This window comes from Pseudoponticoccus marisrubri (assembly GCF_001482405.1).
Taxonomy (GTDB): Bacteria; Pseudomonadota; Alphaproteobacteria; order Rhodobacterales; family Rhodobacteraceae; genus Pseudoponticoccus; species Pseudoponticoccus marisrubri.
This window is the reverse complement of the sequence record NZ_LPXO01000005.1, coordinates 225,525-281,417: the sequence shown is the minus strand read 5'-3', so window position 1 is coordinate 281,417 and position 55,893 is coordinate 225,525. Positions and strand designations below refer to the sequence as shown.

Genomic DNA, 55,893 nt, shown 5'->3' with positions numbered 1-55,893 from the left:
GTGCTGCGCAACCTCGGCGTGGCGCAGCTGGTGATCGCGGGGGTGGTGACCGACCAATGTGTCGAGAGCGCGATTCGGGATGCCTGCGACCTGGGATACCTTGTCACGCAGGCCACGGATGCCTGCGCGACCTATACGCAGGAGCGTCACGACGCCTCGCTGCGCGCCATCCGCGGTTACTGCCGGCAGGTCACGGTGGACCAGCTGCTGCCCGAACTCGCCGCGCTGGCCGACAGCGCTTGACAGGCCGGGCAGGCTTCGAACAGATGTCCGGAAGTAAAAATTTTTTAACGACAGGAAAGCCGTCGCAATGAGCAATGAAAACGCCCTCTGGTCCTTTGTCGAGGCAAAGAAGGACGGGTTCTGCACGCTGGCCGACCGGGTCTGGGAAACGCCCGAGCTGCTCTATGAAGAGCACCGCTCGGCCGCGGCACATCGCGAGATGCTGGAGGCGCAGGGCTTCCGCATCACTGACGGGGTGGCCGGGATCGAGACCGCCGTGATGGGCGAGGCGGGCGAGGGCGGCCCGGTGATCGCCATCCTCGGCGAATATGATGCGCTGCCGGGGCTCAGCCAGCAGGCGGGCGTCGACTATCCCGCCCCGGTCGAGCAGGGCGGCAGCGGCCATGGCTGCGGGCACAACCTGCTGGGTGCCGGGGCGCTGCTGGCGGCGACCGCGGTCAAGGACTGGCTGGCGGCCAACAACCTGCCCGGGCGCGTGCGCTATTACGGCTGCCCGGCGGAAGAGGGCGGCGCGGCCAAGACCTTCATGGTGCGCGCCGGCGTGTTCGACGACGTGGATGCGGCGCTGTCCTGGCACCCGATGAGCTTCAACGGCATCATCCCGCCGCTGACCCTGGCCGTGGCCATGGTGGATTTCCACTTCAAGGGCCGCACCTCGCATGCCGCCGTCTCGCCGCATCTGGGGCGCAGCGCGCTGGACGCGGTCGAGCTGATGAATGTGGGCGTGAACTACCTGCGCGAGCACGTGCCGCAGGACAGCCGGATCCACTATGCCGTGACGGATTCGGGCGGCATCGCGCCGAATGTGGTGCAGGAACGCGCGACGGTGCGTTACTCGGTCCGGTCGCTCAAGCGTCGCGACATGCAGGCGCTGGTCGAGCGGGTGACCAAAGTGGCCAAGGGCGCGGCGATGATGACCGAGACCAGCGTCGAGGTGGATTTCATTTCGGCCATGTCCGAGATGCTGGACAACCCGCCGCTCTACAAGCTGCTGCACCGCCACATGGAGGCGGCCGGCACGGCCAGCTTCGACGAGGCCGACCTTAACTATGCGCGCCGGATGCAGGCCACGCTGAGCGAGGCCGATATCGAGGCGGCCTACCTGGCCGCCGGGGTGGAGCCGCGCGACACGCCGATCTGCGATTTCGTGGTGCCCTACGAGACGCGCGGCGTGCCGATGCTGGGATCGACCGACCTGGGCGACATCAGCTGGACCGTGCCCTTCGCCCAGCTGGGCGGGGCGACCTACGCGATCGGCACGCCGGGCCACACCTGGCAGATCACCGCGCAGGGCAAGACGCCGGCCGCGCACAAGGTGATGGTGCAGATCAGCAAGGCGCTGGCCGGCGCCGCGGCCGAGCTGCTGACCACGCCTGCCGTGCTGGACGAGGCGCGCGCCGATTTCACTGCGCGCACCGGCAAGACCCCCTATGAAAGCCCGCTGACGCCGGACGCCCGTCCGCGTGCAGCGTAAGGAGACGAGATGAGCCGAACCGATGACAAGCTGGCCGCGATCCGCGCGGCCATGGCCGAGCAGAGGGTGGAGCTGGTGGCGCTTGGCCCCGGCGCGCACATGCACTGGGTGCTGGACTGGCACCCCCATCCCGACGAGCGCCTGACCCTGCTGGCCATCGGCCGCGACAGCGCGCATTTCGTCGTGCCCTCGGTCAATGCCGAGCAGGCCGGCGCCCATGCCGGGCTGCCGCTCATCACATGGCGCGACGAGGACGGCCCCGCGGGCGCGCTTCAGAGCCTCGCCCAGAAAGTGGGTGGCGTCACGCGGCTGGTGCTGGACGAAACCATGCGCACCGATTTCTCGCTGCCGCTGATGGGCGCCTTCGAGGGGGCGGAGCCGGTCTTTGCCGACCAGCTGGTCGGCGCGCTGCGGATGATCAAGGATAAGGCCGAACTGGCCGCGCTGCAGGCCAGCGCGGCGGTGGCCGATCGCGCCATGCAGGCGGGCTTTGCCGCGATCCGGCCCGGGCTGACCGAGACGCAGGTGGCGCAGGCCATGCGTGACAGCTTTGCCGAGCAGGGTGCCGCGGTGGCCTTCACCCTCTGTGCCAGCGGGCCGAACGGCGCCTATCCGCACCATGCCACGGGCGAGCGCGTGCTGGAGGAGGGCGACGCCATCGTCTTCGACATCGGCGCGGGGTTCGGTGGTTATCCCAGCGACATCACGCGGATGGCGGCGGTGGGCCGGCTGCCCGAGGGCTACCAGGAGGTGCATGACGTGGTCGAGCGTGCCTGGCAGGCGGCCGCCGCGGCGGCCCGCCCGGGCGTCAAGGCCCACGCGGTCGACGATGCCGCGCGCAAGGTCATCGCGGATGCGGGCTATGGTGAATATTTCGTGCACCGCACCGGCCACGGGCTGGGGCTGGAAGTGCACGAGCCGCCTTACCTCACGTCCTCCTCGCAGACGATCCTGCGAGAGGGCATGGTCTTCTCGATCGAGCCGGGGATCTACATCCCGGGCCGGTTCGGGATCCGGCTGGAGGATATCGTGATCCTGCGCGCCGACGGGGTCGAGGTGCTGTCCTCGCTGCCGCGCGCGGTTCGGGTCGCGGGCGACAGCGCCTGAGATCCTGCCCCGGGCCACCGGGGCAAACCAGATAACAACAGGGAGACTGACATGACGAAACACATGCTTCTGGCCGCCACGGCCCTGACGCTGACGCTGGGCGCGGCGCAGGCCGAGACGCTGCGATGGGCCCGCTCGGGTGACGCGCTGACGCTGGACCCGCATGCCCAGAACGAGGGCCCGACCCTGGCGCTGATGCACCAGATGATGGAGCCCTTGGTGCTGCGCAACCCGGCCGGAGAGCTCGAGGCCGCGCTCGCCACCGACTGGTCGGTCAGCCCCGACAATCCCGATGTCTGGACCTTCACCCTGCGCGAGGGCGTGAAATTCCATGACGGCGCTGACTTCACCGCCGAGGACGTGGTCTTCTCGATCAACCGCGCGCTGACCGAGAATTCGGACATGAAGGGCATCATCTCGTCCGTCGCCTCGGTCGAGGCCACCGGCGATCACGAGGTCCAGATCACCACCAAGGGCCCGAACCCGCTGCTGCCCGCGGCGCTGCCCAACATCCTGATGATCGACAAGGACTGGGCCGAGGCCAATGACACGGTCGACGTGCAGGACGTGGAAGGCGGCGAAGAGACCTTTGCCTCGCAGAATGTCAACGGCACCGGCCCCTACCAGCTGGTCAGCCGCGAGGCCGACGTGAAGACCGAGATGACCGTGTTCGACGGCTACTGGGGCGCCGACGGTTTCGCCATGGGCTACAGCGACATCGTCTACACGCCGATCCAGAACCCGTCGACCCGGATGGCGGCGCTGTTCTCGGGCGAGGTCGACTTCATCCAGGACGTGCCGGTGCAGGATCTCCAGCGCATCGAATCCGATCCCAACCTCAAGATCGTCTCCTCGCCGCAGAACCGGGTGATCTTTTTCGGGCTGAACGTCGGCGACACGCTGGTCAATGGCGAGGGCGAGAACCCGCTGGCCGACCCGGCCGTGCGCGAGGCGATGAACATGGCGATCAACCGCGATGCCATCCAGCAGGTGGTGATGCGCGGCCAGTCGATCCCGGCGGGCGTCATCATGCCCCCGTTCGTGAACGGCTGGAACGAAGAGCTGAACACCGTGCCCGAGGGCGGTGTCGAGGCCGCCAAGGCCAAGCTGGAAGAGGCCGGCTGGGGTGACGGGTTCACCGTGCAGCTGGACTGCCCCAACGACCGCTACATCAATGACGAGGCGATCTGCCAGGCGGCGGTCGGCATGATGGCGCAGATCGGCGTGACCGTGAACCTCAACGCCCAGCCCAAGGCGCAGCACTTCCCGCTGGTCAACGGGCTCGAGTCGGATTTCTACATGCTGGGCTGGGGCGTGCCGTCCTACGATTCCGAGTACATCTTCAACTTCCTCTACCACACGAAAGAGGATCTCTACGGCACGTGGAACGGCACCCGCTATTCGAACCCCGAGCTGGACGAGATGATCAAGGCGATCGCCGCCGAGGTCGATCTGGACAAGCGCGACGCCATGATCGCCGAGATGTGGGAGATGGCCAAGTCCGACACGGTCTACCTGCCGATCCACCACCAGGTGCTGAACTGGGCGATGAAGTCCGGCGTGGGCGCCGCGGTGGACGCGGATGACCAGGTCAAGGTCAAGTATTTCACCGCCGAGTGATGCCGACCTGACAAACTGACGTCACGCGGCGGGTTGATCCCGCCGCGTGGCTTGTCGCACGCTGACGCCTTCACATCCGGGGACACGCCAGCCTCATGCTCGCCTACATCATCCGCCGCGTCGCGCAGTCCATCCTCGTCCTGCTGGTGACGGGCTTCGTCGCCTTCTCCATGTTCAGCTTCGTCGGCGACCCGGTCGAGAACATGCTGGGGCAGGAGCGCACGCAGGCCGACGTGGACCGGCTGCGCGAACAGCTGGGGCTCGACCAGCCCTTCGTCGTGCAATACGGCAAGTTCCTGCAGCAGGCCGCGCAGGGCAATTTCGGGCTGAGCTACCGTCAGGGCCGCCCGGTGAGCGACATCCTGGCCGAGCGTCTGCCCGCCACGCTGGAGCTGGCCGCCGTCTCGGGGCTGCTGGCGCTGATGGGCGGCATCGGCTTCGGCATCTTCACCGCGATCCGACGGCGCGGGGTGGGGGCCAATGTCATCATGACCCTGTCGCTGGTGGGGGTGTCGCTGCCCACCTTCCTGATCGGGATCCTTCTGATCTACGTCTTTTCGGTCGAACTCGGCTGGCTGCCCTCCTTCGGGCGCGGCGACGTGGTCGAGATCGGCGGCTGGACCACCGGTTTCCTGACTGCCAGCGGGCTGAAGGCGCTGGTGCTGCCGGCGATCACGCTGGGGCTCTACCAGATGACGCTGATCATGCGGCTGGTGCGCACCGAGATGCTGGAGGTGCTGCGCATGGATTACATCCGCTTTGCCCGCGCCCGGGGCCTGCGCGAACGCGCGATCAATTTCCGCCACGCGCTGAAGAACACGCTGGTGCCGGTCATCACCATCACCGGCCTGCAGCTGGGCAGCATCATCGCCTTTGCCATCATAACCGAGACGGTGTTCCAGTGGCCGGGCGTGGGGCTCTTGTTCATCAACGCCATCCAGTTCGTCGATATCCCGGTCATGGCCGCCTACCTGATGATGATCTCGGTCATGTTCGTGGGCATCAACCTGATCGTCGACCTGCTCTATTTCGCCATCGACCCGCGGCTGCGGATCGACGGCAAGGCCGGAGGCCACTGACATGTCCGACCACCAAGCCGAAATCGAGACGCGCCGCACCCCCGGCCGGCTGGCCCGGGCCTGGGACAGCGACCTGGCATATTCCTTCCGCCATGCGCCGGTGGCCATGGTCTCGGCCGCGGTCGTGCTGATCCTCGTTCTGTCGGCGCTGCTGGCGCCGTGGATCGCGCCCTATGACCCGTTCGACCCCGGTTCGCTCAACCTGATGAACGGCTTCACCCCGCCGGGCCAGCCCAATGCCTTCACGCAGGAGACCTTCGTGCTGGGCACCGACGACCAGGGACGGGACGTGTTCTCGACCATCCTGTTCGGGATGCGCATCTCGTTGTTCGTGGGTTTCTCGGCGGTGCTGCTGGCCATGGTGATCGGCGTGGTGCTGGGGCTGCTGGCGGGCTACCTGGGCGGCTGGGTGGAATCTGTGATCATGCGGGTGGCCGACATCCAGCTGACCTTCCCGGCGATCCTCGTGGCCATGCTGATCTTCGGCATCGCCAAGGGCATCACCCCGCCCGCCTATCGCGACCAGATGGCGATCTGGGTGCTGATCCTCGCCATCGGCCTGTCGGACTGGGTGCAGTTCGCCCGCGTCGTGCGCGGCGCCACGCTGGTCGAGAAGAGCCGCGACTACGTGCAGGCGGCGCGGCTGGTGGGGCGGCGACCCTTTTCCATCATGATCCGCCACATCCTGCCCAACGTGCTGAACCCGGTGCTGGTGATCGCCACGATCAGCCTGGCGCTGGCCATCATCGCCGAGGCGACGCTGTCCTTCCTTGGCGTCGGCGCGCCGCCGACCAAGCCGTCGCTGGGCACGCTGATCCGCATCGGGCAGGGCTTCATGTTCTCGGGCGAGTGGTGGATCCTGCTGTTCCCGGCGCTGACCCTGCTGGCGCTGGCGCTGTCGATCAACCTGCTGGGCGACTGGCTGCGCGACGCGCTGAACCCGCGCCTGCGGTGAAGGAGGAGACCATGAGCGATCCCGTCCTGTCCGTCCGCGACCTTGTGGTCGAGATCCCCACCCGCCGCGGCGTGCTGCGCCCCGTGGACGGTGTCAGCTATGACATCGCCGCGGGCGAGATCCTGGGTGTCGTGGGCGAATCCGGCGCCGGCAAGTCGATGACCGGCAATGCCGTGATCGGGCTGCTGGACCGTCCCGCGCGCATCACGAGCGGAGAGATCCTGCTGACCGGCCAGCCGATCCACCGCCTGCAGGGCGAGGCGCTGCGCCGCCTGCGCGGGCGGCGGATGGGCATGATCTTCCAGGATCCGCTGACCTCGCTGAACCCGCTGCTGACCGTGGGCGACCAGCTGACCGAGACGATCCTCGAACATCTCGATGTCAGCCCGGCCGAGGCGCGCGAGCGGGCCGTCGCCGCGCTGGACGAGGTGGGCATTCCCGCCGCGCGCCAGCGCATCGGCAGCTACCCGCACGAGTTCTCGGGCGGGATGCGGCAGCGCGTGGTGATCGCGCTGGCGCTCTGCGCCGAGCCCGAGCTGGTCATCGCCGACGAGCCGACCACGGCGCTCGATGTCAGCGTGCAGGCGCAGATCGTGGCTCTGCTCAAGCGGCTCTGCCGCGAGCGTGGCGTGGCGGTGATGCTGGTCACCCATGACATGGGCGTGATCGCCGAAGCGGCCGACCGCGTGGCGGTGATGTATGCCGGCCGGCTGGCCGAGCTGGGCCCGGTGCGCGACGTGGTCACGGCGGCGCGCCACCCCTATACCGCCGGGCTGATGGCCTCGACGCCCGACGCCTCGCGCGGGCAGCGGCGGTTGCGCCAGATCCCCGGCGCCATGCCGCGGCTGGATGCGCTGCCCGTCGGCTGCGCTTTTCACCCCCGCTGCGACCGCGCCGAGCCGCGCTGCCGGCAGACCCCCGGGCCCACCCTGTCGGCCTGCGACGGGCGCGCGGCCTGCTGGTTCCCGCTGGGTCAGCCCAAGGAGGTCCTCGCATGAGCGCCCTGATCCGGTTGGAGCACCTGACCCGGGATTTCGACGTCTCGAAGCCGTGGCTGAACCGCGTGATCGAGCGGCTGCCCAAGGCCACGCTGCGCGCCGTTGCCGATGTCAGCCTCGAGGTCGAGGAAAACAGCGTCTACGCGCTGGTGGGCGAAAGCGGCTCGGGCAAGTCGACCATCGGACGGATCATCGCCGGGCTGGTGCCGGCCTCGGACGGGGTGGTCGAGATCGACGGGGTCGACATCGTCTCGGGCGATGCGGCGCGCATCGCCGAGGTCCGGCGCGAGCTGCAGATGATCTTCCAGGATCCCTACGCCTCGCTCAATCCGCGCTGGAAGGTGCGCGACATCATCGCCGAGCCGGTGGCCGTGCGCGGCGGCGACGTCTCGGGCCTGGCCGAGCGCCTGCTGGAACAGGTGGGCCTGTCGGCGGCGGATGCGGGCAAGTTCCCGCACGAGTTCTCGGGCGGGCAGCGGCAGCGGATCTGCATCGCGCGGGCGCTGGCCTCGAACCCCAAGATCATCATTTGCGACGAGCCGACCAGCGCGCTGGATGTCAGCGTGCAGAGCCAGGTGCTGAACCTGATGTCGGACCTGCGCGAGGAGATGGGGCTGACCTATCTCTTCATCAGCCACGACCTGACCGTGGTGCAGCACATGGCCGACCGGATCGGCGTGCTGTATCTGGGCGCGCTGGTCGAGGAGGCGCCGCGCGACCGGCTGTTCGCCGCGCCCAAGCATCCCTACACGCAGATGCTGTTCGATGCCGCGCCGCGCATGGATGCGTTCGGCCGCGAGGTCGACCCACCCAAGGGCGAGATCCCCGACGCGATCAACCCGCCGCCCGGATGCCCCTATCACCCGCGCTGCCCGCTCGCGACCGAGCGGTGCCGCAGCGAGGTGCCGCAGCCAAGGATGATCGGCGAGACGCGGGTGCGCTGTCACCATGCCGAGTAGGTCGCGCCGCCCCGCTTGACGGAAGTCAAGGCGCGCGCCGGGCGGCCCATGCAATCAGAGGGTGTTCGCCCCGGGCTGGTCCCGGGGCGGCGCCGTCCGATCCTGCCTGCCCGGCCAATGGAGCGCCCCGATGAAGCTGCCCGCCCTGACCCGCCTTCTGTCCGCCGGATACCGGGTGTTCTTCCTGCTGGCGGGGCTGTTCGCCGTGATCAGCATGATCCTGTGGGAGGCCTGGCTGGCCGTGCTGGCGGCAGGCGGCCTGATCGGCTGGCAGCCCTTCGCCATGGCGCCGCAGATGTGGCACGCGCATGAGCTGGTCTTCGGCTACGGCGCGGCGGCCATCGCGGGCTTCCTGCTGACGGCCGCGCCCAACTGGACGGGCACGCGCGCCGCGCCGGTCTCGTTCTTCGCCGCGGCCTCGGGGCTGTGGCTCGCCGGGCGGCTGGCGATCTGGTGGTCGGTCGGGCTGCCGGCGCTGCTGGTGGCGGTGGTGGACCTTGCCTTCCTGCCCGTGGTGGCGGCGCATATCCTGATCCTGCTGCTCAAGCGGCCCAAGCCGCCGCAGATGATGATCCTCGCCGTGATCGCCCTGTTGTGGAGCGGCAACCTGGTGATGCATCTCGGCTGGGCCGGGCTGGCCGGCGACCCGAGGCAGGGCGCGCGCATCGGCATGCTGGCGCTGGCGGCGCTGATCGTGATCCTTGGCGGCCGCGTTACCCCGGCCTTCACGCGCAATGCGCTGGTGCAGGGCGGGCGCACCACCGGCCTGCCGCGCAATCCCAAACCGCTGGCCATCGCCGCAATCGCCCCGGCCATCGCGGCGCCGCTGGCGCTGCTGGCCGGGCTGCCGCCGGTCGGCTCGGCCGGGCTGGCCGGGCTTGCGGGCCTTGCCGCGCTGGCGCGGCTGGTCTTCTGGCGGGCGGGCGCGACGCTGGGCCAGCCGATCCTGTGGACGCTGCACCTGTCCTACGGCGTCAACGCGCTGGGGCTGGTGCTGGTGGGCGCGGCCGGGCTGGGTGTCGGCTCCGAGATAGCGGCGCTGCACGTGCTGGGCATCGGCGGGATCGGCGCCATGACGCTGTCGGTCATGTCGCGCGCCGCACTGGGACATTCCGGCCGCGCCCTTGTCGCGCCGCGCGCCGTGGCGCTGGCCTATGCGCTGGTGCCGCTGTCTGCGCTGGCGCGGTTTGCCGGCGCGGCCTGGCCCGAGATGTACTTCCCGGGCGTGCTGCTGGCCGGGGCGCTGTGGATCGCGGTCTTCGCGCTCTACACCGTTGCGCTCTGGCCCGTGTTCTGGGGCCCGCGCGCCACCGGCGCCTGAGCCGCCCTGTTCTTTTCGGAGACCTCTTTCATGCCCTGGCTGGAATTCACCGCCGCAATGATCCTGTTCCTTGCCGCCCACCGCATCCCGGCGATGCTGGGTGTCAAGCACGCCCTGTCCGCGGCGCTGGGACCGCGCGGCTATACCGTGCTGTTCAGCGCCGTCTCGCTGCTGCTGCTGTGGTGGGTGATCGTGGCCGCGGCGCAGGCGCCCTACGTGCAGCTCTGGGATCACGGGGCGGCGGCGCGCTGGGGCGTGAACCTGCTGATGCCGCTGGTGGCCGTTCTGGTCGCGCTTGGGGTCGGTGCGCCCAACCCCTTCGCCTTCGAGGGGCGCGCGACCGGGTTCGATCCCGACCGGCCCGGCGTGGCGGGGCTGACGCGGCAGCCGCTGCTCTGGGCGCTGCTGCTGTGGTCGCTGGCGCATCTCTGGGCCAATGGTGCGCTGGCCCATGTCATCCTGTTCGGCAGTTTCGCGGGCTTTTCCCTGCTGGGGATGCGTTTGGTCGAACGGCGCCGCGCCGCGATGATGAGCCGGGCCGAATGGGCGCGGCTGACCGCGCGCACCGCGCTGGTGCCGCTGGCAGCGGCGCCGCGCTGGCGGGGCGGGCCCTATGCGCGGCTGCCCTGGGCGCGGGTCGCGATCGGGCTGGCGGCCTGGGCGATCGGGTGGCATCTGCACACGGCGGTGATCGGGGTCCCCCCGCTGCCCTGAGCGCGGCTCAGCGGATCCACGGGCTGGCCGGGTCGTCCTCGGCATAATCGCGCAGCGCGCCCACGTCGCGGATCGTGGCGTGGTTCTGCCGGATCGTCACGCCATGCTCGCGCAGGCGCGAGAAGGCGCGGCTGAGGCTTTCGGGCTTCATCCCCAGGCGCCCGGCGATCAGCACCTTGTCATAGGGCAGGGTGACCTCGCAGGCGCCCTCCTCGCATTCGGCCAGCTCCAGCAGGAACTCGGCCACGCGCTGTGCGCCGGTGCGCGCCTTCAGCCCCTCGACCTGCGCCACGAGCGCGTGCAGATGCGAGAAGGTGGCCGCCAGGATCGCGGTGGCCATGCCCGGCGTCTCCTCGATCTGGCGCAGGAACTGCGCCGCCTCGATGCGGATCAGCCGGCAGCCGGTGACCGCCTCGGCCGAGACCGGGTAGATGTCGTTGCGAAAGGCCACCGCCTCGCCGAAGCTGCGCCCGCGGGTGAAAACGCCGACCACCGCCTCGGCGCCACTGGGGGCCAGCCGGTAGAGCTTCACCCAGCCATCGGCGACGATGTAGATGGCCTGCGCCGGGTCGCCCTGCAGGAACACGGTCTCGCCGCGTTCATACGGGTGTACATGGGCCGTCGACAGCAGCCGCTCCAGAGCGTCCCCCTTCAGCCCGGTCAGCAGCAATGAGTTCTCGGCGATCTGCCGGTCGCGCGCCTCCATCCGTTCCGTCCCGGTTCCTGTGCGTTATGGCCCGAGTTGTGGCGCATCGCGGGCCCCGGGTCCAGTGGGCGCAGATTCCGCTTGCCAGATCGCGCGGTGGTCTGGATAAACGCGGCTGCGGGCAGGCGATGGCGTCGCCGGCGCCGATGGCGCGCCCGGTCACATATCCTGAACGCCGGGATCTTGTCTTGTCGTTGCCGCGGCGAGGGGAGATCCGATCCCCCGCCGGGCACCGACCCGAAGAGGGATTTTGCGAATGGACCGTCCGGAATACTACCGTTTTCACCAGGGTGCGCGGGTGCTGCCCTTCGAGGCCGCCGAGTATGATGCCCGCCTCGCCGGTCTGCGCGTGCGCATGGAAGAGGCCGGGGTCGAGGCCTGCGTCTTCACCTCGATGCACAACATCGCCTATTACTCGGGCTTTCTCTACTGCGCCTTCGGGCGGCCCTACGGGCTGGTGGTGACCGCGCAGGACAGCGTGACGATCAGCGCCGGGATCGACGCCGCCCAGCCCTGGCGGCGCTGTCACGGCGACAACATCACCTATACGGACTGGGCGCGGAACAACTACTGGCGCGCGATCCGCTCGGTCACCGGCACGGGCCGCGTCATCGGCTACGAGGGCGACCATATCAGCCTCGCGCAGAAGGCGCTGCTGGACGAATTCCTGCAGCCCGCGGACAGCGTCGACATCGCCCCGGCCACGATGCAGCAGCGGATGCACAAGTCGCCGGCCGAGCTGGCGTTGATCCGGCAGGGCGCGCAGGTGGCCGATGTGGGCGGCTATGCCATCCGCGAAGCGATCCGCGAGGGCGTGCGCGAGATCGACGTGGCCATGGCGGGCCGCGACGCGATGGAGCTGGAGATTGCCAAGCGTTTTCCGCAGGCCGAGTATCGCGACACCTGGGTCTGGTTCCAGTCCGGCATCAACACCGACGGGGCGCACAACCCGGTCACGGCGCGGGCCCTGCAGCGCGGCGACATCCTGTCGCTGAACACCTTCCCGATGATCTCGGGCTATTACACGGCGCTGGAGCGCACGCTTTTCGTGGGCGAGGTCGACGCGGCCAGCCGCGCGGTGTGGGAGGCCAATGTCGCGGCGCATGAATACGGCATGTCGCTGCTGAAACCGGGGGCCAGCTGCGCCGAGGTCACGCAGAAGATCAACGCCTTCTTCGCCGAGCGCGACCTGCTGCAATACCGCACCTTCGGCTATGGCCACAGCTTCGGCGTGCTGTCGCATTACTACGGGCGCGAGGCCGGGCTGGAGCTGCGCGAGGATATCGACACGGTGCTGGAACCCGGCATGGTGATCTCGATGGAGCCGATGCTGACCCTCCCCGAGGGCCAGCCCGGCGCCGGCGGCTACCGCGAGCATGACATCCTGATCATCACCGAGGATGGCAACGAGAACATCACCGGCTATCCCTACGGGCCGGAGTTCAACATCGTCGGCTGAGCGGCGTGCGCGGGCGGCGCAACGGTCGCCCGCCTAGCGGTCGCGCCGCGCCGTCTGCTCGGTGGGGGTCAGGCCGAAGCGCGCCTTGTAGTGGCGCGACAGCAGGTTGACCGAGCCGAACCCGGTGGCCAGCGCGACCTCGATCAGGGTCAGGTCGGTCTCCATCAGCAGGCTGCGCGCCCGGTCCAGCCGGATGTTTCGATAGGTGCTGGCGGGGCTTTCGTTCATCAGTTTGCGGAACTGCCGCTCCATCTGGCGGCGCGACAGGCCGACCTCGGCGGCGAGTGCCTCCAGCGGGCGCGGCTCTTCCAGCTCGGCATACATGATGCGCAGCACGGCCAGCACCTTGGGATTGCGCGAACCGATCGCCCGCGCGATCGACGAGCGCTGCGCGTCGCGCGGATGGAAGTCGCCCCCGTTCAGGCACATGTCCGACACCGCCACCGCGAAGTCGCGGCCGAGGTCGCGCGCCATCTCGGCCACCATCATCTCGGTCGCGGCCGCGCCGCCGCCGCAGGTCATCAGCGTGCCGTCCACCTCGTGGCGCCGGGCCGTGGGCTCGAGTTCGGGGAAGGCCTCGCGGAAGCCCGGCTGGTTCTCCCAGTGCAGGGTGAAGCGCCGCCCCTCCAGCAGCCCGGCGCGCGCCAGGGTCGAGGCGCCGGTGCAGATTCCGCCCACCGCGCCGCCGAACCGTGCATGCCGGCGCAGCGCCGCCAGCGCTGGCTCGGGCGCGCTGTCCACGTGGCGGTTGCCGGAACAGACCATCAGCTGCATGTCCCGCTCCAGCAGCGACAGGTCGCCATGCGGCGGGATCGCCACCCCCGAGGAGGAGCGCACCGGCCGGCCATCCACCGACAGCACCGCCCAGCCGAAGAGCGGCTGCTGGGCCAGCTGGTTGGCGATGCGCAGCGGATCCAGCGCGGCGCTGAAGGCCAGCAGCGTGAACTCGGGCACCAGCAGGAAGGCGAACCAGCGCGTCGGGCGCGGCGCGGCCACCGGATAGGCAAAGGCGCCGCCGGGGACCAGTTCGGCCGGGTCGGGTTTCCTGCCCGTCATCGCCCGCCCGCGGTTCAGGCCGAGCGGTCGAGCAGCACCGGGAACCAATCCTCGCGCAGCCGCTGGCCCGGCTGCATGTCATGGCCGGGGAAGGGCGGCGAGGTCGGGCCGGGGCGCGCGACATAGCGGGCATCATCGCCCACCAGCCGCAGCGAGAAGGCGCGACGGCGCTGCGTCGTCTCGTTGCCGCGCGCGCCATGCAGGATCATGAAGTGGAAGGCCACCGCGTCGCCCGGCGCCATCTCGTATTCCACGATGCGCATCCCCTCGGCATCGGGATCGGGCACGGGGCGGTAGTCTTCCTCGTTGGGATAGAAGCTGGTCTCGGCCAGCCAGCGCGTGGGCAGCACGGGCCTGTCCCAAAGGTGCGAGCCCGCCACGCAGCGCAGCGAGGCCGCGCGCACCGGGTCGAGCGGCGACCAGAAGCTGACCGTCTGGCGCCCCTCGACGAAATAGTAGGGCCCGTCCTGGTGCCAGGGCGTGGGCTTGGAGGTGCCGGGCTCCTTGACCAGCACGTGGTCATGGAACAGCTGCACCCGGTCCGAGCCCATCAGCTCGGCAGCGATCTCGGCGGCGGGCGAGGCGTGAATCGCCTCGCGGAAGGCGTCGATCCGGGTCCAGTTGCAGTAATCGTCGAAGAACCGGCCCTGCTCGCCCTCCTTGAGGTTCTCGGCCGCGTAGGGGCCGGGGGCCGCCATGTTGCGGGCGACGCCGTCGCGCAGGGTCTCGACCTGGTCGCGGAAGAGCCCCCGGACCAGCACCACGCCGTCGCGCTGGTAGGTGTCGATATCGGCCTGCGTGATCAGGGGGTGGGTCATGGGCGCTCCTCCTAGCGGCGCGGGGCGCGCGCGGCCCGGTCCATGACCTCGGCCAGCACGCTCAGCACGGTCGTCTGTGATGTCCTTGCATTGCCCGAAGTCGCGGCGGCCACAATCTCGAATTGCGCGCGGACCTGTGGCGTGGCGACGGTATAGCGATGCGTGTTCCCGGCGGCCTCCGGATCGGCCACCAGCCGCACCTGCACCGCCTCGAAGCCCGGCCCCGCAAGCGCCAGCGCGGCCACGACATTGGCGTTCTTCGGAAACCGCTGCGCCGCCTCGCGGGCGAGGCCCTCGAAGACCGTGGCGGGCGCGCTCAGCGCATCAAGATCCACGGCCTGTTCGGCGGGCGAGCCCTTCCACGCGGCGGGCGGCTTGCGGCCCTCGTAGTGGACCGTCACCGTGCCGGCGGCCGAGAGGGCGCGCAGCAGGTCCAGCCCGCCGATCGCGCCCGAGGGCAGGATGAGCCGCGCCCCGCCGGCCTGCTCGGCGGCCTGCAGCGCGTCAAGCAGGGGCGCATCCGCCAGCGCGCCAACCGAGACCACCATCAGGTCGATCCCGGCGCGCAGCACCTCTGCGCCATACGCTGCGACCGCCCCGTGCCCGGCGCATTCCACCACCAGCCCGGGCCGCGCGGCGATCAGCGCGGCGGGATCGGTGGTGACCGTGACGCCGGGGGGCGGGTCATCGGGCGGGCGGCGGACCAGCACGGTGACGCCCGACACCCGGCCAGGCGGCAGCAGCGCCAGCAGGTCGCGCGCGATGCTGCCATATCCGATCAGCCCCAGGCGCACGCCGCCTCAGCCCTCGCCGCCCGAGACGCCGCCTGTCACGTCGCGGTACCACGCGACGATCTGCGCGCGCGCCTGCGGATCCATCTGGATGGCATTGGGCGGCGGCATGGCATGGCTGCGCCCGGCCTGCAGGTAGATCTGGTCGGCATGGCGCGCGACATCGGCCTCGGTCTCCAGCACCACGCCCTTGGGCGGCCAGCGCAGCCCGTCCCAGGACGGCTCGCGCCCGTGGCACATGGAGCAGTTGCCGACCACGGCGTAGTAGGCGTCCTCGAAACTGTCGGCCGAGGCGAAGCGCGCCTCGTAGGGGGTCATGTCACGCGCCTCGCTTTCCTCATAGGTCTCGAGGCCAGAAAAGCTCGACAGCCAGGCGATGACGATCATGATCCCCACCGTCACCGGCCAGGTCCAGTTGGGGCCCGCGCCGGTGCGGTGCAGCGTGTTGAAATAGTGCCGGATGGTGACCCCGGTCAGGAAGATGAGCGAGGCGATGATCCACGCATACTCGGTGCCGAAGGCCAGCGGGTAATGGTTGGAGAGCATCAGGAAGACCACCGGCAGGGTCAGGTAGTTGTTGTGGGTCGAGCGAAGCTTGGCGATCTTGCCGTATTTCGCATCCGGCGTGCGCCCGGCCTTGAGATCGGCCACCACGATGCGCTGGTTGGGCATGATCTGGAAGAAGACATTGGCCGTCATGATCGTGGCGGTGAAGGCGCCCAGGTGCAGCAGCGCGGCGCGGCCGGTGAAGATCTGGTTGTAGCCCCAGCTCATCACCACGAGGATCGCGAAGAGGATCAGCATCAGCAGGGTCGGCGTCTCGCCCAGTTTGGACTTGCACAGGAAATCATAGGCCAGCCAGCCGATGGTCAGCGACCCGCCCGAGATCACGATGCCCTGCCACAGGCTCAGATCGGCCTTGGTCGGGTCCAGCAGGAACAGCTCTCCGCCGACCCAGTAGACGATCATCAGCAGCGCCGCGCCCGACAGCCATGTCGTGTAGCTCTGCCACTTGTGCCATGTCAGGTGCTCGGGCATCTGCGCGGGCGCGACCATGTACTTGACCGTGTGGTAGAACCCGCCGCCATGCACCTCCCATTCCTCGCCATGGGCGCCCTTGGGCAGGTCCGGGTTCGGCTTCAGCATCAGATCCAGCGCGATGAAGTAGAACGACGCGCCGATCCACGCCATGGCGGTGATGACATGCAGCCAGCGGACCGAGAAGGCGATCCAGTCCCAGATGACGGCGAGGTCGTACATGCGGCTCCTCCGGAGTTGCGTTGCGCGGGACTGTAGCGAAGCCCCGACCGGTCTGCTATTTGCAGCGCTGGCCAAGCAGCATCAAAAAAATCCGAACAATGTCCTATCTCGACAATATCCGCACCTTCGTCCGTGTCTACGAATTGGGCAGCATGTCGGCCGCGGGCCGCGATCTGCGCATTTCCTCGGCAGTGACCTCGGCGCGGATCTCGCAGCTCGAAGAGCATCTGGGCGTCCGGCTGTTCCAGCGCACGACGCGCAGCCTGACCCCGACCGAGCAGGGCAAGAGCTTCTACCGGGGCGCGACCGAGATCCTCGAGGCGGTGGAAAGCGCCGAGGCGCAGATCGCCAGCATAACCGACAACCCGCGCGGCTCGCTCTATGTCGCGGCGCCGCTGGGGGTCGGGCGGCGGCTGATCGCGCCGCAGGTGCCGGCCTTCCTTGAGGCATACCCCGAGGTCAGCCTGCGCCTGCGCCTGACCGACCGCAAGGTCGACCTGACGACCGAGGGGCTGGACCTGGCCTTCTTCCTCGGCCAGCCCGAGGACAGCAACCTGCGCATCCGCAAGATCGCCGACGTGCCGCGCATCCTCTGCGCCTCGCCCGATTACGTGGCACGGCGCGGCATGCCGGCGGATGGCGACGCGCTGGTCGCGCAGAACCACGAATGCCTCAGCCTGCGCTTTCCCGGCGCGACCGAGTTCCGCTGGCGCCTTGTCACGCCCGAGGGGCCGCGCCGTTTCGCGGTCAAGGGGCGCTTCGAATCCGACGATGGCGACGTGCTGACCGACTGGGCGCTGGCCGGGCAGGGGATCGTGATGAAGCCGGTGTTCGAGGTGAGCGAGCATCTGGCCTCGGGCGCGCTGGTGCCGGTGGCCACGGCCACGCCGCCCGAGCAGATCCAGATGGCCTGCCTGTTCACCCATCGCCGGCGTCAGGATCCCAAGACGCGGCTTTTCATGGAATTCGTGATCGAGCGGATCGGCGACGCGGTCCGCCCGGCCTGAGGCGCGGCCTCAGCTGCCGCGATAGGTGCTCATCCCGAAGGGCGAGAGCAGCAGGGGCACGTGGTAGTGCGCCTCGGCGTCGGCCATGCCGAAGCGGATCGGCACCTGGTCGAGGAACAGGATCTCGCCCTCGGCCTGGCCGGTGGCCCGCAGGTAGTCGCCCGCGAAGAAGACCAGCTCGTAGGTTCCGGTCCGGAACGCCTCGGCCGGCAGGATCGGCGCATCGGTGCGCCCGTCGGCGTTGGTCACGGTTTCGGCGATCTTCTTGTGGGAATTGCCCGACACCCGGTAGAGCGCGATCTTTATTCCCTCGGCCGGGCAGCCGCGGGCCGTGTCCAGCACATGGGTGGTCAGGTATCCGGTCATGTCACTCTCCGATGCAGACTGCCTGTCTTCTAGACGCCGGGCCGCGCATGGGGCAAATCCCGGCTCGCCTGACAATGCTTTCTGCTTTTTTTGAAAATCCGATCTCATTTCATGGGATATCAGGCTTGGAAACCGGAGGACAGCACACGTGACACGTTATCCGAGAGACATGGCCGGCCATGGCCCCAATCCGCCCGATCCGCTCTGGCCCGGTGGCGCGCGGATCGCCGTACAGATCGTGCTGAACTACGAGGAGGGCGGTGAGAACAACATCCTGCATGGCGACCCCGCCTCCGAGGCCTTCCTGTCCGAGATCACCGGCGCGCAGCCCTGGCCCGGGCAGCGGCACTGGAACATGGAGACGATCTACGAATATGGCGCCCGCGCGGGGTTCTGGCGGGTGCACCGGCTGCTGAAGGACCTGCCCGTCACGGTCTACGGCGTGGCCACCGCGCTGGCCCGCGCGCCCGAGCAGGTGCGCGCCATGCAGCAGGCCGGCTGGGAGATCGCCAGCCACGGGCTGAAATGGATCGAGCACAAGGACATGTCCCGCGACGAGGAGCGCGCCCAGATCCGCGAGGCGATCCGCCTGCATGCCGAGGTGACCGGCGCGCCGCCGCGCGGCTGGTATACCGGGCGCTGCTCGATGAACACGGTCGATCTGGCGGCAGAAGAGGGCGGTTTTGCCTATATTGCGGACAGTTACGCCGATGACCTGCCCTATTGGGTGAAGGCGGGCGGGCGCGACCAGCTGATCGTGCCCTATACGATGGATTGCAATGACATGCGCTTCGCGATCCAGGCCGGATTCACCGATGGCGCGCAGTTCGAAGGCTACCTGAAGGACAGTTTCGACATGCTCTATGCCGAGGGTCAGGCCGGTGCGCCCAGGATGCTGTCGATCGGGTTGCATTGCCGGCTGGCGGGACGTCCGGGCCGGGCCATGGCGCTGAAGCGCGCGCTGGAGCACATGGCCGCACATGAGGGCGTCTGGTTCGCCACACGCGAACAGATCGCCGATCACTGGGCCGCCACCCATCCGCCGCGCGACCGGGTGCGCCCCTCGCAGATGGACCGCGAGAGCTTCGTGGCCGAATATGGCGGCGTGTTCGAGCACAGCCCGTGGATCGCCGAGCGCGCCTTTGCCGCCGAGATGGGGCCGCATCACGACAGCGCTGTCGGGCTGCACAGCGCGCTCGCGCGGGTCTTCCGCTCGGCCAGCGAGGCGGAGCGTCTGGGGGTTCTGACCGCCCATCCCGACCTGGCCGGCAAGCTGGCCGCGGCCAAGCGGCTGACGGCCGAGTCGAGCGCCGAGCAGGCTTCGGTCGGGCTGGACGCGCTGACCGATGCCGAGCGCGACGACTTCACCCGGCTGAACGCGACGTATACCGCGAAATTCGGCTTTCCCTTCATCATCGCGGTGCGGGACAACACCAAGGCCTCGATCATGGAGGCTTTCACCCGGCGCGTCGCCAATGATCGCGCGACCGAGTTCGCCGAGGCCTGCCGGCAGGTGGAGCGCATCGCCGAGCTGCGCCTGATCGAGAAGCTGGGCGCATGACGCGCATCACGATCGAGCCCTTGTCCGAGGCGGGGTTCGCCCCCTTCGGCGAGGTGCTGGAGGCGGCGGGCGATCCCGACAAGATCATCAACCAGGGGATGTGCGGGCGGTTCCACGACCGCGCCACCCTGGACTTCACGCAAGGCGGGCGCGTCGGCATCAGCCTGTTCCGGGCCGAGCTGCGCGCGCTGCCCTACCGCCTCGAGATGATGGAGCGTCACCCGCTGGGCAGCCAGGCCTTCCTGCCCATGTCCATGGATGGCTTCCTCGTGATCGTCGCGCCGGATGCCGGCGGCCGACCCGGCCAGCCGCGCGCCTTCCGCAGCGCGCCGGGGCAGGGGATCAATTTCCACCGCAACACCTGGCACGGCGTGCTGACGCCGCTGTCGGGCGAGGGGCTCTTCGCCGTGATCGACCGGATCGGCGAGGGCGACAACCTGCAGGAACACTGGTTCGAGGACCCGTACATCATCGACACGTGACAAAAAGGCCCCCGGCGCGATCCGGGCCCATGCCGACAAGGGAGACAGACACCATGGCAGACGCATCCGTCGGGACACCGGAGCAACTTCGGGACCCGAATTACACCCCGCCGCTGGCCAAGGCGGTGCCGCTGGGCATCCAGCACGTGCTGGCCATGTTCGTCAGCAACGTCACCCCGGCGATCATCGTCTGCGGCGCGGCGGGCTTCGGCTTCGGCTCGGACAGCCCCGATTTCCCGCAGATGATCTACATGATCCAGATGTCGATGTTCTTTGCCGGCATCGCCACGCTGATCCAGACCATCGGCATCGGTCCGGTCGGTGCGCGGCTGCCCATCGTGCAGGGCACCTCGTTTGCCTTCATCCCGATCATGATCCCGCTGGTCGCCGGCAAGGGCGTGGACGCCATTGCCGTGCTGATGGGCGGCATCCTCGTGGGCGGTCTGTTCCACGCCGTTCTCGGCCTGTTCATCGGGCGCATCCGCTTTGCCCTGCCGCCCTTGGTGACCGGGCTGGTGGTGACGATGATCGGGCTGGCGCTGGTCAAGGTGGGCATCCAGTACGCTGCGGGTGGCGTGCCGGCCATCGGGACGCCGGAATACGGCTCGGCGCTGAACTGGCTGATGGCCGGCACGGTGATCCTGGTGACGCTGGGGCTGAAATTCTTCGCCCGCGGCATGCTGTCGGTCTCGGCCGTGCTGATCGGGCTGCTGGCAGGCTATGTCGTGGCCTTCGCGCTGGGGCAGGTCAACCTTGGCAATGTCGGCCGCGCGGCGCCCTTCGCGCTGCCGAACCCGCTGCATTTCGGGCTGGAATTCTCGGTCGCGGCGGTGATCGGTTTCTGCCTGATGTCCTTCGTCTCGGCGGTCGAGACCGTGGGCGATGTCAGCGGCATCACCAAGGGCGGGGCGGGCCGCGAGGCCAGCGATGACGAGATCCGCGGCGCGACCTTTGCCGACGGTCTGGGCACCGCCGTCTCGGGCCTGTTCGGCGCGCTGCCCAACACCTCGTTCAGCCAGAACGTGGGCCTGATCGCCATGACGGGCGTGATGAGCCGCCACGTGGTGACGATCGGCGCGCTGTTCCTGATCCTCTGCGGGCTGGTGCCCAAGATCGGCGCGGTGATCTCGTCCATCCCGATCGAGGTGCTGGGCGGCGGCGTGATCGTGATGTTCGGCATGGTGGTCGCGGCCGGTGTCTCGATGCTGTCCGACGTGCACTGGAACCGGCGCAACATGGTGATCTTTGCCATCGCCCTGTCGTTGGGCCTTGGCCTGCAGCTGGAGCCCGACGCGCTGCAATACCTGCCCGGCACGCTGAAGGTGCTGGCCACCAGCGGCATCCTGCCCGCCGCCGTGATCGCCATCGTGCTGAACCTCGTCCTGCCGCAAGAGCTGGCGGGCGAGTCGACCGAGGAGGTCTCGGGCGGGCTGGCCGGACAGGGGCGCGGCTCTCTGCCCGGGGGCGGCGCGCACTGAGCCGCGGGATGGCTGGCGCCGCGCGCGCCGGCCCTGTAGGACAGCCGGGGCGGCGGGCGCGGGTCCGCCGCCCCTTGCGTGGCAGGAGTGTGCGATGTTCTGGGATTATGCGGTGCTCGCCCTTGCCGGGTTCGGCGGCGGCGTGGTCAACTCGATCGCCGGTGGCGGCACCTTCCTGACCTTCCCGGCGCTGGTCTGGGCGGGGGTGCCCCCGGTGGCCGCCAACGCCACCAGCGCGGTCGCGGTGTTCCCGGGCTACGCGGGCGGCACGCTGGGCTACGCGGCCGAGCTGCGCGCCATGTCGCGGGGCCGCCTGCTGCGGCTGAGCGCCATCACGCTGGCCGGGGGGCTGGTCGGGTCGCTGCTGCTGCTGGTCTCCTCGAACGAGGCCTTCTCGGTGATCGTACCCTTCCTGCTGCTGTTCGCGACCACGGCCTTCCTGTTCGGCGCCCAGCTGCGCGCCTGGGCCGCGCGGGCCGCCGGGGGGCTGCGCCCCGAGGGTGCGGCGGGGCTGTTCCTCGTCTGCGTCTATGGCGGATACTTCAACGGCGGGCTGGGTATCGTGCTGCTGGCGCTCTTCGCGCTCTGGGGCTGGCGCGACATCCACCTGATGAACGGGGTCAAGAACGGGCTGTCCTTCGCGCTGTCCTCGATTTCGGTGGCGACTTTCGCGCTGGCCGGGCTGGTGGTCTGGCCCATGGCGGCCGTGATGATGGTCGCCGCCGTACTGGGCGGCTATGGCGGGGCCTTCCTGGCCCGCGCGATCCCGGTCTCGGTGGTGCGCGCCATCGTCGCCGCGATCGGCTATGGCATGAGCGCGGTGTTCCTGTTCCGGCTGTTCTGAGGCCCGTCCTAGAACGCCTTGCCCCGGGCCGAGACGGGCCAGAGGCATTCCACACGGTCGCCGCGCACCCCCACATACCAGTCATGCAGGTTCACGGTGGGGTCGCAATGGCCGGGCACCAGCCACAGCCGGTCATTGATCTTCAGCACGCCGTCGGGATCCTCGACCTCGCCATGCTCGTCCGAGCACTTGACGTAAGCCACATCCTCGCGCCCGAAGACCACCGGCAGGCCGCTGTCGACCGACTGCACCTTCAGCCCGGCATCTACCACCGCCCGGTCGCGGCGCGTATGGCTCATCACGCTGGTCAGCAGGAAGAGCGCGTTTTCCCAGTCGGCCTGGTCGATACGCTGCCCGTCGGCATTCAGGATCCGCCCGTAATCGGCATCCATGAACGCATATGAGCCGCATTGCAGCTCGTTGTAGAGGCCCGAGGCCGCCTCGAACTCGTAAGAGCCTGTGCCGCCGCCCGTGACCAGTTCGCAGTCGAGCCCGGACGCGGTCAGCGCGTCCAGCGTCTCGCGCACCATGGCGCTGGCCCGGTCGGCACTTGCCTTGCGCGCGGCATGGGTGGCCAGATGCTGCATCGAGCCTTGGTAGGCCTGGATCCCGCAGAACTGCAGCTCCTCTTCCGCCTCGATGGCCCGGGCGATCGCGACCGCCGCGGCCGGGGTGGGCACGCCGCAGCGCCCGGCGCCGCAATCGATCTCGACCAGCGCGCCGATCCGGGTGCCGTGCCGGCGGGCCGCTGCCGACAGCTCGGCCACGTTGGCAATGTCGTCTATGCAGACCTGCAGTTCCGCGCCCAGCAGGGGCAGCCGGGCCAGCCGGTCGATCTTGAGCGGGTCCCGCACCTGGTTCGAGACGAGCACGTCGCCGATGCCGCCCCGGACAAAGACCTCGGCCTCGCTCACCTTCTGGCAGCACACGCCCGCCGCACCGCCAAGGTCCTGCTGCAGCCGGGCGATATCAACGGATTTGTGCATCTTGCCGTGCACCCGGTGGCGCATGCCATGCGCAGTCGCATAGGCGCCCATTTTCTCGATGTTGCGCTCCAGCGCGTCGAGATCCAGCACCAGCGCCGGCGTCTGGACCTCGGAGACTTGCATGCCGGGACGGGCCGGGATGTCATAGCCGACCTCAAGGCCGTCCAGATCACGCGCATCGGTCATGGGGTCGCCGCCGCTCATGCGAACGGGCGCAACGGCATGTGGCGGTTCACGTCCTTGTAGAGCAGGTAGCGGAACCGTCCCGGCCCGCCGGCATAGCAGGCCTGCGGGCAGAAGGCGCGCAACCACATGAAATCGCCGGCCTCGACCTCGACCCAGTCGGTGTTGAGCCGGTAGACCGCCTTGCCCTCGAGCACGTAGAGCCCGTGCTCCATCACGTGGGTCTCGAGGAAGGGGATCACCGCGCCCGGCTCGAAGGTGACGATGGTCACATGCATGTCGTGGCGCAGATCGGCCGGGTCGACGAAGCGCGTCGTGGCCCATTTCCCCTCGGTCCCCGGCATCTCCGCGGGTGTGACATCGTCCTCGTGCAGCACCAGCACGTCCGGTGCGGACAGGCCGGGTGCGGGCACATAGGCCTTGCGGATCCAGTGGAAGCGCAGCACCTCGGTGCCGCGATTGTGCAGCGTCCAGCCCGCTTCCGGGGGCAGGTAGGCATAGCTGCCCGGGCGCAGCGCGTGGCTGGCGCCGCCGACCGTCAGCTCGGCCGTGCCCTCGACCACGAAGAGAACGCCCTCGGCCTGCGCATCGGTTTCCGGCTGGTCGGAGCCGCCGCCGGGCTGCACCTCCATGATGTATTGCGAGAAGGTCTCGGCAAAGCCCGAGAGCGGCCGCGCCAGCACCCACAGCCGCGTCTCCGTCCAGCCGGGCAGGACGCTGGTGGTGATGTCGCGCATCGTGCCCCGAGGGATCACCGCGTAGGCCTCGGTAAAGACGGCGCGGTCGGTCAGCAACTGGTCCTGGCCGGGATGGCCGCCCTGCGGGGCGAAGTAGCTACGGGACATGAACAGGTACTCCTTGAACGGCTTGGCGCGACTATGGCGATGCCGGCCGACGGCCAGAACCCGCCTTGACCGGAGAGCACCGTTCGGAGGTTTTTGAAAATGCCCGGCCCGCATGCATGGCGCGGGCCGGGCGGGGATCACTTGGATTTCAGCTCGGACACCGCGGCGCCCAGCCGTTCCTGGTACTTGCCATAGACTTCCTGGTTGGCCTTCTGGACCTCTTCGGCCATCTCGGTCATCAGGGAAAGCCCCAGCTCGAGCGCGCGCGAATAGGCCTGCGAGTACTGCGCGCCGGCCTCGGCCGGATCGGTGCTGCCGGGCGGGGTGGCCAGCTCCTTGGCTTCCTGCGAGACGCGGTTGAAGATCTCCATCTGGTTTTCCAGCATGCCCCGATAGGTCTGCGCTGCGGCCTCGTTGGCCTGCATCACCGCCTCGAGGTTGCGCTGGTTGCGCTGGAACACCTCCTGGAAGTCGACATTCTCGGGCGCCATGGATTTCATCGTCTCCATCATGCGCTGCGGGTCGAACAGCTCGGACTGTTTCTTGGGGTCGAACATGCTCCAGTAGGTTTCCATAAAGCGACCCGGATCGAACGGGTTGGTGTCTTTGGGGTCCGACATCTCGAAGCTCCTTTCGTGGAGGATTCCTGCGGGGCTACCGCGTTGACGTGCCCCGCGAGCCTAGCCGATGCGGCCGCGTGTTTGAACCGCCCCGGTCGCTTGGCCGTGCGGAACATTTTATTTTGCATAACGTGGATTACCGGAGTTTTGGGCGGCAGCCTTCACGCCCGCGCCGCACAGGCCTCTGCGGCTTGCGCGCGGCACCAGGCGCAGATTGCGTCGACATCGTCGGGCAGGTGCGTGGCCATCCCCTCGGCATAGCGCTCGAACCCCGCGACATTGCCGGGCGAGACGGCGGTCAGCACCGGCACGCCGGCCATCAGCGCCTCGGCGATCACGGGGCGGAAGCCGCGCCCGTCCAGTTCCTGCTTGCCGAACTTGTTCACCACCAGCAGGTCGGCCCCCGCCGCGAGGGCGGCCGCGACAAGGCCCACGGCGCGCTCCAGCCCCTCCGGGTCCAGCCGGCAGCCCCGCGACAGCGCGCCCAGATCCTGGCTGATGCGCACGACGTCCGGACCGCTGAGGATGTGCAGGTCCATGTCGCATTTGCGCGCCGGGTCGGTCTCGAGGTTGACCTGCACCGCGCCGGCCAGGGCCAGCCCCTCGGCGCGCAGGCGCAGGGCCGCGTCGCGGATCAGCCGGTCGGCGCGGCCGCGCCCCTCGCTCGTCACGTAACCCAGCATGATCGCTCCCTTGCACTCCACCGGCACGGCATACAAGATGCCGCCCGACGCGCAAAGCCCGGAAAGGCCTGTCCGTGACCCAGCCCGCCCCGCCGATCCTGCCCGATCCTGACGATCCGCGCCTGACCCGCGCGGTGACCGGCACCGACCAGACCGGCGCCCCGGTCGAGATCCCGGTGGTCGAGGAACGCCCGCTGACCATCTACCTCAACCGGCAGGAGATCGTCACCGCCATGACGATCGGCGACCACCCGGATTACCTTGCGCTGGGATTCCTGCGCAACCAGGGGATGTTGCGTCCCGATGACATTGTGACCGGGGTCGATTTCGACGAAGAGGTCGAGACCGTGGTCGTGCGCACGGCGCGCCAGACCTCCTACGAGGAAAAGGTGCAGAAGAAGACCCGCACCTCGGGCTGCGCCGTGGGCACCGTCTTCGGCGACATGATGGAGGGGCTGGAGGGGTTGAGCCTGCCTGCGGCCGAGATCCGCACCAGCTGGCTTTATGCGCTGGCGCGGCAGATCAACACCATGCCCTCGCTCTACCTGCGGGCCGGGGCGATCCATGGCACGGTGCTCTGCCAGGCCGACCGGCCGCTGGTCTACATGGAGGATGTCGGGCGCCACAACGCGGTGGACAAGGTGGCAGGCTATATGTTCCGTCATGACGTCACCGCTGCCGACAAGATCCTCTATACCACCGGGCGGCTGACCTCCGAGATGGTGATCAAGTGCGCGCTGATGGGCATTCCCGCGCTGGCCTCGCGCTCGGGCTTCACCGCCTGGGGGGTCGAGATCGCGCGGCAGGTGGGGCTGACCCTGATCGGCCGGATGCGCGGGCAGCGCTTCGTCTGCCTGTCGGGCGACGCGCGGCTGATCCGCGATGCCGACCTTGCCTCGGTGCCCGAGGAAGACCGCCGTCACCGCCGCAAGGGCGCCTCATGAGCGCGCCGCTGGGGGTGATCCTCGCCGGCGGGCAGGCGACCCGCATGGGCGGCGGCGACAAGGCGCTGCTGATGCTGGGCGGGCAGACATTGCTGGCGCGGGTGACGGCGCGGCTGGCCCCGCAGGTCGCCGACATGGCGCTGAACGCCAATGGCGATCCGGCGCGCTTTGCCGGCCATGACCTGCCGGTGCTGCCCGACACGATCCCGGGCTTCCCGGGCCCGCTGGCGGGCGTACTGGCCGGGCTGGACTGGGCGGCGGATCAGGGCGCCGAGACCGTGGTCAGCGTGGCCGCCGACACGCCCTTCTTTCCCGACGACCTCGTCGCACGGCTGCAGGAGGCCGCGCAGGGGCAGGCCCACCCGCTGGTGCTGGCCGCGACCGAGGGCGCGGCCGAGACGCGGTCGCGCGCGCGCTCGGGGCTGATCCGGCACCCGACCTTCGGTCTTTGGCCCGTGGCGCTGCGCGAGGATCTGCGCGCCGCGCTGCACGAGGGCTTGCGCAAGGTGGTGCTCTGGACCGAGGCGCATGGCGGGCGCGAGGTCGTGTTCCCCTCGGGCCCGGTCGATCCCTTCTTCAACGTCAACACGCCCGAGGATTTGGCCCGCGCCGAGGCCTTGGCATGAGGGTCTATGGCGTCACCGGCTGGAAGAACTCCGGCAAGACCACGCTGGTCGAGCGGCTGGTGGGCGAGATCACGGGCCGCGGGCTGACGGTCTCGACGGTCAAGCACGCCCATCACGCCACCGATATCGACCAGCCCGGGCGCGACTCGCACCGTCATCGGCAGGCGGGCGCCCGGCAGGTTCTGCTGGCCACGCCGCATCGCTGGGCCCTGATGGAGGAGCTGCGCGGTGCGCCCGAACCGCCGCTGGAGGACCTGCTGACGCGGCTCTCGCCCGTCGATCTGGTGCTGGTCGAGGGGTACAAATCCGCCGCCCATCCCAAGATCGAGGCGCATCGCGCCGCGACCGGCAGGGGACTGCTGGCGCCGGACAACCCGACCATCCGCGCTGTGGCCTCGGATGCGCCGGTCGAGACCGCCCTGCCCCGCTTCGACCTCGACGACATCGCCGGTATCGCCGATTTCATCCTGTCCGAGGTGCACCCGTGAGTTTTGACACGATCGTCGTGGTGGACTGGTCGGCGCGCGGTGCGCCCTCGCCCGCGAAACCCAGCAAGGATTCCATCTGGATCGGCATCGCCCGGGGCGGCACGGTCGAGACCGCCTATCACCGCACCCGTCACGCCGCCATGCAAGCGCTGGCCAGCCTGTTCGAGGCCGAGCGCATGGCCGGGCGCCGCGTGCTGGCGGGGTTCGATTTCCCCTTTGCCTACCCGGCCGGGTTCGGCCGTGCGGTGACGGGCTCGGACGATCCGCTGGCGCTCTGGGCCGACCTCGCGGCGCGCATTACTGACGGGCCGGACAATGCCAACAACCGCTTCGAGGTGGCGCAGGATCTCAACCGGCTGTTCCCGGGGATCGGCCCGTTCTGGGGCCGCCCCGACGCGCTGGATCTGCCCGACCTGCCCGCGCGCGGCACGCTGCGCGATCTCGACCGCTTCCCCGAGCGGCGGCGCTGCGACACGTTGGCCCCGGGCGCACAGCCCTGCTGGAAGCTCTACACCACCGGCTCGGTCGGCTCGCAGGCGCTGCTGGGCCTGCCCCGCTTGCAGGCGCTGCGCGCGCGGTTCGGCGCGGACCTGTCGGTGCGCCCCTTCGAGCAGGCGGACACGCCGATCACGCTGGTCGAGCTCTTCCCCTCGCTGATCGCGAAGACCGTGGCCGCGCTGGCCGAGCCCGACGAGATCAAGGATCGTGCGCAGGTGCGCGTGCTGGCCGGGGCGCTGGCCGCCCTGCCCGGCCCGCAGCTGGAGGCCATGACGCGCGAGGGCGACCCGGTCGAGGGCTGGATCCTCGGGCTGGGCCACGAGGCTGCGCTGGAGGCCGCGGCGCGCGGGCCGGCGCTGACCCCGCCCCGGCTGCGCGACGATTGCTTTGCCATGCCGCAGGGCGTCGACTGGGTGCCGGTGGACACGGCCCTGGCGCGGCTGCGCGAGACGCTGCGGCCGGTCACGGGAGTCGCGACCCTGTCAGTCGCGCAGGCCGCAGGTCGGGTTTTGGCCGAAGCGCCGGTCGCCCGCCGCGCCAACCCACCCCGCCCCAACTCTGCCGTGGATGGCTACGGTTTTGCCCATGCCGCGACCGGGCCGGGGGTGATGCGCCTGCCGCTGGTCGACGGGCGCGCCGCCGCCGGCCAGCCGCATGATGCCCCGGTGCCCCCGGGCCACGCGATCCGCATCCTGACCGGCGCCGTCCTGCCCGAGGGCGTCGATACCGTGGTGCTGGAGGAGGACACGGCCAGCGACGGGCGCGTGGTGGCCTTTGACGGGCCGGTCAAACCCTTCGCCAATGCGCGCAAGGCGGGCGAAGACATGGAGGCCGGTGCCACCATCCTGCAGGCGGGCCACGTGCTGCGCCCGCCCGATCTTGCGCTGCTCTCGGCGCTTGGCGTGGCCGAGGCGCGGGTCTTCCACCCCCTGCGAGTGGCCGTGCTGTCGACCGGTGACGAGATCGTGCCCGCCCCCGACCGGCCCGCGCAGCCGCACCAGATCTGGGACGCCAATCGCCCGATGCTGCTGGCGCTGGCGCAGGGCTGGGGGCATGTGCCGGTGGATCTGGGCCATGTGGGCGACGACCCCCGCGCCATCGGCGCGGCGCTGGACCGGGGCGCGGCCGAGGCGGACGTGATCCTGACCTCGGGCGGCGCCTCGGCCGGGGACGAGGACCATGTCTCGGCCCTGCTGGGCGCGCGCGGCACGCTGTCGGCCTGGCGGATCGCGCTGAAGCCGGGGCGGCCGTTGGCGCTGGCGCTGTGGGACGGGGTGCCGGTCTTCGGCCTGCCGGGCAACCCGGTCGCCGCACTGGTCTGCGCGCTGATCTTTGCCCGCCCGGCCCTGTCGCTGATGTCGGGCGCGGGTTGGGTGCAGCCGCAGGGCTTCACCGTGCCGGCCGCCTTCTCCAAGTCCAAGAAGCCGGGGCGGCGCGAATACCTGCGCGCGCGGCTGACCGCCGAGGGCGCGGCCGAGGTCTTTGCCTCGGAAGGATCGGGCCGGATCAGCGGGCTGTCCTGGGCCACCGGGCTGGTCGAATTGCCGGACACGGCGCTACAGGTCACCCCGGGCACGCCGGTGCGTTTCCTGCCCTATTCCGGCTTCGGCATGGGCTGAGCGCCGCCCTTGCGGATGAAGTAAAGTTGCGCCGCGTCCTCCTCGGCGGTGCCGACCAGATCGTGCCCGGCCTCGGTGCAGAAATGCGGCACGTCGACCACGGCGGCGGGATCGGTGGCCTGCACGCGCAGCACCTGCCCGGGCGCCATGGCCTGCAGGCGTTTGCGTGCCTTCAGCACGGGCAGCGGGCAGAGCAGCCCGCGCGCATCCAGATCATTGTCCCAGTCCATGACAGGGGTGTAGGGCGGCGCCCCGACCCTGTCCAGAGTCGCGCGTTCGATAGACAGGCTCTATCAAATGACGGAAGATCGATATTGACCACAGGGGTCGAGGGTTCGCAGAACGGCGCAGGGACAGGTCTTGGCACGGGCGGCAGATATGGCACTGGATCAGCAGAAGGGCATCTGGCGCGCGGGGCGCGGCGGTGGCAAGGGGCGCGCGACGCCCAAGGGACGGCAGCTCGACGACACCGCCTGGGAGGAGGTCCGCGTGCTGCTGGGCGACCGGCCGCGGCGCCGCGACCTGCTGATCGAGCACCTGCACCTGATCCAGGACGCCTATGGGCATCTCTCGGCGCCGCATCTGCGGGCGCTGGCCGAAGAGATGCGCCTGTCCATGGCCGAGGTCTGGGAGGTCGCCACCTTCTATGCCCATTTCGATCCCGTGCGCGAGGACGAGACCCCGCCCCCCGACCTGACGATCCGCGTCTGCGACTCGCTCTCCTGCGAGCTTGCGGGGTCGGAAGCGCTGCTGGCCGCGCTGGAGGCGGGGCAGGATCCGGCACGGGTCCGGGTGCTGCGTGCGCCCTGCATGGGCCGCTGCGACACCGCGCCCGTGGCCGAGATCGGCCATCGCCACGTGGATTTCGCCACGCCCGAGCGGATCAACAGCGTCATCGCGACCGGCGATTTCCACCCGCAGATCCCCGATTACGAGGGGCTGGACGCCTATGGCGCGGGCGGTGGCTATGACCGGCTGCAACAGCTGCGCGAGAACGGCGACTGGGAGGTCGTCCAGCAGGACCTGCTGGATGCGGGGCTGCGCGGCATGGGTGGCGCCGGGTTCCCCTCGGGCAAGAAATGGGGCTTCGTGCGGGCCGAGCCGGGCCCCCGCTACCTGGCCGTGAACGGTGACGAGGGAGAGCCCGGCACCTTCAAGGACCGCTACCACCTTGAGCGCACGCCGCACCTGATGCTGGAAGGCATGCTGATCGCCGCCTGGGCGGTCGAGGCGGAGAAGGTCTTTCTCTACATGCGCGACGAATACCCGGCCGTGCTCGAGATCCTGCGCCGCGAGATCGCCGCGCTCGAGGCCGCCGGGATCGCCGCCCCGGGCTTCATCGACCTGCGCCGCGGTGCGGGCGCCTATATCTGCGGCGAGGAAAGCGCCATGATCGAGTCGATCGAGGGCAAGCGCGGCCTGCCCCGGCTGCGCCCGCCCTACGTGGCGCAGAACGGCGTCTTCGGCCGGCCGACGCTGGTGCACAATATCGAGACGCTGCACTGGATCGCGCGGATCTGCCGCGAGGGGCATGGCGTCAAGTCCACGGTCGAGCATAACGGCCGCAAGGGGCTGCGCAGCTACTCGGTCTCGGGGCGCGTGGCGAACCCGGGGGTCTATGTCCTGCCCGCCGGCACCACCATCGCCGAGCTGATCGCGGCCGCGGGCGGCATGGCCGAGGGGCACGTCTTCAAGGCCTACCAGCCGGGCGGCCCGTCCTCGGGGCTGCTGCCGGCCACGATGGATGACGTGCCGCTCGATTTCGACACGTTGCAGCCGCATGGCACCTTCATCGGCTCGGCCGCCGTGGTCGTGCTGTCGGATCACGACAGCGCCCGCGACGCCGCACTGAACATGCTGCGCTTTTTCGAGGATGAAAGCTGCGGCCAGTGCACCCCCTGCCGGGTCGGCTGCGAGAAGGCGGTCAAGCTGATGCAGGCCGATCGCTGGGACGGTCCTCTGCTCCAGGATCTCTGCACGGTGATGACCGATGCCTCGATCTGCGGGCTGGGACAGGCCGCACCGAACCCGATCCGCCTTGTCATGAAGCATTTCCCCGACGAGGTGTCGTGATGGACCTGGGCGCCTTCTCGGTCAGCCTTGCGGTGAAGGATCTCGAGGCCTCGCGCGCCTTCTACGAAAAGCTCGGCTTTGACAGCATGGGGGGCGACCTAGCGCAGGGCTATCTGATCCTGAAGAACGGCGACCACGTCATCGACCTGTTCCAGGGCATGTTCGAGCGCAACATCCTGACCTTCAACCCGGGCTGGGACCAGTCGGGGCAGGAGACGAACGCGTTCACCGACATCCGCGAGCTGCAACAGGCGCTGCGCGCCCGCGGCCTGACATTCGTGACCGAGGTGGACGAGGATGGCGAAGGCCCTGGCAGCCTGACCCTCACCGATCCCCACGGCAACCCGATCCTCATCGACCAGCACAGGTGAGCCGATGACCGACAAGATTTCCTTCACCCTCGACGGGCAGACCGTCACGGCCGCCCCGGGCGAGACGATCTGGCAGGTGGCCAAGCGCGCCGGCACGGTGATCCCGCATCTGTGCCACAAGGATCAGCAGGGCTATCGGTCCGACGGCAATTGCCGCGCCTGCATGGTCGAGATCGAAGGCGAGCGCGTGCTCGCCGCCTCCTGCTGCCGTGCGCCCAGCGAGGGGATGCAGGTGCGCACCGACAGCGCGCGGGCCGAGACGAGCCGCAAGCTGGTCATGGAACTGCTGCTGGCCGACATGCCCGAACGCGAGGTGGCCCATGATGCCGGGGCGCATTTCTGGGACATGGCCGAGGCGACCGGCATCGCCGAAAGCCGCTTTCCCACCATGGATGCCGAGCGGATCCCGCTGCTCGATGACAGCCACGTGGCGATGCGGGTCAATCTCGATGCCTGCATCCAGTGCAACCTGTGCGTCCGCGCCTGCCGCGAGGTACAGGTCAATGACGTGATCGGCATGGCCGGTCGCGGACATGACGCCTTTCCGGTCTTCGACATGGCCGACCCGATGGGGGATTCGACCTGCGTGGCCTGCGGCGAATGCGTGCAGGCCTGCCCCACCGGCGCGCTGATGGAGGCCAGCGTGGTCGATGCCGACCAGCGCGGTGACAGCCGCGATTTCGACGCCGAGATCGCCAGCGTCTGCCCGTTCTGCGGCGTGGGCTGCCAGGTCTCGCTCAAGGTCAAGGACGGCGCCGTCAAGAAGGTCGAGGGCATCAACGGCCCCGCGAACGAGGGGCGGCTCTGCGTCAAGGGGCGCTTCGGGTACGACTACATCCACCACCCCCACCGTCTGACCACGCCGCTGATCCGTCGCGCGGATGCGCCCAAGGGGTTGAACGTGGACCCGTCCGACCCCTCCACCCATTTCCGTGAGGCGACCTGGGAGGAGGCGCTGGACGCCGCGGCGCAGGGTCTGGCGCGTCTGCGTGACGCCCATGGCGGGCAGAGCGTGGCCGGGTTCGGCAGCGCCAAATGCTCCAACGAAGAGGCCTACCTGTTCCAGAAGCTGATCCGGCAGGGGTTCGGCCACAACAACGTGGACCATTGCACGCGGCTCTGCCACGCCTCCTCGGTCGCGGCGCTGATGGAGAATGTGGGCTCGGGCGCGGTGACCGCGACCTTCAACGAGATCGAGAATGCCGACGTGGCCATCGTGATCGGCGCAAACCCGGTCGAGAACCACCCCGTGGCCGCAACCTTCTTCAAGCAGTTCACCAGGCGCGGCGGCAAGCTGATTGTAATGGACCCCCGCGGCGTCGGGCTGAGGCGCTATGCCAGCCACATGCTGCAGTTTCGGCCCGGCGCCGATGTGCCGTTGCTCAATTCGATCATGTCGGTGATCGTCGAGGAAGGGCTGTACGATCAGGCCTATATCGACCGCTTCACCGAGAATTGGGAGCATGAGAAGCAGCACCTGGCCGGCTTCGCCCCCGAGGCGGTGGCCGACCTGACCGGCATCGACGCGGCCACGGTGCGCGAGGTGGCACGGGTCTTTGCCGGCGCGCAGGCTGGCATGATCTTCTGGGGCATGGGCATCAGCCAACACATCCACGGCACGGACAATTCGCGCTGCCTGATCTCGCTGGCGCTGATGACCGGCAATGTCGGCAAGCCGGGCGCCGGGTTGCACCCGTTGCGGGGGCAGAACAACGTGCAGGGCGCCTCGGATGCGGGGCTGATCCCGATGTTCCTGCCCGATTACCAGAGCGTGACCGATGATGGCGTGCGCAGCGCCTTTGCCGGGATCTGGGGCGATGACGCGGTATCGCCCGAGAAAGGGCTGACCGTGACCGAGATCCTCGACGCGGTGCATGCGGGCGCGATCCGCGGCATGTACATTCTGGGCGAGAACCCGGCCATGTCGGACCCCGATGTGGAACATGCCCGTGCCGCGCTGGCCGGGCTCGACCATCTTGTCGTGCAGGACATCTTTTTGACCGAGACGGCCAATTACGCCGATGTCATCCTGCCCGCCGCGGCCTTCTACGAGAAGACCGGCACCGTCACCAACACCAACCGGCAGGTGCAGCTGGGCCGCCGGGCCGTGGCCCCGCCGGGCGATGCGCGCGAGGATTGGGCGATCACCGTGGACCTGGCCAACCGGCTGGGGCTGGGCTGGCACTACGCCCATCCGCGCGACGTCTTTGCCGAGATGAAGCAGGGGATGAAATCGCTCGACAACATCACCTGGGACCGGCTGGAGCAGGAAGGTGCCGTAACCTATCCCTCGCTCTCGCCCGAGGATCCGGGGCAGCCCATCGTCTTTGCCGAGGGCTTCCCGCGCGCGGGCGGCCGGGCGCGTTTCACCCCGGCCAGCGTCATCCCGCCGGACGAGCAGCCCGATGCGGAGTATCCCTTTGTCCTGACCACCGGGCGGCAGCTGGAGCATTGGCATACCGGCTCGATGACCCGGCGCTCGCGCGTGCTGGACGCGGTGGAGCCGCAGGCCAACTGCTCGCTGCATCCGGCGACCCTGCGCAAGCTGGGCGTGGCCCCCGGCGGCGACGTGGTGCTCGAGACGCGGCGCGGGCGGATCACGCTGATGGCGCGGTCCGACCGGGCGGTGGCGCCGGACATGGTCTTCCTGCCCTTTGCCTATGTCGAGGCGGCGGCCAACATCCTGACCAATCCCGCGCTGGACCCCTATGGCAAGATCCCCGAGTTCAAGTTCGCCGCGGTGCGCGTCAGCGCCGCCTGAGGTGACCCGTTTCGTGCCGATCCGGAGAGTGTGATGCGTGCCCTGATCCTCTGCCTTCTGCTGCTGCCGGTTTGCGGACAGGCGGCGGATCTGCGGGAGTGCCGCCTTGATGCGCTGAGCTTTGTCGATCCTTGGGGCGGGGCGCGGTTCGACGTGCGACGGGTTGGGACGTATGCCTTTCTGCTCTGCCCCGAGGGGGTGCGGCCGGACCAGCCCGGTCCGGTCCCGTCCGAGTGCCGGGGGCGCTTTGGCTCGATCGTGCTGGACGGGCAGTTGAAGGATCGGGACGACGGGCCGGGTGAGCGGCTGCTGGCGGAATATTACACCATGCCGGCGGCACCCTGTTGCGGGTGGGAGCTGTTCCGTCCCGGTGACAAGCCGGCGCTGGAGGCCGATCTGACATGGTACGCGCCGGGTAGCGCGCCGGTGCTGGGCACGCAGCCCTTCGCCTCGATCGAGAGCGGTGATTACACCGAGATCAGCGTCAATCCGCTGCACGCGCTGGTCTGTGCGCATGCACTGGATACCGACGAGCCGGAATGAGGCCGCGCGGACGCGGGCGCCGCGTTTACGACACCTGAACGACTTTCCCCCTCCCTACCGCCCTTCATTCTGGGGCGAGTCGGTTCAGAAAGGTTGAACGGCTAAGCAAGGGGCCCGGCGGGGGCGCGGTGTGGCGGGGCAAGGGGCGGGTGGCCTCGGTGCCCGGTGGATTGGACAGCCCGACCGTCCGGCAGGTCAGACCGGGATCTCGGTCGTGTGCTTCACGCGGCGCAGGGCAAACAGGGTCGAGCTGCCCGCCACGCAGTCCAACTCCAGCACGCGGCGCATCAACACCTCTTCGAGATCGGCGATGTCGCGCACGACGAGATGCAGTAGGTAATCCCATTCGCCCGAGATCGAGTAGACCTCGATGATCGCCGGCTCGAGCTCCATGGTGCGCTGGAACAGCGCGCGGGAGCGGGAATCCTGCGACTTCATTCGGATCTGCACGAAGGCATCCATGCCGCGCCCGACCCGGGCCGGGTCGACCAGCCGCACCGGCGGGCCCAGGATGCCGCGCTCTTCCAGGCTCTTCAGCCGCCGCCAGCAGGTCGCGGGAGAGCTGTGCGTCGCCTCGGCCAGCTGCGCGGTACTCAGCCCGGCATCCTTCTGCAGCAACGCCAGCATCCGCGCCTCGACCGGGTCCAGCTGATCGGTTTCTTTCATATTGACATTGATCCTGCACGTCGTCGTTCAAAACGCGCGACACTGTGACCAAGTTTGGAACCCTCTTTCAAGCCCCTGCGGTACACTGGGCGTTCAAAGACATGATCCCAGCCATCCCGCGGAGGGCCCGATGACCGATCAGACGCCGATCCTGAACAGCTACGAATTGCGCGACCGCTACACCCGCACCGAGGGGCGCGTCTTCATGACCGGCACGCAGGCGCTGGTGCGCATCGCGCTGGACCAGGCGCGGCGCGACCGCGACGCCGGGCTGAACACGCGCGGTTTCGTTTCGGGCTATCGCGGCTCGCCCGTGGGCGGGATCGACCTCGAGGTGGCCAGCAATGCCGACCTGGTGCGCGAGGCGGGGGTCGAGTTTCTGCCCGCCATCAACGAGGAGCTGGGCGCCACCCAGATGATCGGCACCCAGCAGGTCGAGACCGACCCGGACAAGCAATGCCTCGCGGTCTTCGGGCTGTGGTACGGCAAGGGTCCGGGCGTGGATCGCGCAGGCGACGCGCTGAAACACGGCAATGCCTATGGCTCCAGCCCGCATGGCGGTGTGCTGGTGGTGGCCGGCGACGATCATGGCTGTGTCTCCTCCTCGATGCCGCACCAGTCGGATGTGGCCTTCATGAATTTCTTCATGCCCACGCTGAACCCCGCCAACGTGGCCGAGTACCTGCCTTTTGCCGAATGGGGCTATGCGCTCTCGCGCTTCTCGGGGATGTGGGTCGGCTTCAAGGCGATCTCCGAGACGGTGGAATCGGCCATGTCCTTCGAGCTGCCGGCGCCGCGCCGCTTCGAGACGCCTGACTACACCCCGCCCGAGGACGGGCTGCATTACCGCTGGCCCGACCTGCCCGGGTTCCAGATCGAGGACCGGATGGAGGACAAGAAGGCCGCCGTGCTGGCCTTTGCCCGCGCCAACCCGATCGACCGGGTGGAATGGGGCCATCCGAATGCGCGCTTCGGGATCGTGACTACCGGCAAGGCACATCTTGACGTGCTCGAGGCGCTGCGCCTTCTGGGCATCGACCGCGATGTGGCGGGCGAACTGGGGCTCGACCTCTACAAGGTGGGCATGGTCTGGCCGCTGGAGGATCGCGGCGCGCTGGCCTTTGCACAGGGAAAGCAGGAGCTGCTCGTCATCGAGGAAAAGCGCGGCATCATCGAAAGCCAGCTCAAGGAATATTTCTACGACTTCCCCGGCCAGAAGCCCGAGCGCATGGTCGGCAAGCGTGACGAGACCGGCGAACGGCTTGTGCCCTGGACGCGCGAGCTGGGCGCCGTGATGCTGGCGCGGATCATCGCGCGGCGGCTGGACCTGAACCTGGGCACCGCGTTCAGCGAGCGGGCCGAGAATGCCGTGCCGCCGCCGCAGCTGATCGACGTGAAGGGCGCGCAGCGCACTCCCTATTTCTGTTCGGGCTGCCCGCACAACACCTCGACCAAGGTGCCCGAGGGCAGCCAGGCCTTTGCCGGGATCGGCTGTCACTTCATGGCCAGCTGGATGAACCGCAACACGACCTCGCTGATCCAGATGGGCGGCGAGGGCGTGAACTGGGTGGCGCGGTCGCGCTTCAACGGCAATGCGCATGTCTTCCAGAACCTCGGCGAGGGCACCTACTACCATTCCGGCTCGCTGGCGATCCGGCAGGCCATCGCCGCGGGCACCAACATCACCTTCAAGATCCTGTTCAACGATGCCGTCGCCATGACCGGCGGCCAAAGCGTGGACGGCCCGATCTCGGTCGAGGCGATCGCCGCCTCGGTCGTGGCCGAAGGTGCGAAGAAGGTGGTGGTCGTCTCGGACCAGCCCGAGCGCTTCCGCGCCGCCGACCTGCCGCGGGGCGTCACCATCCATCACCGCCGCGAGATGGACGCGCTGCAGCGCGAGCTGCGCGAGATCCCCGGCACCACGGTGCTGATCTACCAGCAGACCTGCGCCACGGAAAAGCGCCGCCTGCGCAAGCGCGGCCGGATGGAGGACCCCAAGCGTGTGGCCGTCATCAACCCGCTGGTCTGCGAGGGCTGCGGCGATTGCTCGGTCGAGAGCAACTGCCTCAGCGTCGAGCCGCTGGAGACCGAGTTCGGCCGCAAGCGCAAGATCAACCAGAACACCTGCAACAAGGATTTCTCCTGCCTGAACGGGTTCTGCCCCAGCTTCGTCACGGTCGAGGGCGGCAGGCTGAAGAAGGGCGGCACGGGCGCCGATGCCCAGACCTACGAGCGGCTCAAGGCGGCGCTGCCCGCCCCCACCCTGCCCTCGCTGCAGACGCCGTGGGACATCCTGGTGACGGGCGTGGGCGGCACCGGCGTGGTCACCGTGGGCCAGCTGATCGCCATGGCGGCCAATCTCGAGGAAAAGGGCGCCTCGGTGCTGGATTTCATGGGCTTCGCGCAGAAATTCGGCCCCGTGCTCAGCTATATCCGCATGTCCGAGAGCGAAGAGGCGGTGAACCAGGCGCGGATCGAGCCCAGCTCGGCCGATGCGCTGATCGGCTGCGACCTCGTGGTCAGCTCTTCGCCCAAGGCCTCGGTCACCTATTCCGCCGCCACCCGCGCGGTGGTCAACACCGCCGTCATGCCGACGGGCGACCTGGTGCAGAACCGCGATGCGGACCTGAATGCCGGGCAGCGCCTTCAGGCGATCTCAGATGCGGTGGACGGCGGCGCGCTGCACACGCTGGATGCCAACGCGCTGGCCGAGGCGCTGGTGGGCGATACGGTCTTTGCCAACGTCCTGATGCTGGGCGCGGCCTGGCAGGCCGGGCTGGTGCCGCTGTCGGAGGCGGCGTTGATGCGCGCCATCGAGCTGAACGGCGTCAAGCCGGAGCTGAACAAGCAGGCCTTCACCTGGGGCCGGATCGTGGTCCAGGACCGCGCCGCGGTCGAGGCGGTGGCGGACCTGCCCGTGGCGCAGGTGCAGACGCTCGACCAGCTGATCGACCGGCGGGCCGAGTTCCTGACCGCCTACCAGGACAGGGCCTGGGCCAAGCGTTATGTCGACGAGATCGAAGCGATCCGCACTGCCGAGACGCGCGTGACCGGCGCACCCGGCGCGCTGACCGAGGCCGCCGCGAAGGGGCTGTTCAAGCTGATGTCCTACAAGGACGAGTACGAGGTCGCGCGGCTGCACACGCAGACCGGCTTTGCCGAGGATCTCAAGGCGCGGTTCGAGGGGGAGGTGACGATCAAGCACCACCTCGCCCCGCCATTCCTGCCCGGCGGGACCGATGCGCGCGGCCGGCCGTTCAAGCGCGCCTTCGGCCCGTGGATCCGCCCGGTCTTTCGCGGTCTCGCCCGGATGAAGCGCCTGCGCGGCACCGCGTTCGATCCGTTCGGCCGCACCGCCGAGCGCCGCATGGAACGCGCGCTGATCGCCGAGTATCGCGACATGCTGGCCCGGCTGGCCACGGGGCTGACCGAGGCCAACCGCGACGAGGCGGCGCGCATCGCCGCCATGGTCATGGAGATCCGCGGCTTCGGCCCGGTCAAGGAAGAGGCGGCGGCCAGGGTGCGCCCGCAGATAGCCGAGGCGCTGGCGGCCTTCGAGTCGGGCCGTTCGGCGGGTCCGCAGGCGGCGTGACAGGCCTGCTCTCGGGCTTGTGACCGGCCCGGGCCGGCTCCGGCGGCAAGGCTTTGCGCCGGGGCCCCCGACCCGGCCGGTTCCTGCTGATTCGCCGCTGCGATTCATGCCGTGGACGCATGACGGCTATGCCGGGATATCGCGTTGTTTCTGCTGTGCAGCATCTTACTTTGGCACTGCGCAGAGGAAATGCGTAAAAAAGGAACGCGATATGAACAATGAACTCCACCGCATCGTGGTGGCCCGGGCACAACGCGACCGCGCGATCTACATGAAGGCCGTGTTTGCGCGGGTCTTCGCACGGCATGCAGGCTTTGCCCACGCCCCAGCCTGAGCCACGCGCCTCAGGCCTGAAAAGACGCCCCCGGCCAGCGATGGCCGAGGGCGTTTTTCGTTCTGCACCGCGGCATTGGCGGCGGCGGCGCGCAGGCCTTGCCGGGGCGGGCGGGGGATGTCTTGGTGGCGGGGCCCGGATGCCCTGACCGCAAGGATGACGCCCCATGGATTTCACCATCTCCCCTCGGATCGAGGAGTTTCGCAGCCGGATCGCGCGTCTCGTCGAAGACGAGATCCTGCCGCGCGAGGCCGACCCGGCCAGTTATGACGCGCATGAGAACATCCGCACCGACCTGCTGGACACGCTGCGCGCGACGGCCAGGGCCGAGGGGCTGTGGTGCCTGCAACTGGCGCCCGAGACCGGCGGGCAGGGTCTGGGCAAGATCGGCATGGCGGTCTGCTACGAAGAGATGAACCGCTCGATCTTCGGGCCTGTGGTGTTCAATGCCGCCGCGCCCGATGACGGCAACATGCAGGTGCTGGAAAAGGTCGCGACCGAGGAACAGAAAGCCTGCTGGCTGGAGCCCATCGTGCAGGGGCGCGTGCGCTCTTCCTTTGCCATGACCGAGCCGGCGCCGGGCTCGGGCTCGGATCCCGGCGGCATGATGCTGACCCGGGCCGAGCGCCGCAACGACCGCTACATCGTGAACGGGCGCAAGTGGTTCATCACCGGCGCCGAGGCGGCCGAGCATTTCATCCTCGTGGCGCGCACCTCGGAGGACCCGCGCAAGGGGCTGACCGCCTTCCTGCACCATCGCGACACGCCCGGCTTCCGCATCGAACGGCGCATCCCGATCATGGGCCCCGAGGAACATGGCGGCCATTGCGAGGTGGTCTACGAGAACATGGAGATCCCGGTCGAGAACCGGCTGATGGAGGAAGGCGACGGGCTGAAGCTGACCCAGATCCGGCTGGGCCCGGCGCGGCTGACCCATTGCATGCGCTGGCTGGGCCTGTCCAAGCGCTGCGTCGAGATCGCCGAGGCCTATGCGCAGGACCGCATGGCCTTCGGTGAACGCCTGTCGCAGCGCGAGAGCGTTCAGATGATGCTGGGCGACCTTGCCATGAAGATCGAGATCGGCCGCCTGCTGGTGATGAAGGCGGCGTGGGAACTGGATCGCGGCGGCTATGCCCGCAAGGAAATCTCGATGGCCAAGGTGCACGTGGCCAACCTGCTGCATCAGGCCGCTGATACCGCGATCCAGATCAACGGCGCGCGGGGCTATTCCAAGGACACGCCGCTGGAATGGATCTACCGCTATGCGCGGCAGGCCCGGCTGGTCGATGGCGCCGACGAGGTCCACAAGATGGTGCTGCATCGCAGCGTCGAGAAGGAGGGGCGCGGCTTCTGGCACTGGGACGTGGGCGAATGAGCGAGGCCGATTTCGACCCGGCGGTGCTGGCCCAGTTTCTGGATGACCGCTTCGGCCCCGCGCCGCTGACGCTGGAGCGGATCGCCGGCGGCCAGTCCAACCCGACCTATTTCGTCACCCATGGCGGGCACGAAATGGTGCTGCGCAAGCAGCCGAAAGGCCCGATCCTGCGCGGCGCCCACGCGGTCGACCGCGAGTTTCGCGTGCTGACCGCGCTGCACCCGACCGGCGTGCCCGTGCCGCGGCCGATCCTGTTCCACGACGGCGCAGAGGTGGTCGGCACGCCCTTCTACCTGATGGAGCGGGTCGCGGGCCGGATCTTTGCCGATGGCGCGCTGTCGCAGGCCGACCGGTCCGAGCGGCGCGCACTCTGGATGGGGTTGGCCGATGCCATGGCGCAGATGCACGCGATCCGCCCCGAGGATGTGGGGCTGGCCGATTTCGGCAAGCCCGGCAATTATTTCGAGCGCCAGATCCGCCGCTGGTCGCGGCAATGGGCCGAGAGCCCGCACCCGCCCCTGCCCGATCTGGACCGGCTGGCCGAGTGGTTGGTCGCGCACCAGCCCGCCGATGACGGGCGGGTCAGCCTTGCCCATGGCGATTTCCGAATGGGCAACGTGATCTTTCACCCCACCGAGCCGCGCGTGGTCGCGATCCTCGATTGGGAGCTGTCGACGCTTGGCCACCCGCTGGCCGATCTGGGGTTCTGCTGCATGGCCTGGCACACGGCGCCTGACGAGTATGGCGGGCTCCTGGGGCTCGACCTCGCGGCCGAGGGCCTGCCGGACGAGGCCGCGTTCACCGCCCGCTACATGGCGCAGAGCCCCGGCATGGCGCCGCTGACTCCGTTTCACGTCGCCTTTGCGCTCTTCCGCTACGCGGTGATCTGGGTGGGCATCGCCGACCGGGTGCGCGCGGGCAATGCGGCGGGCGCCGATGCCACCCGCCATGCCGGCATGGCCAGCCGGATCGCGCGCCGGGGCGTCGAGGTGATCGACGGCCATCACGTGCTGTGAGGCCGGGCTCAGGCAGGGGCGAACAGCTCGATCCGCGCGCCGGGCACCTGGCGGAGGCTGACGAGCGCCGCGTCGATCCCGTCGACAAGGCTCAACCCCGTGGACAGCGCATCCGCCAGCGCGGCGCTCTCGGCACTGACCGAGACGCGGCGCATTGGCACCTCTGCCGCGCCTGTCGGGCGCAGGATATGGCCCTGTCGCCCTGCGGCATCCAGCACCGTGCCGAAAGTGGCGGAACTGGCCAGCGCGCGGTCCCGCAGCATCAGCCGGCGCGGGCTGTCGGCGATCCGCACCGGCCAGCCGCCCTGCCCCGCGCGGCGGCCCCGCGCGACGATCTCGCCGGTATCGACCAGCACGTCGCGCAGCCCCTCGGCGCGCAGCAGCGCCGACAGCCGGTCGGCGACATAGCCCTGCGCGATCCCGTTCAGGGTCAGCGCCTGCCCCGCGTCCAGCCGGATGCGACTCGTATCAAAGGACACGCGGTCGAAGCCGATGCGGGCGCGGGCGACCTCCAGCGCGGCGGGATCCGGCGCCCGGCCCGCCGCATGTGCCTCGGCCAGCGCCGCCCAGAGCGGCTGCACCGTGGGGTCGAACGCGCCGTTCGTGGCGCCAAACACCAGCCGCGCCGTGGACAGGCAGTCGAGCAGCTCGAAGGGCGGGGCCTCCAGCACGCCGTCGCGGTTCAGCCGGCTGAGCTCGGAGTCCGCGCGGTAGAGGCTGAAGATCCCTTCCAGCCGGGCGATCTCGGCCCGGGCCAGCCGGGTCAGCCGCGCGGCGTCGGGGTGGTCCATCAGGATCTGCGCGCGCGCGCCAAGGGCCATGCCCTGCCAGCGCGTGGTCTCGGCCGGCAGGGCGGTGGCCAGCCCGCTGGCACAGGCCGCGATGACAAAGCGGCGGCGCGTCAGGACGGTGCTCATGATCAGTTTCCCTCGTTCGTCAGTCGGCGCAGGCGCTGCGCCAGGTCGGTCTCTTCCATTGTTTCCGGGGCGGGCGCGGCCTCCAGCACGTCGGCGGTGCCGATCTCGTCGAAGCGGCGCAGGCTGCCGCCATGGCGCGCGATGAAGGCCTGTGCCGCCGCGGCGTCCGAGAAGGGCACGAGTTCCGGCGCATCCATGCCCCCCCGCCGGTCCGAGCCGATCACGTAGAGCGCCTCGGTCACCGGGATCCAGGGGCCGGGTGCCTGCCACGTGGCGCCGCTCATGTCCTGCACGTAGGCAACGGTGAAGGCGTGGCTCTGCTCGGGCATGTGCAGGTAGGCCAGCGCGTCGCGCACCTGGCTGAAGAAGAGCGGCGCGGGCATCCCGTCGAGATGGATCTGCCCCTTGGGGCCGTCATGCTCGATCAGCTCCATCTGGCAGTAGAACCCCGCCGCCTCGGCGGTGATCTCGACCGGGGCGGGCAGCTCTGCCACCTCTTCCTTGCAGGCGCCGAGCAGCAGAAGCGCGATCAGGACAGTGGCTCTCATGGCATCACCCGCGCAAGGCTGAGACGGGCCAGCCCGGCTGCCAGCACCGGCCAGAGGATCAGCGAGGCCAGCGGCTTCCAGATCGCGATGCTGCTGGCTGCGCCGGCGAGGCCGGAGGCCGCATCCACCGCCTCGGAGGCGGCGAGGTTGAAGATGCGGAACGCGTCGGCCGGGTTCAGGACCAGTGCCCAGGGAAAGACCTGCGTGGTGAAGCGGCCGCCATCATCGGCCATGATCGCCGCCAGCAGGCCCAGGTCGTAGAGCACGATCATCACCAGCCAGAGCCCGATCGCCAACGCCGCCGCGCCCGAGGCGCGCCGCGACAGGGCCGACACCGCGTGGCCCAGCGACAGGAAGGCCGCCCCCAGCAGCGCCGAGGTCCAGGTCAGCCGCCAGAGCGCTGCCAGCCCCTCGGCCGCGCGCAGCCCGCCGGTGGCAAAGGCCATGGCGGCCGCGGCGGCATAGCCCGCGAGCACTGCCAGAACCACGACACCAAGCTGGGCCAGCAGTTTGCCCAGCAGCAGCTCCCACCGCGACAGCGGGTAGGTCAGATGCAGCGGCAGCGTGCCGCGCTCGGCCTCGCCGGCCACGGCATCGAAGGAGATCAGCAGCGCGATCAGCGGCACGAGGTAGACCGCCAGCGAGACGAGGCTGGCCACGGTGACCGAGAGCGGATCGGCGGCCAACCCGCCCGCCGGCGCGGCCCCGGCGGCCGACAGGACCAGCGAGAACAGCACCATCATGGCGGCGCCCATGGCGACCCAGCGGTTGCGTAGCGCGATGCGGAACTCGAGCCCCGCGGTGGACAATAGACGACGCAGCATCACGCGGCCCTCCCGCTGATATGGGCATAGAGGTCATCGAGCGACGGCGGCGACAGGTCGAAATCGGCCACCAGGTCACGCCGCGCGGCGATGCGCTCCAGCATGGCCAGCTTGTCGGGGGGTGCACAGCTCAGCCGCAGCACGTCGCCCTCGACCATGGCCTCGGGGAAGGCGATGGCCAGCGCCGCGCCCTGCCCCGGGCGGGCCCGCAGGAAGACGCTCAGCGGCAGCGCCGCCTGACGACGCAGCCCGGCCAGCGTGCCCTCGGCCACCAGCCGGCCCTGCGACAGCACGAGGATCCGGTCGGTGCGCGCCTCCAGCTCGGACAGCGCGTGCGAGGAGAGCAGGATCGCGGTGCCCTGCCCGGCCAGCTCGTCCAGCAGCGCGTAGAAGTCGCGGCGCGAGATCGGGTCCAGCCCCGAGGTCGGCTCGTCCAGCACCATCAGCCGCGGCGCGCCGATCAGCGCCTGGGCCAGCCCGACGCGCTGCCGCATCCCCTTGGAATAGCCGCCGATGCGGCGCCGCGCGGCCGCGCCCAACCCGACCCGCTCCAGCAGTGCATCTGCACCGCGCGGATCCTGCCCGCGCAGCCGCAGGTAATGCCGGATCAGCTCGCGCCCGGTGAGCGAGGGGTGGAAGGCCACGTTTTCCGGCAGGTAGGCGGTCAGCGAGCGCGCCACCGCGCTGCCCGGCGCATGGCCGGCCAGCTCGATCGTGCCGTCATCGGCCACCATCAGACCCAGCACCAGCTTCATCAGGGTCGACTTGCCGGCGCCGTTATGGCCCAGCAGCGCCACGCGCTCGCCGGCCGAGACGCTCAGCGACACCGCGTCCAGCGCGGTCTGGGACCCGAAGCGCTTGGACAGGTCGGTCAGGGTCAGGATCGTCATGTCACTCTCCTTCCGCCCAGAGCGGGGTCGCCCGGGCCAGCAATTGGTAACTCTCGGGAAGCTCCGGCAGCGGCGCGCCGGTCAGCGGGTAGCTGTCCACCACCCCGCCGGTGCGGGCGGCAGGAAACTGCGCCTGGCTCCAGCGCACCAGCTGCACCGCGGGCGCGCCCATCAGCAGCTTTGCACTGGGTTGCGACCACAGGATGTGGTCCATCAGGTCGTTGGGCCGGTAGGCGCTGTCGGCCCGCGCATCGCCGTCAAGGTCGAAGGCGGGGTGGTCGGACCAGTAGTTGCCGCGGCCCTCGTAGCTCCATTCCACGTCGCGCGTGCCCACGTATTTCACCTGCGTGCGGTTGCCGATGAAGGCATTGCCGGTGATCGTGTTGCGCTCGGACCCGGCGGTGAAGTGCACGCCGATCTCGCAGCCGTGAAAGGTGTTCTCGGCCAGAAGGTTGCGATGCGCGTTGTAGACGAAGGTGCATTTCTCGGTGCCGCCGCCGGTCACCACGTTGCCGTAGATGTCCGAGCTGTTGGTGTAGTTCAGCATCACCCCGTGATCGCGGTCGTTGATCGACAGGTTGCCGCGCGCCACGATCCGGTCGGAATACATCAGCGCGAAGCCCAGATGGTTGCCGATCGAGACGTTGTCCTCGATCCGGCTGTCATTGGTGTACATGTAATGCACGGCAAAGCGCAGGTCGCGGAACAGGTTGCCGCGATAGGTGTTGTCGCGCGAGGTGTTCGAGAAAATGCCGTCGCGGCCGTAGCGGATCTCGTTGTTCTCGACCACCGCGCCGGGCGCGTTCCAGACATAGACGCCGTTGCCGCGGTCGTTCATGCGCCGCAGGCGCAGCCCCTCGATGCGGTTGCCGGCGACGCGGGCGTCGCGCGCGCCGTGGATGTCGACGCCCACCAGGTTGCCGCGGATGTCGTTGTCCAGCACCTGCGCGCGGCGTGCCGCCTTTGTCAGCTTGACCCCGGCATCCAGCGTCTCGGGCGAGCGGCCGGAATTGACCAAGGTCAGCCCGCGCACGGTGACATCCGAGGCCGCGACGGTCACGACCGAGCCCTGCCCGCCGGCGTCGATCACCGCGCCGGGCGCGCCGGTCAGGGTCAGGGGCGTATCGATCTGCACCGGGCCGGCATGCCGCCCCGGTGCAAGGGTCAGGGTGTCGCCCTCCGCGGCCCGCGCCAGCGCCGCGGCCAGCGCGCCGGGATCGGCGGGCACGTCCAGCCGCTCGGCCCGGGCGGGCAGCGCGGAGAGGCACAGGGCCAGGAGGAGGGCGACGGCGCGCATCAGCCGTTCCTCGGCTCGACGAACATGCGGCCGCGCATCTCCATGTGCAGCGCATGGCAGAACCACTGGCAGTAGTACCAGTAGACCCCGGGCTTGGAGGCGGTGAAGGTCACCGAGGCGGTCGCCTGCGGGGCCACCTCCATCGCCACGCCGTGGTTGTTCAGGCAGAACCCATGGGTCAGGTCGTCGATGTCATCGAGGTTGGTGACATAGACCGTGACCTCGTCGCCCTGCTGCACGGTGAAGCTTTCCAGGCTGAACATCGGCGCCTGGCTGGTCATGTAGACCCGTACCTTGTTGCCGTCGCGGATCACGCTGTCCTGCCAGTCGTCGAGGTCGATGCCGTCCGCCTCGGCCTGGGCGCGGGCCTCGGCCCACATCGGGTCGTTGCGGTCCCAGATCGCCTTGGGATTGACCTTGGAGCGGTGCACGAGGATCGAGTCATGCGGCTCGGCGAAGGTCGGGCCGTCATGCAGCAGGGTCAGCTCGTTGCCCTCGATGACGAAAAGCTGTTCGTTCTCGGGCTTGAGCGGGCCGACATTCAGGAACCGGTCCTTCGAGAACTTGTTCATCGACAGGTAGTACTTGGCGCTGGCATCCAGCGTCTCGCCCTCGCAGGTCGAGTTGTGGCCCGGCTGGTAATGCACGTCCTTCTTGGTGATGATCGGGTCCACGTCCTCGCCATTGTAGGCGGCGACCGCCTTCTCGAGGTTCCACATCACCACCTGGCTGTCGAGGAACAGCGTGGTGAAGGCGTTGCCCTGCCCGTCGAAACAGGTGTGAAGCGGGCCCAGACCCAGCTGCGGTTCGGCCACCACGGCCGAACGCGGATCGGCATCCTCCTCGAACAGCGCGTCCAGCTTGCGCACGTCGATCACCGAGACGGTCGGCGACAGCTTGCCCGCGATGCACAGGTGGACGCGGTCGGGCGCCATGTTGATGCCGTGCGGGCTGTTGGGGATCGGGATGTAGCGGGTGTACTTCTTGTTCTGCCCCTTGCGCCCGTCGATGACCGGCACGCCGTTCAGCATCTGCACGTCGCCATCGGCGACGCCGCGCTCGATCTCCTTGATGTTGAACACCACGACGTGGTCCACCTCGGACTCGGTCATCTCGGCGAGGTTCATGCCCATTTCCGAGTTGTACGAGGTCGAGAAGGCGTATTTGCCGTCATAGTCGCAATCGGTGTTGTCGAGATTGCCCGACACCATCACCTGCCAGGCCACGGTCATCTCGTCGGCATTCACGGCGGTGTAGAAGTTCACGTACTTGCCGGGCTCGTCCAGCACCTGCCCGTCATTGACCATGGGCACCTCGTCCTCGCCATTGGCAAAGACATAGTCGGTGCGCGGCCATTTCTGCGGCCGCAGCCCGTGGATCGCCTTGGCGTTGGGGATGTCGATGATCTTGTCGCATTTCATCACGTCGCAGCGCACCCGCGCGATGCGGGTATTGGCCTTGTCGTTCATGAACAGGAAGCGGCCGTCATAGCGCCCCTCGGTGAAGGACATGTGCACGTGGTGCAGATCGCCGTTGTCGTGGATCTTCTTGCCCTGCGCGGCCAGGTATTCCTTCGTCTCGGGCAGCATGCCCTCGGTCAGGATCTTCAGGCTTTCATTGGTCTGGCCCCAGCCGGTGGCCGAGCAGCGGTTGAACACCGGCACGCGCATCAGCTCGCGCATCGAGGGCACGCCGAGAATGCGCATCTCGCCGGTCTGGCCCGAGGACCAGAAGCCGTAATACTCGTCCAGCTCGCCCGGGGCGGGGGTCGCGTGGGCGCCCTGCGCCGCGGCTTTCGTGGCCCCGGTGGCGGTGGCGACGGCGGCGGTGCCGCCCATCAGGCCCAGCCGGCCGCCTGCGCCGCCCAGGAGCGCCGCGCCGGTGGCCGTGGCCCCCATGAAGCCGCGGCGGCTCAATCCTGTCTTCTGCTTGTCCGACATCTCTGTCTCCTCTCAGGGTTTCGTAAGGTTGGGGTGGTTCTGCAGCCCGTCCCGCTTGGCGAGGAACGCGGCCGGATCAGAGCTCGAGCCCTTGCGCTTGAGCTTCTTGATGACGACGGGGCACTTGCTGGTGGACTGGTAGAGCACCTGGCAATGCATGCAGTTCAGGCATTCGTTCGGGTTGATCTCGCCCGTGGGGTGGATCGCGCCGACCATGCATTCATGGGCGCAGGTCTGGCAGGGGCTGCCGCACTCCTTGTAGCGCTTGAGCCAGTCGAACATGCGCAGCCTGGCCGGGATCGCCAGCGCCGCGCCCAGCGGGCAGAGATAGCGGCAGTAGAAGCGCTCGACGAAAAGCCCGGCGATCAGCAGCGCCGCGGCATAGGCGACAAAGGGCCAGGCGCGCACGAAGTTCAGGATGATGGCGGTCTTGAAGGGCTCGACCTCGGCCAGCTTCTCGGCCTGCTCGATCGAGGCCAGCGAGACCCCGAACAGCCCCAGGAAGATCATGTATTTCACCGCCCAGAGCCGTTCGTGCAGCCCCCAGGGCAGGCGGATCTGCGGCACGCCCAACCGGCGCGCGGCGTGGTTGGTGAGCTCCTGCAGGGCGCCGAACGGGCACAGCCAGCCGCAATAGGCCCCCCGGCCCCAGAAGAGCAGCGCCGCCGCGACCGAGAACCACAGGATGAAGGTCAGCGGGTCCAGCAGGAAGGCCTGCCAGCTGAAATCCGTGGTCAGCGCGCCGAACAGCGCCATCAGGTTGACGACGGACAGCTGCGCATTGGCGTACCAGCCCAGAAAGACCAGCGTCACCGTCAGGAAGCCGTAGCGGAACAGCCGCACCGCGCGTTCGGACCGGGTCAGCTGCATCTGGAAGAAGAAGGCCAGCGTCAACACCGCGATCATCGCGCCCAGCACCGTGACCTCGACGGTCTTGTCGGCCCAGATCCGCTGCCACAGCGCGCTTTGCGCGGCGGCCTCCTGCTCGGGGTCGGCCACGGGCGCGGCGGGGGCGGCGACCGGGCGCAGGAAGGCCTGCGGCAACTGGTAGCCAAGGTCGAAGGTGGTGAAGACCTTCTCGATCGCGGCCACCTCGCGATGCACCAGCAATTGCAGGCGGAAGGGTCGCGTGGGGTCGAAGCCGCTGTCGGCGGGGATGCGGAACAGGTCGCGCTCGGTGAACTCGGGCGCGTCCTCCAGCGCCACGGGCCCCATCCGGCGATGGCCGCGGTCGCGGAACCGCACCGAGACATCGTCCTGGATCAGCACGATCCGGTCGAAGATGCCGCCGCGCACATAGCCCGAGCCCTTGAAGGAATAGAGCCCCCGGCCCAGCACCGCGATCGCGTGCTCGCCCTCCTCCAGCCAGTCGGCCAGGTTCGCGTATTCGGCCGCGCCCAGGATCGCCTGCCCGATCGGCGGCACCGAGACCAGCGCCATCTGCATGTCGATGAAGGTCGTCTCGGGCGCCTCGGCAAGCGGGCGCTCGGCGGCGCGCGGATCGTCCACCGCCTCGAAGGCGGCATTGACCTGGCCCACGTCCAGCGACAGGCGCCGCACGGTGCCGTTGCCCTCCATCTGCATCCAGCTTTCGGGCACGGGGGCATCGTCGCGCAGGGTGAAGTGCGGGCCGGTCTCGACCTGCGGCGCAAGCCCGCCCAGCCCCAGCCGCCGCGCGACCTTCAGCCCCGAACGGATGATGCTGTCATCGATCACCATGATGGTCACGGTGGCGCCGCTGATGATCTCAAGATCATGGGCCGAGCCGCCGGCCGCCGCCTCCTCGACCAGCGACACGCCGCGATAGCCCTGCATCATCTCGCGGATCTCGCGCTCGGGGATACCGATCAGGACGATGGGCTCGGAATGCTTGACCAGCTCGACACCCAGGATCCGCGCGTCTTCGTCGACCGCGACCAGCGTGTGGATCGGCTTGCCAGAATAGCCCGTCGTGCCGACGAAATCCGAGGTCAGGAAGACATGCCCGATCTGCTCGCCCTCCCGCAGCAACGGGGCGACCGGCGTGTCGGGGCGGATGGGGCCGAACCCGTCGGCCCCCTCGGCCAGCGCGGCCGGGTCGGCCTTGGGCAGGAAGCGCGCCAGCAGCGGATCGCCCGATTGCGCGGCCGCCATGCCCGCCATCAGGCAGAGCATGAGCGCAGCCAGAAGGCGGGGAAGGGAACGGGGAAGGGACAAGGCAAACATGGGGTCAGGCGCCTGCAATAGGGGACGGGCCGGGCTGTCCGGCGGGCTTGGGCGACACGGCAGGGGGCGGAACATGGGTCATGCCCCGTGGGCTATGGCACGGGCGGGGGTGCCTCCTTGACGAAAGTCAATCCTGTCCGGGAGCCGGAATATCCGCTGGAAAACCGCCCGCGCGGCACGTAGCGTCGCGACCATGGAACATGCCGATGCCATCCTGTCCCGGCTGCCCGCCCGCCTGCGCGAGGCGCGGCAGGCGCAGGGCCTGTCGCTCGATGCCGTGGCCAAGCTGTCGGGCGTCTCGCGCAGCATGGTCAGCCAGATCGAGCGCGGGGAATCCTCGCCCACCGTCTCGACGCTGTGGAACCTCACCCGCGCGCTGCAGGTGGATTTCGCCGGCCTGCTCGAGGACCAGCCCGACAGCCAGATCGAGGTGCTGCGCGCGCAGGACGTGCCGCGGATCGAGAATCACGGCTCGGGCTGCACGATCCGCATCCTGTCCCCGCCCGAGGATGCCGGCCGTCACGAGGTCTACGACCTGCGCTTCGATGCGGGCGGCGTGCTGGATTCCGCCCCCCATGCCCGCGGCACGCGCGAACATCTGACCGTGATCGAGGGCACGCTGCGCGTCACCAGCGGCGAGGCGACCGACCGGCTGGGCGCCGGCGAGACGGCGCGCTACCCGGCCGATGTGGCGCATCGCCTGCAGGCCGAGGGTACGGCGCGGGCCTTCCTGGTGGTCAAGGGCGCGTGACGCTATAGCGGATATGCGTCCGCGATACTGTATTCCCGGATTGCGGATGCGCGTCCGCTATGCTAGACGTGTGCCGAACATCATCAGGAGGGTCTCATGTCCGACCGTTTCATCACCCATCTGCAGGACACGCTGGCCGGGATCGAGGCCGACGGCCTGATGAAACGCGAGCGAATGATCACCTCGCCCCAACGGGCGGAAATCGCGGTGGGCGATCACGAGGTGATCAACCTGTGCGCCAACAACTATCTCGGCCTCGCCGATCACCCCGATCTGGAACGCGCGGCCTGCGAGGCGATGCGCGACAAGGGGTTCGGCATGGCCTCGGTCCGGTTCATCTGCGGCACGCAGGACCTGCACCGCGCGCTGGAGCAGAAGCTGGCCGCCTTCCTGGGCAAGGAGGACTCGATCCTGTTTGCCGCCTGTTTCGACGCCAATGGCGGGCTGTTCGAGCCTCTGCTGGGCCCCGAGGACGCCATCGTCTCGGACGCGCTCAACCATGCCTCGATCATCGACGGGATCCGCCTGTGCAAGGCGCAGCGCTACCGTTATGCCAACAATGACATGGCCGATCTCGAGGCCAAGCTGAAGGCGGCCCGCGAGGCCGGCGCCCGGCACGTGATGATCGCCACCGACGGCGTCTTCTCGATGGATGGCTACCTGGCCAACCTGCCCGAGATCACGCGGCTGGCCGAGCAATACGATGCGGTGGTGATGGTCGATGACTGCCACGCGACCGGCTTCATGGGGCCGCGCGGCGCAGGCACGCCGGATTATTTCGGCGTCGACGTGGACATCCTGACCGGCACGCTGGGCAAGGCGCTTGGCGGTGCGCTGGGGGGCTATATCGCCGGCCCGCAACCGGTGATCGACCTGCTGCGCCAGCGCGCGCGGCCCTACCTCTTCTCGAACGCGCTGCCGCCCTCGATCGTGGCCGCGGGGATCGAGGCGATCCGCCTTGTCGAGGAGGGGGCCGACCGCCGCGCGCGGCTGTTCGATAACGCGGCCTACTGGCGCAAGGGCCTCAGCGATCTGGGCTTCGACCTGCTGGAGGGCGAGCATCCGATCATCCCCGTCATGCTGGGCGAGGCGCCCCTGGCGCAGAAAATGGCCGCGGGCCTGTTCGAGGAAGGGGTCTATGTCTCGGGCTTCTTCTACCCGGTCGTGCCCCATGGACAGGCGCGCATCCGCACGCAGATGAACGCGGCACTGACCACCGACCAGCTGGACCGCGCCCTGGCCGCCTTTGCAAAGGTCGGCCGCGACCTGGGAGTGATCGCATGAGCCTGCCCAACACGATGAAAGCGCTGGAAAAGTCGCGCCCTGAGGAAGGCCTGTGGATGGTGCAGGCCCCGGTCCCCGAGATCGGTCCGGACGAGGTGCTGATCCGGGTGAACGCCACCGGCATCTGCGGCACCGACATCCATATCTGGAACTGGGACGCCTGGGCGCAGGCCACGATCCCGGTGCCGCTGATCACCGGCCATGAATTCGCCGGCGAGATCGTCGAGATCGGACGCAACGTGACCGGGCTGGAGATCGGGCAGCGCTGCTCGGGCGAGGGGCACGTGGTGGGCACCGAAAGCCGGCAGAGCCGGTCGGGCAAGTTCCACCTTGATCCCGGCACGCGCGGCATCGGGGTCAACGTGCAGGGCGCCTTTGCCGAATATGTCAAGCTGCCCGCCTTCAACGTGGTGCCGCTGCCCGACGACATCCCCGACGAGATCGGGGCGATCCTCGATCCGCTCGGCAACGCGGTGCACACGGCGCTGAGCTTCGACCTGCTGGGCGAGGACGTGCTGATCACCGGCGCGGGCCCCATCGGGATCATGGCCGCCGCCGTGGCCCGCCATGCCGGCGCGCGCCACGTGGTCATCACCGACATCAACCCCGACCGGCTCAAGCTGGCCGCCCATGTCTGCCGCAACATCCGCACCGTCGACGTCCGCCACGAAGAGCTGCGCGACGTGATTGCCGAGCTGGGCATGAAACAGGGTTTCGATGTCGGGCTGGAGATGTCGGGCAGCCAGCAGGCGCTGGACCAGATGGTCGAGAGCCTGATCATGGGCGGCAAGATCGCGCTTCTGGGCATCCCGCCGGGCAAGTCGCCCGTCGACTGGTCGCGCATCGTCTTCAAGGCCATCACCATCAAGGGCGTCTACGGCCGCGAGATGTTCGAGACCTGGTACAAGATGATCGCCATGTTGCAGAACGGGCTGGACGTGAGCCGCGTCATCACCCACCGGATGGATGTCGACGCCTTCCGCGATGGCTTTGCCGCGATGAAATCCGGCCAGTCGGGCAAGGTGGTTCTGAACTGGCGCTAGGGTCGACGCGCCCGGTCACCTGAGCGGGATCGGGCGCTGCTCCTCGATCGCCTCCATGGCGAAATACGAGGTCACGGTCTCCAGCTCGATATTCTCGATCAGCCGCTTGTAGACATCGTCATAGCCGGCCATGTCGCGCGCCACGATCTTGAGCAGGTAGTCGTATTCGCCGCCGATGCGGAAGAAATCGATCACCTCGGGGATGGCCGAGACATGGTTGCGGAACTGGCGCAGCCAGTCGGCCGAGTGGTGCCGCGTCTTGACCAGCGAGAAGACGACGAACCCGCCGCCCAGGCTTTCGCGGTCGATCACCACCGTGCGGTTGCGGATCGCGCCCGAGGCCTCCAGCGCCTTGAGCCTGCGCCAGCAGGCGTTCTGCGACAGCCCGACCTTGTCGGCCAACGCGCGCTGGGACTGGCCGGCATCGCGTTGAAGCTCTTCCAGGAGGCGGCAGTCAAAATGATCCAGTTTATGTGCCATGTGCCGATCATATGACCCAAAATCGGGAATGCAATCGCAAAGAACTGTGAAGATTTTTGCGATTTTCGCGTCATCATGTGCGTGTCAAATCAGGGGATGACATGACTGCGCTGGACGAATTCAAGGCCATGTTGGCCAAGCCGGACCTGCACGAGCGGCTGCGCGAGGGGCTGATCGGCGAGGATGTGCGGATCGACGGGCCCTATGGCCCGCGCCCGCTGATCTATGCCGATTACGTGGCCTCGGGGCGGGCGCTGGCGCAGGTCGAGGATTTCATCCGCGACCGCGTCCTGCCCTATTACGCCAACACCCACACCCAGGCCTCCTATTGCGGCGAGTACATGACCCGCCTGCGTGAGGCCGCCCGGGCCGAGATCGCGCGCCTGACCGGGGCGGCGCCGGGCATGAGCGTCGTGTTCACCGGGGCGGGCTCCACCGCCGGGCTGAACCGCATCGTGGGCCTGCTGGACCTTGCGGGTCTGGTGGCGGCGGGGCAGCGCGTGGTCGTGCTGACCGGCCCCTACGAGCATCATTCCAACATCCTGCCCTGGCGCGAGAGCGGCGCCGAGGTGATCGAGATCGCCGAGGCGCCGGGCGGCGGCGTCGACATGGACGACCTCGCCCGCGCGCTGCGGGACGCGCAGGGCGCGGCGCGGATCGTGGGCAGTTTCTCGGCGGCCTCGAACGTGACCGGCATCCTGACAGATGTGGATGCCGTCACGCGGGCGCTGCGGGCGCAGGGCGCACTGGCGATCTGGGATTACGGCTGTGCCGGTCCCTATGCGCCGATGGACATGAAGGCCGGCACCGACGCGCAGAAAGATGCCATCGTCTTCTCGGTGCACAAGTTTCCCGGCGGTCCTGGGTCCAGTGGGGTCGCGGTCATCCGCGACGGGATCGCCCGCCGTGCCACGCCGACTCTCCCCGGCGGCGGCACGGTCAGTTTCGTCTCGCCCTGGGGGCATGTCTATTCGGACAGCCTCTCGGCGCGCGAGGAGGGCGGCACGCCCAATGTCACCGGCGACATCCGCGCCGCGCTGGCCATGCTGGTCAAGGAGGCGCTGGGGCAGGACTGGCTGGGCACCCGTCACGCGGCGCTGCGCGCCCGCGCGCTGGAAGTCTGGTCGCGCAATGACCGGATCGAGCTTCTGGGGGTCCCGGATGCCCCGGCCCTGCCGATCTTTTCCTTCCGG

At 69.0% G+C, this 55,893-nt stretch carries 52 protein-coding genes (2 of these 52 running past the window's edge); 32 read left to right on the top strand and 20 right to left on the bottom strand.

Annotation, left to right across the window (positions count from 1 at the left end; genetic code table 11):
- The 10 genes from AVJ23_RS10985 to AVJ23_RS10940 all read left to right on the top strand — a co-directional run.
- On the top strand, positions 1-243 hold the final stretch of the coding sequence (locus AVJ23_RS10985) for a cysteine hydrolase family protein (protein ID WP_240484606.1). The gene continues 429 nt to the left of window position 1, outside the view; the window shows 243 of its 672 coding nt (coding positions 430-672); the start codon falls outside the window, past its left edge; the stop codon is at positions 241-243.
- Between the two features lie 67 nt (positions 244-310).
- Positions 311-1,717, top strand: a complete 1,407-nt coding sequence (locus tag AVJ23_RS10980; RefSeq protein WP_058862231.1) for a M20 family metallopeptidase — start codon at positions 311-313, stop codon at positions 1,715-1,717.
- A 9-nt stretch (positions 1,718-1,726) separates the two neighbouring features.
- On the top strand, positions 1,727-2,824 hold the full coding sequence (locus AVJ23_RS10975; protein ID WP_084794484.1) for a M24 family metallopeptidase: 1,098 nt from the start codon (positions 1,727-1,729) through the stop codon (positions 2,822-2,824).
- 51 nt (positions 2,825-2,875) lie between these two features.
- Positions 2,876-4,444 (top strand): ABC transporter substrate-binding protein, encoded by a 1,569-nt coding sequence (locus AVJ23_RS10970; RefSeq protein WP_058862230.1) that lies wholly within the window; start codon positions 2,876-2,878, stop codon positions 4,442-4,444.
- Positions 4,445-4,539: 95 nt separating this feature from the next.
- Positions 4,540-5,523, top strand: coding sequence for an ABC transporter permease (locus AVJ23_RS10965; protein WP_058862229.1), 984 nt, complete (start codon positions 4,540-4,542; stop codon positions 5,521-5,523).
- 1 nt (position 5,524) lies between these two features.
- Complete coding sequence (locus AVJ23_RS10960) at positions 5,525-6,478, top strand: ABC transporter permease (RefSeq protein WP_058862228.1); 954 nt, start codon at positions 5,525-5,527, stop codon at positions 6,476-6,478.
- A gap of 11 nt (positions 6,479-6,489) precedes the next feature.
- On the top strand, positions 6,490-7,476 hold the full coding sequence (locus AVJ23_RS10955) for an ABC transporter ATP-binding protein (RefSeq protein ID WP_058862227.1): 987 nt from the start codon (positions 6,490-6,492) through the stop codon (positions 7,474-7,476).
- Positions 7,473-8,435 carry an ABC transporter ATP-binding protein gene (locus AVJ23_RS10950; RefSeq protein ID WP_058862226.1) on the top strand — a complete coding sequence of 321 codons (963 nt, stop codon included), beginning with the start codon at positions 7,473-7,475 and terminating at the stop codon, positions 8,433-8,435. The genes AVJ23_RS10955 and AVJ23_RS10950 overlap by 4 nt, the downstream gene beginning before the upstream one ends.
- A 130-nt stretch (positions 8,436-8,565) precedes the next feature.
- Positions 8,566-9,756: an NnrS family protein gene (locus AVJ23_RS10945; RefSeq protein ID WP_058862225.1), complete on the top strand. Its 1,191-nt coding sequence runs from the start codon at positions 8,566-8,568 to the stop codon at positions 9,754-9,756.
- 30 nt (positions 9,757-9,786) lie between these two features.
- On the top strand, positions 9,787-10,470 hold the full coding sequence (locus AVJ23_RS10940; protein WP_058862224.1) for an NnrU family protein: 684 nt from the start codon (positions 9,787-9,789) through the stop codon (positions 10,468-10,470).
- A gap of 7 nt (positions 10,471-10,477) precedes the next feature.
- Here the strand turns inward: AVJ23_RS10940 and AVJ23_RS10935 are convergent, their stop codons facing one another.
- The gene (locus AVJ23_RS10935) at positions 10,478-11,176 is read right to left on the bottom strand and encodes a Crp/Fnr family transcriptional regulator (RefSeq protein ID WP_058862223.1); all 699 of its coding nucleotides are present in this window, start codon (positions 11,174-11,176) and stop codon (positions 10,478-10,480) included.
- 256 nt (positions 11,177-11,432) lie between these two features.
- On the opposite strand from AVJ23_RS10935, the gene AVJ23_RS10930 reads away from it, so the two are divergent.
- The gene (locus tag AVJ23_RS10930) at positions 11,433-12,635 is read left to right on the top strand and encodes an aminopeptidase P family protein (protein WP_058862222.1); all 1,203 of its coding nucleotides are present in this window, start codon (positions 11,433-11,435) and stop codon (positions 12,633-12,635) included.
- Positions 12,636-12,668: 33 nt separating this feature from the next.
- Here AVJ23_RS10930 and AVJ23_RS10925 read toward each other — a convergent pair whose 3' ends face one another.
- From AVJ23_RS10925 to AVJ23_RS10910, 4 genes are read right to left on the bottom strand one after another with little or no spacing between them, the layout of a single operon-like run.
- Positions 12,669-13,691, bottom strand: a complete 1,023-nt coding sequence (locus AVJ23_RS10925) for a GlxA family transcriptional regulator (protein ID WP_058862221.1) — start codon at positions 13,689-13,691, stop codon at positions 12,669-12,671.
- Between the two features lie 14 nt (positions 13,692-13,705).
- Entirely contained in the window at positions 13,706-14,509 is an 804-nt protein-coding gene (locus AVJ23_RS10920; RefSeq protein ID WP_058862220.1) for a phytanoyl-CoA dioxygenase family protein, read from the bottom strand.
- An 11-nt stretch (positions 14,510-14,520) separates the two neighbouring features.
- Positions 14,521-15,303 carry an aspartate dehydrogenase gene (locus tag AVJ23_RS10915; RefSeq protein WP_058862219.1) on the bottom strand — a complete coding sequence of 261 codons (783 nt, stop codon included), beginning with the start codon at positions 15,301-15,303 and terminating at the stop codon, positions 14,521-14,523.
- A 6-nt stretch (positions 15,304-15,309) separates the two neighbouring features.
- Positions 15,310-16,560, bottom strand: a complete 1,251-nt coding sequence (locus tag AVJ23_RS10910) for a urate hydroxylase PuuD (RefSeq protein WP_058862218.1) — start codon at positions 16,558-16,560, stop codon at positions 15,310-15,312.
- Positions 16,561-16,658: 98 nt separating this feature from the next.
- On the opposite strand from AVJ23_RS10910, the gene AVJ23_RS10905 reads away from it, so the two are divergent.
- Entirely contained in the window at positions 16,659-17,567 is a 909-nt protein-coding gene (locus AVJ23_RS10905) for a LysR family transcriptional regulator (RefSeq protein WP_058862217.1), read from the top strand.
- 9 nt (positions 17,568-17,576) lie between these two features.
- On the opposite strand, the gene uraH is transcribed toward AVJ23_RS10905, so the two are convergent.
- Positions 17,577-17,933: a hydroxyisourate hydrolase gene (uraH, locus tag AVJ23_RS10900; protein ID WP_058862216.1), complete on the bottom strand. Its 357-nt coding sequence runs from the start codon at positions 17,931-17,933 to the stop codon at positions 17,577-17,579.
- A 148-nt stretch (positions 17,934-18,081) separates the two neighbouring features.
- Here uraH and puuE point away from each other — a divergent pair, with 148 nt between their 5' ends.
- The 4 genes from puuE to AVJ23_RS10880 all read left to right on the top strand — a co-directional run bounded on the left by puuE (position 18,082) and on the right by AVJ23_RS10880 (position 22,298).
- Positions 18,082-19,494, top strand: coding sequence for an allantoinase PuuE (gene puuE / locus AVJ23_RS10895; RefSeq protein ID WP_058862215.1), 1,413 nt, complete (start codon positions 18,082-18,084; stop codon positions 19,492-19,494).
- Entirely contained in the window at positions 19,491-19,976 is a 486-nt protein-coding gene (locus AVJ23_RS10890; protein WP_058862214.1) for an ureidoglycolate lyase, read from the top strand. Before puuE ends, AVJ23_RS10890 begins: the two co-directional genes overlap by 4 nt.
- A 53-nt stretch (positions 19,977-20,029) precedes the next feature.
- Positions 20,030-21,454 carry a uracil-xanthine permease family protein gene (locus tag AVJ23_RS10885; protein WP_058862213.1) on the top strand — a complete coding sequence of 475 codons (1,425 nt, stop codon included), beginning with the start codon at positions 20,030-20,032 and terminating at the stop codon, positions 21,452-21,454.
- 94 nt (positions 21,455-21,548) lie between these two features.
- Positions 21,549-22,298 carry a sulfite exporter TauE/SafE family protein gene (locus tag AVJ23_RS10880; protein WP_058862212.1) on the top strand — a complete coding sequence of 250 codons (750 nt, stop codon included), beginning with the start codon at positions 21,549-21,551 and terminating at the stop codon, positions 22,296-22,298.
- A gap of 8 nt (positions 22,299-22,306) precedes the next feature.
- On the opposite strand, the gene bhcC is transcribed toward AVJ23_RS10880, so the two are convergent.
- The 4 genes from bhcC to AVJ23_RS10860 all read right to left on the bottom strand — a co-directional run bounded on the left by bhcC (position 22,307) and on the right by AVJ23_RS10860 (position 25,615).
- Positions 22,307-23,470, bottom strand: a complete 1,164-nt coding sequence (gene bhcC, locus AVJ23_RS10875) for a 3-hydroxy-D-aspartate aldolase BhcC (protein ID WP_058862265.1) — start codon at positions 23,468-23,470, stop codon at positions 22,307-22,309.
- A gap of 14 nt (positions 23,471-23,484) precedes the next feature.
- Entirely contained in the window at positions 23,485-24,312 is an 828-nt protein-coding gene (locus AVJ23_RS10870; RefSeq protein WP_058862211.1) for a bifunctional allantoicase/(S)-ureidoglycine aminohydrolase, read from the bottom strand.
- 137 nt (positions 24,313-24,449) lie between these two features.
- Positions 24,450-24,932: a phasin family protein gene (locus AVJ23_RS10865; protein WP_058862210.1), complete on the bottom strand. Its 483-nt coding sequence runs from the start codon at positions 24,930-24,932 to the stop codon at positions 24,450-24,452.
- Positions 24,933-25,093: 161 nt separating this feature from the next.
- Entirely contained in the window at positions 25,094-25,615 is a 522-nt protein-coding gene (locus AVJ23_RS10860; RefSeq protein WP_058862209.1) for a DUF2478 domain-containing protein, read from the bottom strand.
- Between the two features lie 74 nt (positions 25,616-25,689).
- Here AVJ23_RS10860 and AVJ23_RS10855 point away from each other — a divergent pair, with 74 nt between their 5' ends.
- From AVJ23_RS10855 to AVJ23_RS10840, 4 genes are read left to right on the top strand one after another with little or no spacing between them, the layout of a single operon-like run.
- Positions 25,690-26,559, top strand: a complete 870-nt coding sequence (locus AVJ23_RS10855) for a formate dehydrogenase accessory sulfurtransferase FdhD (protein ID WP_240484604.1) — start codon at positions 25,690-25,692, stop codon at positions 26,557-26,559.
- The gene (gene mobA, locus AVJ23_RS10850) at positions 26,556-27,185 is read left to right on the top strand and encodes a molybdenum cofactor guanylyltransferase MobA (protein WP_058862207.1); all 630 of its coding nucleotides are present in this window, start codon (positions 26,556-26,558) and stop codon (positions 27,183-27,185) included. Before AVJ23_RS10855 ends, mobA begins: the two co-directional genes overlap by 4 nt.
- Positions 27,182-27,673 carry a molybdopterin-guanine dinucleotide biosynthesis protein B gene (mobB, locus tag AVJ23_RS10845; RefSeq protein WP_058862206.1) on the top strand — a complete coding sequence of 164 codons (492 nt, stop codon included), beginning with the start codon at positions 27,182-27,184 and terminating at the stop codon, positions 27,671-27,673. The genes mobA and mobB overlap by 4 nt, the downstream gene beginning before the upstream one ends.
- Positions 27,670-29,790, top strand: a complete 2,121-nt coding sequence (locus AVJ23_RS10840) for a molybdopterin-binding protein (protein ID WP_058862205.1) — start codon at positions 27,670-27,672, stop codon at positions 29,788-29,790. Before mobB ends, AVJ23_RS10840 begins: the two co-directional genes overlap by 4 nt.
- Here AVJ23_RS10840 and AVJ23_RS10835 read toward each other — a convergent pair.
- The gene (locus AVJ23_RS10835; RefSeq protein ID WP_058862204.1) at positions 29,766-30,020 is read right to left on the bottom strand and encodes a sulfurtransferase TusA family protein; all 255 of its coding nucleotides are present in this window, start codon (positions 30,018-30,020) and stop codon (positions 29,766-29,768) included. The two genes, AVJ23_RS10840 and AVJ23_RS10835, sit on opposite strands and share 25 nt — an antisense overlap.
- 148 nt (positions 30,021-30,168) lie before the next feature.
- On the opposite strand from AVJ23_RS10835, the gene AVJ23_RS10830 reads away from it, so the two are divergent.
- The 4 genes from AVJ23_RS10830 to AVJ23_RS10815 are packed head-to-tail and all read left to right on the top strand — an operon-like array spanning position 30,169 to position 35,538.
- Positions 30,169-31,863: an NAD(P)H-dependent oxidoreductase subunit E gene (locus tag AVJ23_RS10830; protein ID WP_058862203.1), complete on the top strand. Its 1,695-nt coding sequence runs from the start codon at positions 30,169-30,171 to the stop codon at positions 31,861-31,863.
- Positions 31,863-32,234 carry a VOC family protein gene (locus AVJ23_RS10825; protein ID WP_058862202.1) on the top strand — a complete coding sequence of 124 codons (372 nt, stop codon included), beginning with the start codon at positions 31,863-31,865 and terminating at the stop codon, positions 32,232-32,234. Before AVJ23_RS10830 ends, AVJ23_RS10825 begins: the two co-directional genes overlap by 1 nt.
- A 4-nt stretch (positions 32,235-32,238) precedes the next feature.
- A complete protein-coding gene (gene fdhF, locus AVJ23_RS10820; RefSeq protein ID WP_058862201.1) occupies positions 32,239-34,995 on the top strand; it encodes a formate dehydrogenase subunit alpha in 2,757 nt (918 codons plus the stop codon).
- A gap of 33 nt (positions 34,996-35,028) precedes the next feature.
- On the top strand, positions 35,029-35,538 hold the full coding sequence (locus AVJ23_RS10815; protein ID WP_058862200.1) for a hypothetical protein: 510 nt from the start codon (positions 35,029-35,031) through the stop codon (positions 35,536-35,538).
- Between the two features lie 195 nt (positions 35,539-35,733).
- On the opposite strand, the gene AVJ23_RS10810 is transcribed toward AVJ23_RS10815, so the two are convergent.
- Positions 35,734-36,204 (bottom strand): Lrp/AsnC family transcriptional regulator, encoded by a 471-nt coding sequence (locus AVJ23_RS10810; protein ID WP_058862199.1) that lies wholly within the window; start codon positions 36,202-36,204, stop codon positions 35,734-35,736.
- A 130-nt stretch (positions 36,205-36,334) separates the two neighbouring features.
- On the opposite strand from AVJ23_RS10810, the gene AVJ23_RS10805 reads away from it, so the two are divergent.
- The 4 genes from AVJ23_RS10805 (at position 36,335) to AVJ23_RS10795 (ending at position 42,521) form a co-directional block, all read left to right on the top strand.
- On the top strand, positions 36,335-39,796 hold the full coding sequence (locus AVJ23_RS10805; protein ID WP_058862198.1) for an indolepyruvate ferredoxin oxidoreductase family protein: 3,462 nt from the start codon (positions 36,335-36,337) through the stop codon (positions 39,794-39,796).
- Between the two features lie 211 nt (positions 39,797-40,007).
- Positions 40,008-40,130: a hypothetical protein gene (locus AVJ23_RS23480; RefSeq protein ID WP_276203211.1), complete on the top strand. Its 123-nt coding sequence runs from the start codon at positions 40,008-40,010 to the stop codon at positions 40,128-40,130.
- 166 nt (positions 40,131-40,296) lie between these two features.
- Complete coding sequence (locus AVJ23_RS10800; RefSeq protein WP_058862197.1) at positions 40,297-41,505, top strand: acyl-CoA dehydrogenase family protein; 1,209 nt, start codon at positions 40,297-40,299, stop codon at positions 41,503-41,505.
- Entirely contained in the window at positions 41,502-42,521 is a 1,020-nt protein-coding gene (locus tag AVJ23_RS10795; RefSeq protein ID WP_058862196.1) for a phosphotransferase family protein, read from the top strand. The genes AVJ23_RS10800 and AVJ23_RS10795 overlap by 4 nt, the downstream gene beginning before the upstream one ends.
- A gap of 8 nt (positions 42,522-42,529) precedes the next feature.
- Here the strand turns inward: AVJ23_RS10795 and AVJ23_RS10790 are convergent, their stop codons facing one another.
- From AVJ23_RS10790 to AVJ23_RS10760, 7 genes are read right to left on the bottom strand one after another with little or no spacing between them, the layout of a single operon-like run.
- Complete coding sequence (locus AVJ23_RS10790; RefSeq protein WP_099045495.1) at positions 42,530-43,438, bottom strand: FAD:protein FMN transferase; 909 nt, start codon at positions 43,436-43,438, stop codon at positions 42,530-42,532.
- Positions 43,439-43,440: 2 nt separating this feature from the next.
- A complete protein-coding gene (locus AVJ23_RS10785; RefSeq protein WP_058862195.1) occupies positions 43,441-43,986 on the bottom strand; it encodes a nitrous oxide reductase accessory protein NosL in 546 nt (181 codons plus the stop codon).
- On the bottom strand, positions 43,983-44,810 hold the full coding sequence (locus AVJ23_RS10780) for an ABC transporter permease (RefSeq protein WP_058862194.1): 828 nt from the start codon (positions 44,808-44,810) through the stop codon (positions 43,983-43,985). Before AVJ23_RS10780 ends, AVJ23_RS10785 begins: the two co-directional genes overlap by 4 nt.
- The gene (locus tag AVJ23_RS10775; protein WP_084794480.1) at positions 44,810-45,700 is read right to left on the bottom strand and encodes an ABC transporter ATP-binding protein; all 891 of its coding nucleotides are present in this window, start codon (positions 45,698-45,700) and stop codon (positions 44,810-44,812) included. The genes AVJ23_RS10780 and AVJ23_RS10775 overlap by 1 nt, the downstream gene beginning before the upstream one ends.
- Before the next feature lies 1 nt (position 45,701).
- Positions 45,702-46,997: a nitrous oxide reductase family maturation protein NosD gene (locus AVJ23_RS10770; protein ID WP_084794477.1), complete on the bottom strand. Its 1,296-nt coding sequence runs from the start codon at positions 46,995-46,997 to the stop codon at positions 45,702-45,704.
- Entirely contained in the window at positions 46,997-48,937 is a 1,941-nt protein-coding gene (gene nosZ / locus AVJ23_RS10765) for a TAT-dependent nitrous-oxide reductase (RefSeq protein WP_058862193.1), read from the bottom strand. Before nosZ ends, AVJ23_RS10770 begins: the two co-directional genes overlap by 1 nt.
- A 12-nt stretch (positions 48,938-48,949) precedes the next feature.
- Positions 48,950-51,079 carry a 4Fe-4S binding protein gene (locus AVJ23_RS10760; protein WP_437176751.1) on the bottom strand — a complete coding sequence of 710 codons (2,130 nt, stop codon included), beginning with the start codon at positions 51,077-51,079 and terminating at the stop codon, positions 48,950-48,952.
- Positions 51,080-51,335: 256 nt separating this feature from the next.
- Here AVJ23_RS10760 and AVJ23_RS10755 point away from each other — a divergent pair, with 256 nt between their 5' ends.
- From AVJ23_RS10755 to tdh, 3 genes are all read left to right on the top strand, one after another.
- Entirely contained in the window at positions 51,336-51,893 is a 558-nt protein-coding gene (locus tag AVJ23_RS10755; protein ID WP_058862191.1) for a helix-turn-helix domain-containing protein, read from the top strand.
- Positions 51,894-51,989: 96 nt separating this feature from the next.
- The gene (locus AVJ23_RS10750) at positions 51,990-53,177 is read left to right on the top strand and encodes a glycine C-acetyltransferase (RefSeq protein ID WP_058862190.1); all 1,188 of its coding nucleotides are present in this window, start codon (positions 51,990-51,992) and stop codon (positions 53,175-53,177) included.
- Between the two features lie 14 nt (positions 53,178-53,191).
- Positions 53,192-54,220, top strand: coding sequence for an L-threonine 3-dehydrogenase (gene tdh / locus AVJ23_RS10745; protein ID WP_058862261.1), 1,029 nt, complete (start codon positions 53,192-53,194; stop codon positions 54,218-54,220).
- 15 nt (positions 54,221-54,235) lie between these two features.
- On the opposite strand, the gene AVJ23_RS10740 is transcribed toward tdh, so the two are convergent.
- Positions 54,236-54,700 (bottom strand): Lrp/AsnC family transcriptional regulator, encoded by a 465-nt coding sequence (locus tag AVJ23_RS10740; protein ID WP_058862189.1) that lies wholly within the window; start codon positions 54,698-54,700, stop codon positions 54,236-54,238.
- Positions 54,701-54,801: 101 nt separating this feature from the next.
- Between AVJ23_RS10740 and AVJ23_RS10735 the strand changes: the two genes are divergently transcribed.
- Positions 54,802-55,893, top strand: partial view of an aminotransferase class V-fold PLP-dependent enzyme gene (locus AVJ23_RS10735; protein WP_058862188.1) — the 5' portion only. It continues 369 nt past the right edge of the window; only the first 1,092 of its 1,461 coding nucleotides appear in the window; its start codon is at positions 54,802-54,804; its stop codon lies beyond the right edge, outside the window.

Coding starts and splice junctions, on each gene's coding strand:
- AVJ23_RS10980 (WP_058862231.1), top strand. CDS start 311: ATGAGCAATGAAAACGCCCTCTGGTCCTTTGTCGAGGCAAAGAAGGAC.
- AVJ23_RS10975 (WP_084794484.1), top strand. CDS start 1,727: ATGAGCCGAACCGATGACAAGCTGGCCGCGATCCGCGCGGCCATGGCC.
- AVJ23_RS10970 (WP_058862230.1), top strand. CDS start 2,876: ATGACGAAACACATGCTTCTGGCCGCCACGGCCCTGACGCTGACGCTG.
- AVJ23_RS10965 (WP_058862229.1), top strand. CDS start 4,540: ATGCTCGCCTACATCATCCGCCGCGTCGCGCAGTCCATCCTCGTCCTG.
- AVJ23_RS10960 (WP_058862228.1), top strand. CDS start 5,525: ATGTCCGACCACCAAGCCGAAATCGAGACGCGCCGCACCCCCGGCCGG.
- AVJ23_RS10955 (WP_058862227.1), top strand. CDS start 6,490: ATGAGCGATCCCGTCCTGTCCGTCCGCGACCTTGTGGTCGAGATCCCC.
- AVJ23_RS10950 (WP_058862226.1), top strand. CDS start 7,473: ATGAGCGCCCTGATCCGGTTGGAGCACCTGACCCGGGATTTCGACGTC.
- AVJ23_RS10945 (WP_058862225.1), top strand. CDS start 8,566: ATGAAGCTGCCCGCCCTGACCCGCCTTCTGTCCGCCGGATACCGGGTG.
- AVJ23_RS10940 (WP_058862224.1), top strand. CDS start 9,787: ATGCCCTGGCTGGAATTCACCGCCGCAATGATCCTGTTCCTTGCCGCC.
- AVJ23_RS10935 (WP_058862223.1), bottom strand. CDS start 11,176: ATGGAGGCGCGCGACCGGCAGATCGCCGAGAACTCATTGCTGCTGACC.
- AVJ23_RS10930 (WP_058862222.1), top strand. CDS start 11,433: ATGGACCGTCCGGAATACTACCGTTTTCACCAGGGTGCGCGGGTGCTG.
- AVJ23_RS10925 (WP_058862221.1), bottom strand. CDS start 13,691: ATGACGGGCAGGAAACCCGACCCGGCCGAACTGGTCCCCGGCGGCGCC.
- AVJ23_RS10920 (WP_058862220.1), bottom strand. CDS start 14,509: ATGACCCACCCCCTGATCACGCAGGCCGATATCGACACCTACCAGCGC.
- AVJ23_RS10910 (WP_058862218.1), bottom strand. CDS start 16,560: ATGTACGACCTCGCCGTCATCTGGGACTGGATCGCCTTCTCGGTCCGC.
- AVJ23_RS10905 (WP_058862217.1), top strand. CDS start 16,659: ATGTCCTATCTCGACAATATCCGCACCTTCGTCCGTGTCTACGAATTG.
- uraH (WP_058862216.1), bottom strand. CDS start 17,933: ATGACCGGATACCTGACCACCCATGTGCTGGACACGGCCCGCGGCTGC.
- AVJ23_RS10890 (WP_058862214.1), top strand. CDS start 19,491: ATGACGCGCATCACGATCGAGCCCTTGTCCGAGGCGGGGTTCGCCCCC.
- AVJ23_RS10885 (WP_058862213.1), top strand. CDS start 20,030: ATGGCAGACGCATCCGTCGGGACACCGGAGCAACTTCGGGACCCGAAT.
- AVJ23_RS10880 (WP_058862212.1), top strand. CDS start 21,549: ATGTTCTGGGATTATGCGGTGCTCGCCCTTGCCGGGTTCGGCGGCGGC.
- bhcC (WP_058862265.1), bottom strand. CDS start 23,470: ATGACCGATGCGCGTGATCTGGACGGCCTTGAGGTCGGCTATGACATC.
- AVJ23_RS10870 (WP_058862211.1), bottom strand. CDS start 24,312: ATGTCCCGTAGCTACTTCGCCCCGCAGGGCGGCCATCCCGGCCAGGAC.
- AVJ23_RS10865 (WP_058862210.1), bottom strand. CDS start 24,932: ATGTCGGACCCCAAAGACACCAACCCGTTCGATCCGGGTCGCTTTATG.
- AVJ23_RS10860 (WP_058862209.1), bottom strand. CDS start 25,615: ATGCTGGGTTACGTGACGAGCGAGGGGCGCGGCCGCGCCGACCGGCTG.
- mobA (WP_058862207.1), top strand. CDS start 26,556: ATGAGCGCGCCGCTGGGGGTGATCCTCGCCGGCGGGCAGGCGACCCGC.
- mobB (WP_058862206.1), top strand. CDS start 27,182: ATGAGGGTCTATGGCGTCACCGGCTGGAAGAACTCCGGCAAGACCACG.
- AVJ23_RS10835 (WP_058862204.1), bottom strand. CDS start 30,020: ATGGACTGGGACAATGATCTGGATGCGCGCGGGCTGCTCTGCCCGCTG.
- AVJ23_RS10830 (WP_058862203.1), top strand. CDS start 30,169: ATGGCACTGGATCAGCAGAAGGGCATCTGGCGCGCGGGGCGCGGCGGT.
- AVJ23_RS10825 (WP_058862202.1), top strand. CDS start 31,863: ATGGACCTGGGCGCCTTCTCGGTCAGCCTTGCGGTGAAGGATCTCGAG.
- fdhF (WP_058862201.1), top strand. CDS start 32,239: ATGACCGACAAGATTTCCTTCACCCTCGACGGGCAGACCGTCACGGCC.
- AVJ23_RS10815 (WP_058862200.1), top strand. CDS start 35,029: ATGCGTGCCCTGATCCTCTGCCTTCTGCTGCTGCCGGTTTGCGGACAG.
- AVJ23_RS10810 (WP_058862199.1), bottom strand. CDS start 36,204: ATGAAAGAAACCGATCAGCTGGACCCGGTCGAGGCGCGGATGCTGGCG.
- AVJ23_RS10805 (WP_058862198.1), top strand. CDS start 36,335: ATGACCGATCAGACGCCGATCCTGAACAGCTACGAATTGCGCGACCGC.
- AVJ23_RS23480 (WP_276203211.1), top strand. CDS start 40,008: ATGAACAATGAACTCCACCGCATCGTGGTGGCCCGGGCACAACGCGAC.
- AVJ23_RS10800 (WP_058862197.1), top strand. CDS start 40,297: ATGGATTTCACCATCTCCCCTCGGATCGAGGAGTTTCGCAGCCGGATC.
- AVJ23_RS10795 (WP_058862196.1), top strand. CDS start 41,502: ATGAGCGAGGCCGATTTCGACCCGGCGGTGCTGGCCCAGTTTCTGGAT.
- AVJ23_RS10790 (WP_099045495.1), bottom strand. CDS start 43,438: ATGAGCACCGTCCTGACGCGCCGCCGCTTTGTCATCGCGGCCTGTGCC.
- AVJ23_RS10785 (WP_058862195.1), bottom strand. CDS start 43,986: ATGAGAGCCACTGTCCTGATCGCGCTTCTGCTGCTCGGCGCCTGCAAG.
- AVJ23_RS10780 (WP_058862194.1), bottom strand. CDS start 44,810: ATGCTGCGTCGTCTATTGTCCACCGCGGGGCTCGAGTTCCGCATCGCG.
- AVJ23_RS10775 (WP_084794480.1), bottom strand. CDS start 45,700: ATGACGATCCTGACCCTGACCGACCTGTCCAAGCGCTTCGGGTCCCAG.
- AVJ23_RS10770 (WP_084794477.1), bottom strand. CDS start 46,997: ATGCGCGCCGTCGCCCTCCTCCTGGCCCTGTGCCTCTCCGCGCTGCCC.
- nosZ (WP_058862193.1), bottom strand. CDS start 48,937: ATGTCGGACAAGCAGAAGACAGGATTGAGCCGCCGCGGCTTCATGGGG.
- AVJ23_RS10760 (WP_437176751.1), bottom strand. CDS start 51,079: ATGGCGGGCATGGCGGCCGCGCAATCGGGCGATCCGCTGCTGGCGCGC.
- AVJ23_RS10755 (WP_058862191.1), top strand. CDS start 51,336: ATGGAACATGCCGATGCCATCCTGTCCCGGCTGCCCGCCCGCCTGCGC.
- AVJ23_RS10750 (WP_058862190.1), top strand. CDS start 51,990: ATGTCCGACCGTTTCATCACCCATCTGCAGGACACGCTGGCCGGGATC.
- tdh (WP_058862261.1), top strand. CDS start 53,192: ATGAAAGCGCTGGAAAAGTCGCGCCCTGAGGAAGGCCTGTGGATGGTG.
- AVJ23_RS10740 (WP_058862189.1), bottom strand. CDS start 54,700: ATGGCACATAAACTGGATCATTTTGACTGCCGCCTCCTGGAAGAGCTT.